Origin of the sequence: Cupriavidus sp. KB_39 (assembly GCF_052114485.1) — a bacterium.
GTDB lineage: Bacteria > Pseudomonadota > Gammaproteobacteria > Burkholderiales > Burkholderiaceae > Cupriavidus.
In genome coordinates, this window is the sequence record NZ_JBFREV010000004.1 from 1 (window position 1) to 57671 (window position 57671).

General features: G+C 65.0%; 39 protein-coding genes, 8 tRNA genes, 1 other RNA gene and 1 pseudogene (1 of these 49 running past the window's edge). 20 read left to right on the forward strand and 29 right to left on the reverse strand.

Annotated elements, in window-relative coordinates; genetic code table 11:
• Both AB4Z27_RS03965 and AB4Z27_RS03970 read right to left on the reverse strand, forming a co-directional pair.
• Nucleotides 1–1839, reverse strand: a 1839-nt coding sequence (locus tag AB4Z27_RS03965) for a DNA polymerase III subunit gamma/tau (RefSeq protein ID WP_441643936.1), incomplete at its 3' end; no start/stop codon positions are given.
• A 42-nt stretch (nt 1840–1881) separates the two neighbouring features.
• Nucleotides 1882–4392 (reverse strand): adenosylcobalamin-dependent ribonucleoside-diphosphate reductase, encoded by a 2511-nt coding sequence (locus tag AB4Z27_RS03970; protein WP_441643937.1) that lies wholly within the window; start codon nt 4390–4392, stop codon nt 1882–1884.
• A 154-nt stretch (nt 4393–4546) separates the two neighbouring features.
• Between AB4Z27_RS03970 and ffs the strand changes: the two genes are divergently transcribed.
• Nucleotides 4547–4645, forward strand: an RNA gene (ffs, locus tag AB4Z27_RS03975) — signal recognition particle sRNA small type.
• A gap of 158 nt (nt 4646–4803) precedes the next feature.
• Here ffs and AB4Z27_RS03980 read toward each other — a convergent pair.
• The 3 genes from AB4Z27_RS03980 to AB4Z27_RS03990 form a co-directional block, all read right to left on the reverse strand.
• On the reverse strand, nt 4804–8364 hold the full coding sequence (locus AB4Z27_RS03980; RefSeq protein ID WP_441643938.1) for a UvrD-helicase domain-containing protein: 3561 nt from the start codon (nt 8362–8364) through the stop codon (nt 4804–4806).
• Nucleotides 8361–11294 carry a PD-(D/E)XK nuclease family protein gene (locus AB4Z27_RS03985; RefSeq protein ID WP_441643939.1) on the reverse strand — a complete coding sequence of 978 codons (2934 nt, stop codon included), beginning with the start codon at nt 11292–11294 and terminating at the stop codon, nt 8361–8363. The genes AB4Z27_RS03980 and AB4Z27_RS03985 overlap by 4 nt, the downstream gene beginning before the upstream one ends.
• Before the next feature lie 138 nt (nt 11295–11432).
• Nucleotides 11433–11711: a hypothetical protein gene (locus AB4Z27_RS03990; protein ID WP_092289741.1), complete on the reverse strand. Its 279-nt coding sequence runs from the start codon at nt 11709–11711 to the stop codon at nt 11433–11435.
• A gap of 438 nt (nt 11712–12149) precedes the next feature.
• On the opposite strand from AB4Z27_RS03990, the gene trxA reads away from it, so the two are divergent.
• The 6 genes from trxA (at nt 12150) to AB4Z27_RS04020 (ending at nt 18684) form a co-directional block, all read left to right on the forward strand.
• The gene (gene trxA / locus AB4Z27_RS03995) at nt 12150–12488 is read left to right on the forward strand and encodes a thioredoxin TrxA (protein ID WP_092289743.1); all 339 of its coding nucleotides are present in this window, start codon (nt 12150–12152) and stop codon (nt 12486–12488) included.
• Between the two features lie 188 nt (nt 12489–12676).
• Nucleotides 12677–13939, forward strand: coding sequence for a transcription termination factor Rho (gene rho, locus AB4Z27_RS04000; protein WP_092289745.1), 1263 nt, complete (start codon nt 12677–12679; stop codon nt 13937–13939).
• An 87-nt stretch (nt 13940–14026) separates the two neighbouring features.
• Nucleotides 14027–14878: a M90 family metallopeptidase gene (locus AB4Z27_RS04005; RefSeq protein WP_092289746.1), complete on the forward strand. Its 852-nt coding sequence runs from the start codon at nt 14027–14029 to the stop codon at nt 14876–14878.
• A 195-nt stretch (nt 14879–15073) separates the two neighbouring features.
• Nucleotides 15074–15334, forward strand: coding sequence for a type B 50S ribosomal protein L31 (locus tag AB4Z27_RS04010; protein ID WP_092289748.1), 261 nt, complete (start codon nt 15074–15076; stop codon nt 15332–15334).
• A 133-nt stretch (nt 15335–15467) separates the two neighbouring features.
• Nucleotides 15468–17252, forward strand: a complete 1785-nt coding sequence (locus tag AB4Z27_RS04015; protein ID WP_441590497.1) for an ArnT family glycosyltransferase — start codon at nt 15468–15470, stop codon at nt 17250–17252.
• Nucleotides 17253–17334: 82 nt separating this feature from the next.
• Nucleotides 17335–18684, forward strand: coding sequence for an MATE family efflux transporter (locus AB4Z27_RS04020; RefSeq protein WP_092289752.1), 1350 nt, complete (start codon nt 17335–17337; stop codon nt 18682–18684).
• Between the two features lie 79 nt (nt 18685–18763).
• Here AB4Z27_RS04020 and AB4Z27_RS04025 read toward each other — a convergent pair.
• The 7 genes from AB4Z27_RS04025 to gltX form a co-directional block, all read right to left on the reverse strand.
• Nucleotides 18764–18840: transfer RNA gene (locus AB4Z27_RS04025), tRNA-Asp, on the reverse strand.
• 69 nt (nt 18841–18909) lie between these two features.
• A tRNA-Glu gene (locus tag AB4Z27_RS04030) sits at nt 18910–18985 on the reverse strand.
• A 105-nt stretch (nt 18986–19090) separates the two neighbouring features.
• Nucleotides 19091–19166 (reverse strand) — tRNA-Ala (locus tag AB4Z27_RS04035).
• A 191-nt stretch (nt 19167–19357) separates the two neighbouring features.
• Nucleotides 19358–19434 (reverse strand) — tRNA-Asp (locus AB4Z27_RS04040).
• Nucleotides 19435–19503: 69 nt separating this feature from the next.
• Nucleotides 19504–19579 (reverse strand) — tRNA-Glu (locus AB4Z27_RS04045).
• A 7-nt stretch (nt 19580–19586) separates the two neighbouring features.
• Nucleotides 19587–19662, reverse strand: a tRNA-Ala gene (locus AB4Z27_RS04050).
• Between the two features lie 211 nt (nt 19663–19873).
• Nucleotides 19874–21271: a glutamate--tRNA ligase gene (gene gltX / locus AB4Z27_RS04055; RefSeq protein ID WP_441643940.1), complete on the reverse strand. Its 1398-nt coding sequence runs from the start codon at nt 21269–21271 to the stop codon at nt 19874–19876.
• A 193-nt stretch (nt 21272–21464) separates the two neighbouring features.
• Here gltX and AB4Z27_RS04060 point away from each other — a divergent pair, with 193 nt between their 5' ends.
• Entirely contained in the window at nt 21465–22415 is a 951-nt protein-coding gene (locus tag AB4Z27_RS04060) for a patatin-like phospholipase family protein (protein WP_441643941.1), read from the forward strand.
• A gap of 170 nt (nt 22416–22585) precedes the next feature.
• Here AB4Z27_RS04060 and AB4Z27_RS04065 read toward each other — a convergent pair whose 3' ends face one another.
• The 5 genes from AB4Z27_RS04065 to AB4Z27_RS04085 form a co-directional block, all read right to left on the reverse strand.
• Nucleotides 22586–23272 carry a C40 family peptidase gene (locus AB4Z27_RS04065; RefSeq protein WP_092289758.1) on the reverse strand — a complete coding sequence of 229 codons (687 nt, stop codon included), beginning with the start codon at nt 23270–23272 and terminating at the stop codon, nt 22586–22588.
• 359 nt (nt 23273–23631) lie between these two features.
• The gene (locus AB4Z27_RS04070) at nt 23632–25281 is read right to left on the reverse strand and encodes an ABC transporter ATP-binding protein (RefSeq protein ID WP_441590498.1); all 1650 of its coding nucleotides are present in this window, start codon (nt 25279–25281) and stop codon (nt 23632–23634) included.
• Nucleotides 25278–26408 carry an ABC transporter permease gene (locus AB4Z27_RS04075; protein WP_092289762.1) on the reverse strand — a complete coding sequence of 377 codons (1131 nt, stop codon included), beginning with the start codon at nt 26406–26408 and terminating at the stop codon, nt 25278–25280. The genes AB4Z27_RS04070 and AB4Z27_RS04075 overlap by 4 nt, the downstream gene beginning before the upstream one ends.
• Nucleotides 26405–27454: a microcin C ABC transporter permease YejB gene (locus tag AB4Z27_RS04080; RefSeq protein WP_092289763.1), complete on the reverse strand. Its 1050-nt coding sequence runs from the start codon at nt 27452–27454 to the stop codon at nt 26405–26407. Before AB4Z27_RS04080 ends, AB4Z27_RS04075 begins: the two co-directional genes overlap by 4 nt.
• A gap of 25 nt (nt 27455–27479) precedes the next feature.
• A complete protein-coding gene (locus tag AB4Z27_RS04085) occupies nt 27480–29384 on the reverse strand; it encodes an extracellular solute-binding protein (protein WP_092289765.1) in 1905 nt (634 codons plus the stop codon).
• A 217-nt stretch (nt 29385–29601) separates the two neighbouring features.
• Between AB4Z27_RS04085 and fabI the strand changes: the two genes are divergently transcribed.
• A complete protein-coding gene (fabI, locus tag AB4Z27_RS04090) occupies nt 29602–30387 on the forward strand; it encodes an enoyl-ACP reductase FabI (RefSeq protein WP_092289767.1) in 786 nt (261 codons plus the stop codon).
• Between the two features lie 165 nt (nt 30388–30552).
• Nucleotides 30553–32214: an ABC-F family ATP-binding cassette domain-containing protein gene (locus AB4Z27_RS04095; protein WP_092289769.1), complete on the forward strand. Its 1662-nt coding sequence runs from the start codon at nt 30553–30555 to the stop codon at nt 32212–32214.
• A 35-nt stretch (nt 32215–32249) separates the two neighbouring features.
• Here AB4Z27_RS04095 and AB4Z27_RS04100 read toward each other — a convergent pair whose 3' ends face one another.
• On the reverse strand, nt 32250–37763 hold the full coding sequence (locus AB4Z27_RS04100; protein ID WP_441643942.1) for a trifunctional serine/threonine-protein kinase/ATP-binding protein/sensor histidine kinase: 5514 nt from the start codon (nt 37761–37763) through the stop codon (nt 32250–32252).
• Nucleotides 37764–38042: 279 nt separating this feature from the next.
• Here AB4Z27_RS04100 and AB4Z27_RS04105 point away from each other — a divergent pair, with 279 nt between their 5' ends.
• Together AB4Z27_RS04105 and AB4Z27_RS04110 are read left to right on the forward strand one after the other, a co-directional pair.
• A complete protein-coding gene (locus tag AB4Z27_RS04105; protein ID WP_441643943.1) occupies nt 38043–39698 on the forward strand; it encodes a M30 family zinc metallopeptidase in 1656 nt (551 codons plus the stop codon).
• A gap of 5 nt (nt 39699–39703) precedes the next feature.
• Nucleotides 39704–40015, forward strand: a complete 312-nt coding sequence (locus tag AB4Z27_RS04110; RefSeq protein WP_255370656.1) for a hypothetical protein — start codon at nt 39704–39706, stop codon at nt 40013–40015.
• A 19-nt stretch (nt 40016–40034) separates the two neighbouring features.
• Here the strand turns inward: AB4Z27_RS04110 and AB4Z27_RS04115 are convergent.
• Nucleotides 40035–40111, reverse strand: a tRNA-Arg gene (locus AB4Z27_RS04115).
• Between the two features lie 64 nt (nt 40112–40175).
• Nucleotides 40176–41423 carry a GGDEF domain-containing protein gene (locus AB4Z27_RS04120; RefSeq protein WP_441643944.1) on the reverse strand — a complete coding sequence of 416 codons (1248 nt, stop codon included), beginning with the start codon at nt 41421–41423 and terminating at the stop codon, nt 40176–40178.
• Nucleotides 41424–41861: 438 nt separating this feature from the next.
• Here AB4Z27_RS04120 and AB4Z27_RS04125 point away from each other — a divergent pair.
• The 3 genes from AB4Z27_RS04125 (at nt 41862) to AB4Z27_RS04135 (ending at nt 43480) form a co-directional block, all read left to right on the forward strand.
• A tRNA-Pro gene (locus AB4Z27_RS04125) sits at nt 41862–41938 on the forward strand.
• A 291-nt stretch (nt 41939–42229) separates the two neighbouring features.
• Nucleotides 42230–42421 carry a hypothetical protein gene (locus tag AB4Z27_RS04130; RefSeq protein ID WP_441643945.1) on the forward strand — a complete coding sequence of 64 codons (192 nt, stop codon included), beginning with the start codon at nt 42230–42232 and terminating at the stop codon, nt 42419–42421.
• A gap of 39 nt (nt 42422–42460) precedes the next feature.
• Nucleotides 42461–43480: an acyltransferase gene (locus tag AB4Z27_RS04135; protein WP_441643946.1), complete on the forward strand. Its 1020-nt coding sequence runs from the start codon at nt 42461–42463 to the stop codon at nt 43478–43480.
• 24 nt (nt 43481–43504) lie between these two features.
• On the opposite strand, the pseudogene AB4Z27_RS04140 reads toward AB4Z27_RS04135, so the two are convergent.
• Nucleotides 43505–44008: pseudogene (locus AB4Z27_RS04140) on the reverse strand (phage tail assembly chaperone); the annotation flags it as partial.
• Nucleotides 44009–44245: 237 nt separating this feature from the next.
• Here AB4Z27_RS04140 and AB4Z27_RS04145 point away from each other — a divergent pair.
• Nucleotides 44246–44626, forward strand: coding sequence for a hypothetical protein (locus AB4Z27_RS04145; protein WP_441643947.1), 381 nt, complete (start codon nt 44246–44248; stop codon nt 44624–44626).
• A gap of 70 nt (nt 44627–44696) precedes the next feature.
• Here AB4Z27_RS04145 and AB4Z27_RS04150 read toward each other — a convergent pair whose 3' ends face one another.
• A complete protein-coding gene (locus AB4Z27_RS04150) occupies nt 44697–45374 on the reverse strand; it encodes a class I SAM-dependent methyltransferase (protein WP_441643948.1) in 678 nt (225 codons plus the stop codon).
• A 703-nt stretch (nt 45375–46077) separates the two neighbouring features.
• On the opposite strand from AB4Z27_RS04150, the gene infA reads away from it, so the two are divergent.
• From infA to AB4Z27_RS04165, 3 genes are all read left to right on the forward strand, one after another.
• Nucleotides 46078–46299 carry a translation initiation factor IF-1 gene (gene infA / locus AB4Z27_RS04155; RefSeq protein WP_008641674.1) on the forward strand — a complete coding sequence of 74 codons (222 nt, stop codon included), beginning with the start codon at nt 46078–46080 and terminating at the stop codon, nt 46297–46299.
• A 179-nt stretch (nt 46300–46478) separates the two neighbouring features.
• Nucleotides 46479–46955, forward strand: coding sequence for a SixA phosphatase family protein (locus AB4Z27_RS04160; RefSeq protein ID WP_441643949.1), 477 nt, complete (start codon nt 46479–46481; stop codon nt 46953–46955).
• Between the two features lie 234 nt (nt 46956–47189).
• Nucleotides 47190–48041: a GNAT family N-acetyltransferase gene (locus tag AB4Z27_RS04165; protein WP_441590501.1), complete on the forward strand. Its 852-nt coding sequence runs from the start codon at nt 47190–47192 to the stop codon at nt 48039–48041.
• Nucleotides 48042–48158: 117 nt separating this feature from the next.
• On the opposite strand, the gene ppx is transcribed toward AB4Z27_RS04165, so the two are convergent.
• Nucleotides 48159–49691 (reverse strand): exopolyphosphatase, encoded by a 1533-nt coding sequence (ppx, locus tag AB4Z27_RS04170; protein WP_092289781.1) that lies wholly within the window; start codon nt 49689–49691, stop codon nt 48159–48161.
• A 132-nt stretch (nt 49692–49823) separates the two neighbouring features.
• Here ppx and ppk1 point away from each other — a divergent pair, with 132 nt between their 5' ends.
• The gene (gene ppk1 / locus AB4Z27_RS04175; RefSeq protein WP_441643950.1) at nt 49824–51944 is read left to right on the forward strand and encodes a polyphosphate kinase 1; all 2121 of its coding nucleotides are present in this window, start codon (nt 49824–49826) and stop codon (nt 51942–51944) included.
• A gap of 60 nt (nt 51945–52004) precedes the next feature.
• Here the strand turns inward: ppk1 and phoR are convergent, their stop codons facing one another.
• The 6 genes from phoR to pstC all read right to left on the reverse strand — a co-directional run.
• Nucleotides 52005–53351, reverse strand: coding sequence for a phosphate regulon sensor histidine kinase PhoR (gene phoR, locus AB4Z27_RS04180; RefSeq protein ID WP_092289785.1), 1347 nt, complete (start codon nt 53349–53351; stop codon nt 52005–52007).
• Between the two features lie 154 nt (nt 53352–53505).
• A complete protein-coding gene (phoB, locus tag AB4Z27_RS04185; RefSeq protein WP_066735924.1) occupies nt 53506–54213 on the reverse strand; it encodes a phosphate regulon transcriptional regulator PhoB in 708 nt (235 codons plus the stop codon).
• A gap of 36 nt (nt 54214–54249) precedes the next feature.
• Nucleotides 54250–54954 carry a phosphate signaling complex protein PhoU gene (phoU, locus tag AB4Z27_RS04190; protein WP_092289787.1) on the reverse strand — a complete coding sequence of 235 codons (705 nt, stop codon included), beginning with the start codon at nt 54952–54954 and terminating at the stop codon, nt 54250–54252.
• 35 nt (nt 54955–54989) lie between these two features.
• Entirely contained in the window at nt 54990–55778 is a 789-nt protein-coding gene (pstB, locus tag AB4Z27_RS04195) for a phosphate ABC transporter ATP-binding protein PstB (RefSeq protein WP_092289789.1), read from the reverse strand.
• Nucleotides 55779–55824: 46 nt separating this feature from the next.
• Nucleotides 55825–56727 carry a phosphate ABC transporter permease PstA gene (pstA, locus tag AB4Z27_RS04200; RefSeq protein WP_092289791.1) on the reverse strand — a complete coding sequence of 301 codons (903 nt, stop codon included), beginning with the start codon at nt 56725–56727 and terminating at the stop codon, nt 55825–55827.
• Nucleotides 56724–57671 carry the 3' portion of a phosphate ABC transporter permease PstC gene (pstC, locus tag AB4Z27_RS04205; RefSeq protein WP_092289793.1) on the reverse strand. It continues 18 nt past the right edge of the window, so the window shows 948 of its 966 coding nt (coding positions 19–966); the start codon falls outside the window, past its right edge — the gene reads right to left on this strand; its stop codon occupies nt 56724–56726. Before pstC ends, pstA begins: the two co-directional genes overlap by 4 nt.

Here is a 57671-nt window from a genome sequence, read left to right on the forward strand (position 1 = left end):
CTGTGGTGCGGCGCGGCTGGCGCGCGGCGCGGGTTCGAACGAGTCCGACTCGAAACCGCTGTCGTAGCCGCCGAAGCTCGGGTCATAGCCCGGATCGCTGTCGTACGGGCCGATCACCGGCAAATCGGGGGGCAATTCCTCCCAAGGCGGCACTTCGCCGCTGGCCGACTTCGCGGCCGGGGCGGATGGCACCGGTTGGGGCGTCTGGACTGGCTTGAGCGGCTGGGCGGCGGGTGCAGCCGGCGCTTCCCGTGCCGGCGTGRCGGCCGTGGCCGGRCGCGCCGCCGCAGGCGGACGCAACGGCTGGGCAGCAGGACGCGGGCTCGGCGCTGCCGCCGCAGCGGGCGCCGACATCGGCCGCGCGCCGCCACGGCCAGCCGTGGCCTGGCGGGCGGCCAGCAAGGCGGCCTTGGCGGGCGACATCGCGGCGGYATCGGCYACCGGYGCCGGAGCGGAYGGCGCGGGCGCTTCCGCCCGGACCGGCGTCACCGGCTCGGCGGCGCGGACAGAAGGTGCCACGGGTGCGGGTCGAACCGGCTCGGCGGCCTGCACCGGAGCGACTGGCGCCACCGGAGCCGAAACAGCGGCAGGCGTGGGCACAGCAACCGGAACAGCAGCCGGGGCCATCGCCACCGGCGCAGCCGCCACACGCGGCGCGGGTGCTGCCGGCGCGGCGGGGCGCGGTCGGGCAACTTGCTGCTGGCCGCCACCGCCCWGCCCGCCCACCGTCGCCGGGCTGGCGGACGGCCGGAAGGCCAGCATGCGCAGCAGCGTCATGGTGAAGCCGGCGTACTCGTCCGGCGCCAGTGCCAGTTCGTTGCGGCCAATATTGGCAATCTGGTAGAACAGCTGCACTTCCTGGGCGTCGAACACGCCAGCCAGCCGCCGTACTTCGTCAGCCTCGGGCCATTCGTCCTGCACGGACGCCGGCACGGCCTGCGCCAGCGCCACCTTGTGCAGCAACGAGCCCAGATCCTGCAGCGCGCCGGCGAACGACAGGCTGCGGTCCGCCATCGCATCGGCAATCCCGAGCATGGCGGCGCCGTCCTCGGCTGCCAGCGCGTCCAGCAATTGCACGAGGTAGCTCTGGTCGATGGCGCCGAGCATGCCGCGCACGGCCTCCTCGGAGACCTGTCCGGCGCTATAGGCGATGGCCTGGTCGGTCAGCGACAGCGCGTCGCGCATCGACCCATGGGCCGCCTGGGCCAGCAGCCGCAGCGCGTTGCCGTCATGGCCGATGCCTTCCTGGCCCAGGATATGGTCCAGATGCGAGACGATATGCCCCGGCGGCATCTGTTTCAGGTTGAATTGCAGGCAGCGCGACAGCACCGTGACCGGAATCTTCTGCGGATCGGTGGTGGCGAGGATGAATTTGACGTGTCCGGGCGGCTCTTCCAGCGTCTTCAGCATCGCGTTGAAGGCGTGGTTGGTCAGCATGTGGACTTCGTCGATCATGTAGACCTTGAATCGGCCCACGGTCGGCGCGTAGACCGCCTTGTCCAGCAGTTGCGCCATTTCGTCCACACCCCGGTTGGACGCCGCGTCCATCTCGATGTAGTCGACGAAACGGCCGCTGTCGATCTCCTGGCAGGCCTTGCACTGGCCGCACGGCTGGGCCGTGATGCCGCCCGCCCCGTCAATGCCGGTGCAGTTGAGGGCCTTGGCCAGGATCCGGGAGAGCGTGGTCTTGCCCACGCCACGGGTGCCGGTGAACAGGTAGGCGTGATGCAGCCGCTGCTGTTCCAGCGCGTGCGTGAGCGCGCGGACCACGTGCTCCTGGCCCACCAGCGTGGTGAAATCCCTGGGGCGCCATTTGCGCGCTAGAACTTGATAACTCATGGCGGCGATTGTAGCAAAACGCGCCGCCCCGAATGGCGCCGATTAACCGCACTCCCCCACGTAGCCACAATTGGCGCATTTGGCGCAGCCATCCACCTTGTGCAGGGCGTGGGCGCCACACTCGGGGCAAGGCTTGCCGGTGCCCACGCCGGGGTTGTGGCCGGCCGGGGCCGGCCGCGTCGGGTTGCCGGCCAGCGCCAGGGCCGGCTCGCCAGCCTGGAACGCGTCCCGCCCGGCCAGCCGGGCCGCCAGCGCCGCCGCCGGCACCTGGGCGCCGTCCTCGTCCAGGAACCCGCGCTTGATCAGGATGCGCTGGAGCGCGTAGCTGATGGCGGCCACCTCGGAATCATGGAAACGCGGCACCTCGGTGCCGTCCTGGCGCACCAATGCACCATATCGGACCGTGCCCTTGTCCCAGACCACGTTGCGCATGTCCGCCAGTGCCTTGGCCACCGGGCCGCCGGAGCGCGCCACCATCGACAGCAGCCGCATGGTCGAGGTGATCCACTGCTGCCCCTCGGTGCGCTGGCCCGCCGGCATGAAGAACTCGAGCGGCCGCTCCACCGTCACCGGCTTGCCATCGATGACGCCCGAGACCCGCATGAAGTTCACGGTCAGGTAGACGGTCTTGTGGCCCTCGTAGGTCAGATACTCCACCTTGGACGTCACGCCTTCCAGGTCTCCGAGCGGCCGGCTGTTGAACGGGCGCGTCAGCGGATCGTCGTCCGGGGTGGCCGTGGTGGCGGTGGAGGCCGTCGCCGGGGCGGTGGCAGGCGTGACCGAGAGCACGGCGCCCAGCACGCTGTTGGGCCGATAGGTCGCCAGCCCCTTCAGGCCGGCCTTCCAGGCCTCCAGGTAGAGGTTGCGGAAGGCCTCGTACGGATAGTCCTCCGGCACGTTGACGGTCTTGCTGATGCTGGTGTCGATATAGGGCTGCACCGCCTCCAGCATGCGCATATGGTCCAGCGCCGACATCTGGAGCGCGGTGACGAAGCTCTCCGGCAGCCGCTCCATGTCGGCGCCCATGTGGCGATACAGTCGCCAGGCGTGATCGGCCACCTCGAACGATCGGTAACTGTCGTCCGGCATCCGCTTGCGGCGGTTGTAGGTCCACGAAAACGCCGGCTCGATGCCATTYGACGCGTTATCGGCAAATGCCAGCGTGATCGTGCCCGTTGGGGCAATGGAGAGCAGGTGCGAGTTCCGCAGGCCATGCGCCCGGATGGCGTCGCGCACGGCCTCGGGCAGCCGGCTCACGAAGCCGCCGGCCAGGTATTGGTCGGCCTCGAACAGCGGGAAGGCGCCCTTCTCGTCGGCCAGCTCCACCGATGCCAGGTAGGCATGGTCGCGCATGGCTTCCGAAATCCGCCCGGCCAGCTCGCGCGCGGCATCGCCGTCGTAGCGCAGGCCGAGCATCACCAGCGCGCTCCCCAGCCCCAGGAAGCCCAGGCCGATGCGGCGCTTGGCGCGGGCCTCGGCCTCCTGCTCGGGCAGCGGCCAGAACGTGACGTCCAGCACGTTGTCCAGCATGCGCGTGGACACCCGCACGACCTCGGCGAAGGCCTCGAAATCGAAATAGGACTCGGCCGTGAACGGCTGGCGCACGAAGCCGGTCAGGTTGATCGACCCGAGGCAGCAGCAGCCATACGACGGCAGCGGCTGCTCCGCGCACGGGTTGGTCGCCTCGATGGTCTCGCAGTAATAGAGATTGTTGTCCGCGTTGATCCGCGACAGGAACAGGATGCCCGGCTCGGCATGGTCATACGTGGCCTGCATGACCTGGTCCCAGAGCTGGCGGGCCGGCACGCGGCGGTAGACCCACTGGCCGTCATCACGCCGATAGGCGCCGGCGGCGATCATGTCCATGCCCGGCTCGGCCTCGTGGACCAGTTCCACCTCGCCATCTGCCTCCACGGCCTGCATGAACGCATCGGTCACGCCGATCGAGATATTGAAGTTGGTGAGGTCGCCCTGGTCCTTGGCGTGGATAAAGCTCTCGATATCGGGGTGGTCGCAGCGCAGCACGCCCATCTGCGCGCCACGCCGGGCGCCGGCGGACTCCACGGTGGCGCAGGAAGCATCGAACACCTTCATGAACGACACCGGCCCGGACGCGCGCGAGTGCGTCGCGCGCACGAGCGCCCCGCCGGGGCGGATGGCCGAGAAGTCGTAGCCCACCCCGCCGCCGCGCCGCATGGTCTCGGCCGCCTGGGCCACGGCCGCGTAGATGCTGGGCTTGCCGTCGCGCGCCTCGGAAACCGAGTCGCCCACGGGCTGGACGAAGCAGTTGATCAGCGTGGCCTGGATACCCGTGCCAGCGGCGGAATTGATCCGCCCCGCCGGCACGAAGCCGTTCTCCAGYGCCCAGAGGAAGCGCGCGCCCCACATCTCGCGCCGGTCGGCCGGCTCGGCCTCCGCCAGCGCACGCGCCACGCGGGCACGCACATCGGCAATGGTGCTTTCCTCGCCCTTGGCGTACTTCTCCAGCAGCACTTCGGTGGAAATGTCCTGCGGCGCCAGCGCGCCGCGCAAGATCTGGTCGTTTGCGTTCATGTCCTGGCTCATTCAGATGGAACGATTTTTCCAGTCCGCCATGCTGCCAGCGATCCTCCGGCGCACAGCCTGCGTCAGATCAAACTAGCTAGAACAAATCGTATTCCAACTAATTTCGGGACGCCGCCGGCCGGTTGCGATACAATGCCGGTCGGACGGGCCTCCTCGCATGGTGGCGCGGTCAACCTGGTCAGGTCGGGAACGAAGCAGCCACAGCCGTTTTCCATCAGTGCCGAGGGTCAGGCTCGTCCCCCATATTCTTTTGCTGCATTCCTTCGCGGCACATCTTCGTAGCCGTTCGCGTTACACGTCACACACTCCCCGCACAATCAGGCAACAGCGTCGGCAACGCCCTGCAATGCCGCCTATTCTGCTCCCATTTTTCGATTGGGGGCGCATGCCCCCAATCGCTCAGAACAACGACCCCTGCTGCATTGCCGGAACCGGCGCGCGCAAACTGCCCGCGTCGATCCACTCCCCGGCCGCCGTGGCCACGCCGGCCTCGATGCGCTTGCCGGGGAACATCGGCCCCACTGCCGCCACGTAGCGCGCGAGTTGGGCGCCATAGGCGGCATGTTCCTGCGGCAGCAAACGCAGTTTGTAGTCGATCACGACCACGCGGTCGGTGAATTCCACGAGTCGGTCGATCCGCAGCAGCCGGCCGCGCCCGTCGTACAGTTCCACCTCGTTGCGCGACGATAGCGCCGCTTCGGGGAAGAACAGCGGGCGCAGCGCCGGTGCGGTCAGCATCGTGCGGACGTCGGCCACGGCCGCTTCGGCCTGGGCCTGCCAGCGTTCGCGCGCCTGCGGCGCCCCGGCGCCGGTCAGCGGGAACCAGCGCATGACCGTGGGCACGTCCGGCAAGGCGCCGAAGGCTTCCGGATAGCGCGTCACCCGTTCCAGCAAGGCGTGGACCAGTTCGCCATGGGCCGCCGCTGCGGCGTCGAACACCACCGTTTCTTCCTGGTCTTTGTCGTCGAACTCGTCGAATTCGTCAATTTGCGGGAGTGGCGCCGCGTCGCGATAGCGCAGGCGGAAGTCCGCGTAGCGCACGCGCTCGCTCACTGGCGTCAGCGCGGCATCGCCTGGGGCAGCTTCGGTTTCCGGGTAGCCGTCCACCGCTTCGCCCACGCCTGCCGCCGCCAGTCGCACGTACCAGCTACCCGCGATCTCGGCCGCCGCGCCCTCTTTCTCGGCCTTGCTCGCACGGCCCTTCACGCCGCTCACCAGCAAACCCTGTTGGGCGCGCGTCATCGCCACATAGAGCAGATTCCAGTTCTCGCGCTCGGCCAGCGCCGCTTCGGCCTCGAACAGGGGCTGGCGGGCCCGGCCGCGCTCGCTGCGCTTGCCGTAGGCCGAGAAATGCCGGGGCACCGGCGACTCAGGCGGCCAGTCAACCAGAATGCCGCCACGGTCCGCCGCCGGGTCGCTGTGGTTCGCGTCGAGCAGCACCACGAAGGGGGCCTCGAGCCCCTTGGCGGCGTGAACGGTCAGGATATGCACCGCATCAAGCTGGCTTTCGCCGTCATCTTCCGGCTCCGCCTCGCCGTCCTCCACGCCTTCGCCCATGCCGCCCTCGTCGGGGCTCTCGTCCTCGTCGCCGCGCCGAATTTCCTGCAACTCGTCGATAAACTTCGGCAAGCTCGGATAACGACCGCCATCGAGGTCCAGCGACAGCTTCAGGAAGGCGTCGAGATTGGCCAGCACCTGCTCGCGGATGGCGGCTGGCGCGGCCTCGGCGTAGCGGCGGCGCACCTCGCCCGCATCATAGATATGGTCGATCAGGTCATGCACGGGTCGCTGTGGCGCCAGCGCGAGCCAGGCGCGCAGCCGGGCCACGCCGCCACGTAGCGCATCGGAACATTCGGGCGGCACGCCCACCGCGTGGATGCGCGCCCACCAGCCGCCCTCGCCTTCCAGGCCGGCCAGCAGCAGCAGGTCATCGTCGGTGGCGCCCACCAGTGGGCTCTTGAGCACGTGCGCGAGGTCGAGGTCGGACTCCGGCGTCATCAGGAAGGCGAGCAGCGCGGAGATGTCGAGCGCCTCCAGCGTCGCCAGCAGGCCGCCCCGGCGCGGACTCAGGCACGGGATGCCGGCCTCGCGCAGCGCGCGCTCGTAATCGGCCAGATGGGTCTTGCGGCGCACCAGCAGGTGCATGTCCCGCCAGCAGGCAGGCCGCGTGGTGTCGCCTTCCCGCACGGGCACGTGGTCGCGCACATGGTGCAGCCAGGCGGCCACGCGCCGGCCTTCTTCGTAGCGCAGCGAATCGCCCTGCCGCGTGCGCGGCTGGGTCAGCGTGTCGCGGTGGGATAGGGCGTCAGCCGGAACCTCGGCTTCGTCCTCAGCCGGCTCCTCGACCAGCGGCAGCAGCCAGACCGGCCCGCCGGGCTCGCGCAGCGCCGTGGTCTGGGTCTCGTACAGCGGATAGCGGCCCTCGGCGCGCGCATGGTCGAACACGGCGTTGACCCAGTCGAGCACCTCCGGACGGTTACGCCGCGTGCGATTGGTCCGCAGCACGGTGGCGCCGAAATCGGCCTGCAGCATGGCGCTCGCCGCGCCGAACAGGCGGGCGTCGGCGCGACGGAAACGGTAGATCGACTGCTTTGGATCGCCCACCAGGAAGACAGTCGGCTTCTCGCCCAGGCCCTGGTAGCCGGCCAGCCAGCCCTGCAGGATCCGCCACTGGAGCGGATTGGTGTCCTGGAACTCGTCGAGCAACAGGTGCTTGTAGCGCGCGTCCAGCCGCACCTGGAGGTAGGTGGCGGTCTCCTCGTCGGCCATCAGCCGGGCGGCGAGCCATTCGAGATCCGCAAAATCCATCGCGCGCTGGTCGTTCTTGTAGCGCTGGTAGCGCTCGAGCAGGGCATCGCCGAGTTGGTACAGCGCGAGGTTGATGGCCAGCACGGCGGCCTCGCAGCGGCGCGCGGCGATCTCGTCGAGCCGGGCGCAGTGTTCGGCATGGCGGGCTAGCAGATCGTCCACGGCGGACTCGCCGCCCGCGGCCTTGACCAGCGCCGTGGTGCGACGCATCGCACGTGGCTCGCCCGCCGCCGTGAAGAACGCCGATCGCAGGCGGTGGAAGGCTTGCGCGGCGGCGTCGCCGGGCGCGCCGCCCGCCTCGCGCCAGGTGCGGATGGCGGTCAGGCCGTCGATCATCCGGGCAGCATGGCCGTGCTCGGTCTTGCCGCCCTGCCCTAGCAGTTTTGCGAGGGCCGTGCAGTCGTCGAGCCATTCGCCCTCGCAGAGCGCCTCCACCAGTACGTCCGCCGTGGCATCGTCGCCGAGGTGTTCCGCGAGCATCGTCGCCGGGTCGCCAGCCTCGCGCATCGCAAACCATTCGCTGCGCGCGTGGAACATGCGGTCCAGCAGGCTGCGCGCCTGGAAGTCGCCGATGGCATCGACCAGTTGTTCGTACGATGCCCGCAATTCGGCGAATTGGGGCTGGGCCAACGCACGCCAGAACGGCGCCCAGGCTTCCCGCTTCATGCGCAGGGCGTCTTCCCGCAGCGATGCGCCCGGCACGATGCCGGAGGCCAGCGGTGCGCCACGCAGCAGCGTGCCGAACCAGCCGTGGAAGGTATCGATGGCCATGCGCCCCGGCGAGGCGAGCACCTTCGCGTGCAGCCCGCGCGCACGCGGCAGCGCGGCCCGGGCGGCGTCCGGGGTCAGGCCACGCATGGTCAGGGCGGCCAGCACCTCGGCGTCGGTGCCGCTGGCCAGTTGCGAGAGCACTTCCAGCAGGCGCTCGCGCATCTCCTCGGCGGCCTTGCGCGTGAAGGTGATCGCCAGAATCTCGTGCGGGGCGGCACCGGCCAGCAGCAAGCGCACCAGCCGCGCCACCAGCAGCCAGGTCTTGCCGCTGCCGGCGCACGCCTCCACCACCACCGAGCGGGCGGGGTCGCAGGCGGCGCGCGTGAAATCGGCCTCTTCGATGGGGTGCCCATCGCGAAGGTAGGCGTGGACGTCGGTCATGACTGCAGATCTGGCAAGGCGGTGGATTCCCAGAAGCCCTTGCGGCACAGGCCGCGGGCTTCGCAATAGGTACAGGCGGCGGCGTCACCGAAGGCCGGCAACTTGGCGCCGGTACGCAGGCGGCCCACATCGTGGCGCAGCTGGCGCTCCAGCCACGTGACGGCGGCGGCGAAGTCGGGCAGTTCCACTTCGCGCTGCGCGGCGGCGGCGCTGTCTTTCCCGCCGTGCTTCACGCCTTCCAGCGCGACCCAGCTTCCCGCCACTGCATCGGCGCGCAGCAGGCCGTAGAACGGCAGCTGGCAGTCTTCCTCGGCATCGCCGGCCTTGCGGCGCAGGCGGCTGGCCGGCTGCGTCTTGTAGTCGAGCACCGCGTGCGCGCCATCCGGGCCCTTGTCGAGCCGGTCGATGCGGCCCGCCAGCCGCAGCGGCAAGCCGTCCGGCATCGCCACATCCACGCTCACGTCGAATTCGCCGGCGCGCCACAGCCAGCCCTCGGCCTCACGCGCGGCCTGCCAGTCGATATAGGACGGCAGCACCTCCAGCCAGCGGCGGTAGTAGCCGATGGCGTTGCCGTCCTCGGCCATCAGCGCGCCAAACACGGTGTCGGAAATCTGGCGCAGCCGGGCCAGCCGCCGCGCGGCGTCCTGTTCGTCGGCTTCGGCGATTTCGGCGTGGTATTGCAGCAGCACGCGGTGTAGCAGATTGCCGATATCGCGCTTCTCTAGGTCGTCATTTACCGCCTCAAGACCGGCCAGCCCGAGCATCCGCGCGGCGAAGAACTGGTACGGGCAGCGCCGCAGCATGTTGTACGCCTGCGCGCTCCAGCGGGCGGGCACGCGCTCGGGGGCGGTCGGCACCGGCATATAGCCGGGCTGGGCGAAGGTGTCGTGCAGGCGCGGGGCGATGCTGGCCTCGATCGGCGCCCCGGCGCGCGCGCAGCACGCCGACAGTCGCTCGATCCAGCCCGACACGTGGTGCGGCTCGCCCCGCCCCCCGAAGCGCTGCCAGGTCATCACCACGTCGTCGTTGTTCAATAGCACTTCGGCCAGATCGCGCGCCTGCTGGGCGAAGCGCGCCTCGCGGTCTTCGAGCGCCAGTTCGCGGCGCATCTGGTTCGAGAAGAACATCAGTTCGGCGGCGCTGGACGGCAGTTGCGCATCGTCGCAGCCGACGATCACCACGCCGTCGAAGCGCCGCATGCGCGCGCCGTTCAGCGGCAGGATCGTGATGCGGGACGAACTCTGCGCGGACGGCTCCTTGTACGCCACCGATTCGAGCAAGGCGGACAGCATCGCGCGGAATTCCTGCTGGCTCAGCGTGGCGTGGGCGCCGGTCTCGTCGTCGGGCAACTCGGCCAGCCGCGCGAGGGCGTCGAGCATCTGCCGGCCGGCGTCGTCGGCGGCGAGGGGCGTGCGCATATCGAGCGCGTCCAGCGTGGCGTCGAGCCGCGCCAGCCAGACCGTCAGGGGCTTCTGCGCCAGGCCGCGCGGCCACGCGGCGGCCTCGTCGGCCAGCGTGGCGATCAACGCGCGCGCGCCGGCGCGGGTGGCTTGCTGGGCCTCGTCGGCGTCCATCGTCTCGGCATCGACCAGCGTGGCGTTGGCGCGCCGCTCGGCAAACAGATGACGCAGGCGCGCCCAGCCGCCGGTGATGGCTTCGCGGCGAATCTGGCGTTCCATCAGCGCGATGGCGCCGCCGCGATGGGCAAAGCCGGGCAGGCAGAACGGGCTCTTGAGCAGGTCGAGCAGCGCGGCGGTGTCGCCATCGCGCGCCAGGACGTCGAACCAGCGCATCAGCGCGGCGGCCGCCCGCGTGGTGGAGAGCTTCCAGCCGGTTTCGTCGCGGACCGGCGCCCCGGCGCGGGCGAGCAGCGCGCGGGCCCGGCGGGCCACCACGCGGTCATGCGCGACCAGCGCGACGTGGCGGCGGCCTTCGTTGAGCCATTGCACGAGTTGGTCGGCGGCGGCGGTCGCCTCGTCCTCGAAGCGCGCGCTGCCGACCACGCGGATGCGGGGGCGATGTTCGGGGAGCTGATCAGGCAATGCATTTTGCGACTGACGGGTCAGGGAATCGTCTGACGCATCAGATTCGTCTTCGTCTGCCACTGCATCGATCCGCCGTGCCTCGGGCCACAGTGCCAGCAGCGTGCCGTACCAGTCGGGCGTGGCCTCGGCATCGTGCGCGCCGCCGGACCAGTCGTAGCCCACTTCGAGCGTCGGCACCTGCTCGCCAGCCTGGGCGAGGAAGCGGGCCTCGACGGGTTCGGGCGGCGTCGGGCCAATCCACACCACTGGGCCGGCCACCTGCTGCGCCAGCCGCTGCAGGGCGCGGCGCCGGGCTGGCAGCGGATCGTCCGGACCGGAAAGCATCTGCCAGAACGCCAGAACAATCTGCGCCTCCTGACCAAGAAATTGTTCCGACAGGTGCGCATAGGTGCGTTGCAACGCGCCCTGGAGCAGCGCGGCGCGATCCTCGCCATCGATATCGTCATCGTCGCGGACGGCGGCGTCCTCCAGCCAGCGCGCGCTCAGTTCGTCGCTGATCGACAGCAGCGTTTGCGCCAGCCCCCAGGCGGCGCCCTCGGTCTGGGCGCCGAACGCGCGGCGCAGCCAGTCCTGTTCGCGGATGGCCTGCTGCACGGCCAGCAGGCGCGCGGCATGGCTGCGCACCGGCCTGGGCTCGGCTTCCAGGTCGGGCGGGAGGTCCAGCAGCCAGTGGCCCAGCGTCAGCACGCGCGGCAGCAGCCGGGGCGTGCCGGCGGTGCGCGCGGCGGCGTCGAGCGCCAGCCTGACACCCGGAATCTGCGCGGCCGTGGGCACGACCACGTGTGCGCCGGCGGCGGCCGGTCCGCAATGGTCAAGGAAATACCACGTCGCGGTGGCGGCCTGCTCAAGGAAGGCGGGGCCGGGAGAAAACGAAAGCCGGGTCATGGATGGCGCGCCGGACCACGTCGGGTCAGGCGCAAATGGGGGCACGGGGCCGTGGCGCGCCAGGGCGCCACGGCGTAGTCAGTCAAGGAAATACGATGGCGTTGGCCGGGGCCGCCCGGCAGCCCGGGCGGGCGCGGGTCAGTGATCACCGCGCTCCAGCCGCGCACGCAACTCGCGGGCAGTTTCGAGCAACCCTTCGTAGCCGGAGCGGGCGTGCTCGGGCAGGTCCGGATCGCCAACCAGCGTGCCGAGCGTCTCCATCACGCTGTAGACGAGCCCACGGGCCGCGCCAGTGGCAATGCTGTTGGTCTCCACCGCGCTGTTCAGGTGCGCCAGGGCGTCGCTCAGGTGATCCACGTCCGGTGGCGTGTCGGGCAGATCGTCGGCGGGATCGGGCTTGCGGGGATCGGCAGTCATGGTCGGTGGCCTTGTGGTGCCTGCGGGGTTGGCAATCCATATCATTCTACGCGCGCGGCCGGTCSGCCGGCATGGGGAGGATTCTCAAAGTGCTTTTCAGGTCATGCCGGATACCCTTATTGGGGGAATTCCCCGGGCACAAAGATAATCCATTTGAGTACTGGATAACCCGATGCCGATTGAGCGATTCTCTTGCCGCGATTAACACAATGTTGAGCAGGTATTACCGCGCAGGGGCACAATTGCACCTGTCCCCGGCCCTGTCGGCACCCCGTTCCGAGGGGGTATTGAAATTCGGCAAGCTGGTAACATATCGGCATCAACGGCACGACCTGTCTGACCTGACTGCCTCCGGCGCCATCGCAAACCGATCGCCGGATTCTCGTGTAAGGTAGCGGTCAGCCTTCAACATCAACTGAGCCCCAGAGGTTTCACGCCATGAGCGAACAAATCAAGTATGTGAGCGACGCATCGTTCGACGCCGACGTCCTCCAGTCCGACAAGCCCGTCCTGCTGGACTTCTGGGCCGAGTGGTGCGGTCCGTGCAAGATGATCGCCCCGATCCTGGACGAAGTGGCACGCGATTTCGGCGACAAGGTGCAGATCGCCAAGATCAATGTGGATGAGAACCAGCAGGTGCCGGCCAAGTTCGGCATCCGTGGCATTCCCACGTTGATCCTGTTCAAGGAAGGCAAGGTTGTCGCCCAGAAGGTTGGCGCCCTGTCCAAGTCGGACCTGACCGCGTTCCTGAAGAACAACGTCCCGGCCCTGGCCTGACGCCAGACCCCGCGGCCAGCCCGGCATGGCTGGCTGCGGCACCGCATGATCCGGCTTCGCGTGCGCCAGCTCTGGCGCGCCGGCCGGATTGTGCTAAGATGCCATCAACAACTTCCCCGAGCGTTCGCTCATTCTTTCCCCCTTCCCTTTGGTCTCGCCCGTCCGGGCCACTTCTGTACCCCTCGTCTATGCACCTGACAGAACTCAAATCGCTTCACGTGTCTGCGCTTCTCGAAATGGCGGCAACGCTCGAGATCGACAATGCACAGCGGATGCGCAAACAGGAACTGATGTTTGCGATCCTGAAGAAGCGCGCCAAGATGGGCGAAACCATCTACGGAGACGGCACGCTGGAAGTCCTCCCCGACGGCTTCGGCTTCCTCCGCTCGCCGGAAACCTCGTACCTGGCCAGCACGGACGATATCTACATCAGCCCTTCGCAGATCCGCCGCTTCAATCTCCATACCGGCGATTCGATCGAAGGTGAAGTGCGGACCCCGAAGGACGGCGAGCGCTACTTCGCGCTGGTCAAGGTGGACAAGGTCAACGGGCAGGCGCCCGAAGCGGTGAAGAACCGCATCATGTTCGAGAACCTGACGCCGCTGCATCCGAACCGGCCGCTCCAGCTCGAACGTGACATCCGCGCCGAAGAGAACATCACCGGCCGCGTGATCGACATGATCGCCCCGATCGGCCGTGGCCAGCGCGCGCTGCTGGTGGCCTCGCCGAAGTCGGGCAAGACCGTGATGCTCCAGCACATCGCGCATGCGATTGCGAACAACCATCCGGAAGCTGACCTGTTCGTGCTGCTGATCGACGAGCGCCCGGAAGAAGTTACGGAAATGATGCGCTCGGTGCGCGGCGAGGTGGTGGCGTCGACCTTCGACGAACCGGCCATCCGTCACGTGCAGGTGGCCGAAATGGTCATCGAGAAGGCCAAGCGCCTGGTGGAACTGAAGCGCGACGTGGTGATCCTGCTGGACTCCATCACCCGTCTGGCACGCGCCTACAACACCGTGGTGCCGGCCTCCGGCAAGGTGCTGACCGGCGGTGTGGACGCCAACGCCCTGCAACGCCCGAAGCGTTTCTTCGGCGCCGCGCGTAACCTGGAAGAAGGCGGTTCGCTGACCATCATCGCCACGGCGCTGATCGAAACCGGCAGCCGCATGGACGACGTGATCTACGAAGAGTTCAAGGGCACCGGCAACATGGAAGTGCACCTCGAGCGCCGTCTGGCCGAGCGCCGCGTCTACCCGGCCATCAACCTGAACAAGTCGGGCACGCGCCGCGAGGAACTGCTGATCAAGCCGGAAATCCTCCAGAAGATCTGGATCCTGCGCAAGTTCATCTCCGACATGGACGAAGTGCAGGCGATGGAATTCATCCTCGACAAGATGAAGCCGACGAAGAACAACGCGGAGTTCTTCGACATGATGCGCCGCGGCGGCTAACCGCCCCGGTAGTGCATCAGGCAGGAAAGGCGTACCCTTGGGTGCGCCTTTTTTGTCTCTGCCAATCGATCCGACGACCCTCCGCCCATGTTCGGCAAACTGACCAGCTACCTGCGCTCGCGCTCACGCGCCCGCAAGCTCGAGCACTACGCCATTCCGGACGACCTCTGGACGCGCACCGTGGCTGCCCTGCCCTACGTGCAGCGCTACGGCGCCGAGGATCAGGCCGCGCTGCGCGAGCTGGCCACGCTGTTCATCGCCGGCAAGGAATATTCGACTGCCCACGACCTGCCGCTGACCGATGAGATGGTGGTCAGCGTGGCCGTGCAGGCTTGCGTGCCGATCCTCAAGCTCGGTATCGAGTGGTATCGCGGCTGGCACGGCATCGTGCTGTATCCGGGCGAATTCCTGATCCGGCGCACCGTGGAGGACGAGATCGGGCTGGTGCACGGCGTGGAGGAGGAGGCGAGCGGCGAGGCGTGGGAGCATGGTCCCGTCATCCTGTCCTGGCAGGACGTGAGCACGCCCGGCGCCGGGCTCGATTCCGACCACGCGCTGCCGGCGGACACCTACAACGTGGTGATCCACGAGTTCGCCCACAAGCTCGACATGCTCGACGGCGAGCCCGACGGCGTGCCGCCCTTCTCGCGCGTGCTGCATCCGGGCGTCGATGCCGAACAGTGGGCCGAGGCGTTCCTGAGCCAGTACGATGCCTTCGCCGATGCCTGCGAGGCCGTACCGGACAGTGCATGGAACCACCCCGAGCGGCTGCCGCCCCGGCTGCGGGTGATCGACCCCTACGGATGCGAGGCGCCCAGCGAGTTCTTCGCAGTGGCGTCCGAGGCATTTTTCGTGGAGCCCGAAGGCCTGCGCCGGCATTGGTCTACGCTATACGAAGCGCTGGCCACGTTCTATCGTCAGGACCCGGCCAAAAAATGACGCAAAATGCACTTCCRAACACCCGACGACATGGTCACAGCCGCGCGCGTATTGTTGTCCAAGCGCTTGTCTTTCTGGCATAATCCCGGTTTGCCCGTTATCGGCAAGTGGTTCGCTCGTCGCAAGCATTCGTCATCCGATGCACGCACGCGGCAGACATGAGCGGACTGGCTACCCAACCTGAAAGGAAGCACCATGAAAGAAGGCATTCACCCGAATTATCGCGAAGTCCTGTTCCACGACGTGTCGAACGACTTCAAGTTCGTGACCCGCTCGACGATCCAGACCAAGGACACGATCGAACACGACGGCAAGACCTACCCGCTGGCCAAGATCGAAGTGTCGTCGGAATCGCACCCGTTCTACACCGGCACCCAGAAGATCATGGACACGGCCGGCCGCGTCGAGAAGTTCCGTCAGAAGTTCGGCAGCAAGCTGAGCACGATGAAGAAGTAATCTCGCGGAGCCGCGAGCATGCCGCGCACGAGGGAACAGATGCTCCCGCCGCGCGCGACCTGACAAAGAGGCAGCATCGGCTGCCTCTTTGCTTTTGTGCAGCCGATTGTTGCTGCCTACGATTTCACCGCCGATGAGTCAAGCCAAGACCTCTCCCGTCCACCTGACCGCCGCCGCCACCGGCGCGCTGCCGCGCGCCCTGCTGCTGGCCATCTGCATCATCTACGGGCTGGCCGGCCTGTTCGGCCGCGATCCGTGGAAGAACGAGGATGCGGCGGGCTTCGGCGTGATGTGGCAGCTCGCCACCGGCGGTACACAGGACTGGCTGATGCCGAACATCGCCGGCCGGCCGTTCAGCGAGGACGGCCCGCTGGTGTTCTGGCTCGGCGGCATCATGATCCGGCTGTTTGGCGGCTGGCTCGGCGCCCCGGACGCGTCGCGGCTGGCCACGGCGCTGTTCTACTTCGGCACCTGCGCCTTCATCTGGTATTCCACCTACCTGCTCGGCCGGCGCGACGAAGTGCAGCCGTTCGCGTTCGCGTTCGGCGGCCAGCCCGATGCGCGCTCCTATGGCCGTGCGCTGGCCGATGGCGCGCTGCTGCTGTTCCTGGCATGCGTGGGGCTGGCGATGCGCGGGCACGAAACCACGGCGCAGGTCGGCCAGGTCTGCTTTATCGCCTTCATGCTGTACGGGCTGGTGCGCAGCCTGGACAAGCCCGTGCAGGGCAGCCTCTGGTACGGCGTGGGGCTGGGCGCGCTGTGCCTGTCCAGCGGGCCGATCCTGGCCGCCGCCCTGCTGCTCGCCACGGCCCTTGCCGCCGTGGCCTGCCGGCCGCTGCCCGCGAAGTGGCTGGCGGGGATTGGCCTGCCGCTGGCGCTGGCCATCGTCGGCGCGTGGATGGCGATGGTGTACCTGGGCGCGGCCGACCGCGACGAGGCTGTCACCTTCATCCGCGAGTGGGCCCGCTACGACCGTCGCACCTATGGCGGGCCGTCACTGGCCGCGGCCGGCTTCATCGCACGAAATCTGTTCCTGTTCGCGTGGCCGGTCTGGCCGGTGGCCGTCTGGGCGTGGTTGTCGTGGCGTGGCATGCGGCGCGCGGCCCACGTAGCGCTGCCGCTGTCGATGCTGACGACACTGCTCCTGTTGCTGGTGCTGCAACGCAGCCCCGGCGACGTGCAGTTCATCCTGTTGCTGCCGCCGATGGCCGTGCTGGCTGCCTTCGCATTGCCCACGCTGGCGCGTGGCGTAATCAACGCGATCGACTGGTTCGCCCTGCTGTTCTTCACGATCTTCTGCGGCTTCCTCTGGTTCATGTGGATCGCCCGCACGACCGGTTTTCCGCCCAAGATCGCCAACAACGTGTACCGGCTGATTCCGGGCTTCCAGCACTCGTTCACCTGGAGCGCGGTGGTGATCGCGCTGGCGGTGACGCTGGCCTGGGTACTGGTGGTGCGTTGGCGGCTGTCGCGTGCGCCCAAGCAGATCTGGCGCCCGGTGGTGATCTCGGCCGCCGGCACGACGCTGATGTGGGTGATGGCCATGACGCTGTGGCTGCCCGCCATCAACTACGCCAAGACCTATCGCGATGTGGCGCAAGCCGCCTCGATGGCGCTACCGTCGACCTATACCTGCGTGCAGCCGATCCGCATGGGGAATGCGCAACTGGCGTCGTTCTCGTATTACGGCCATATCCGCTTTGGCGGGCCCGATGACGGCTGCGACGTGCTGCTGCGCCACGACGCCGTGGATTACGGCCCGCCCGGCAACATTTCGCACTTCGAATGGCGGCTGGTCTGGGAAGGCCGCCGGCCTGCGGACCGGGACGAGCGCTTCCGCCTGTACCGGCTGGTCGATGTTGGCCGCGCTGCGCCGCCCCGGCCCACGGTGCCGCGCCGCCTGCCGCGCCAGCCTTAATCCTCCGCGCAGGACGCCCCTCGCCCCCCTCACGCGCCGGACTCACGACTGAGCCGGCGCGCCATGCTTTCCGACAAGAACAATGAGCAGCGCGCTGCAAGACATTCGCCGCATCCTCCACCTCGCCGCGCCCGTCCTGGTCGGACAACTCGCGGTGGTGGCCTTCGGCGTCATCGATACGGTGATGGCCGGGCGCGCCTCCGCTACCGACCTCGCCGCCGTGGGCCTGGGCGGCTCCATCTACATCACCATCTATATCAGCCTGATGGGGGTGCTCCAGGCGCTGGCACCCATCGCCGGCCAACTCTATGGCGCGGGCCGCACCGCCGAGATTGGCAGCGAAGTGCGCCAGGCCGCGTGGCTGGGTGTGGCACTGGCCGTGCCGGGCATGCTGTTGCTGCTGTTCCCTGGGCCGCTGCTCACGTTTGCCAAGGCGCCGCCTGAGCTGGTCGAGAAGGCCTCGCACTATCTTCATATCGTGGCGTTCGGCCTGCCGGCCGCGCTGAGCTTCCGCATCTATATGGCGCTGAACAACGCGCTGTCGCGGCCGATCATGGTGACGGTGCTCCAGATCGCCGGGCTGGCGATGAAGGTGCCGCTCAACGCGTGGTTCATTCATGGGGGACTGGGGCTGGCGCCGATGGGCGGTCCGGGCTGCGCACTGGCCTCCACGCTGATCAGCTGGACCTGGTGCATCGCCGGCCTGCTGATCCTGCGCACCGGCGCCGCCTACCGGCCGCTGGCGCTTTTTGCCGGCTGGGAGTGGCCAAACTGGAGCAAGATCCGCCCGCTGCTGCGGCTGGGCGTGCCGATGGGGCTGACCTATCTGATCGAGATCACCTCGTTCACGCTGATGTCGATCTTCATCACACGACTCGGTACCGAGACGCTGGCCGGGCATCAGATCATCGCCAATCTGAGCGCGGTAGCGTACATGATGCCGCTCTCKCTGGCGATTGCCACGTCCACGCTGGTGGCCCAGTCGATTGGCGCGCGTGACTTGGCTGGGGCACGCCGGCTGGCGTGGCGCGGCATCCGCTTCGGGGCCGGGCTGGCGCTGCTGACAGGCGCCCTGCTGTGGCTGCTCCGCGAGCCGCTGCTGCAGGCCTACGCCAAGGATCCGACTGTAGTCACCAAGGCACTGCCGTTGATGCTGTTCGTCGCGTTCTATCAGGCATTTGACGCGGTGCAGGTCATGACCGCCTTCATCCTGCGCGCGTACAAGATCGCCCTGATTCCGACGTTGATCTACGCAGGATCGCTGTGGGGCGTGGGGCTGGGTAGTGGGTATGTGATGGGATTCGGCTTGATCGACGCGCTACCCGAGTGGACACGCGGCGCCGCCGGTTTCTGGTTCGGCAACAGTATCAGCCTGGCCTTGGCCGGCACGCTGCTGGTACGGTATTTCATGCGGGTGAGCAAACCCGCATGATTTAAAGGCGGGTCACGCAATGCAATAACGGGAAGCGAAGGATAAAAAAAATGCCTGCTTGCGCAGGCATTTTTAATATTGGCGGAGCGGACGGGACTCGAACCCGCGACCCCCGGCGTGACAGGCCGGTATTCTAACCAACTGAACTACCGCTCCGTGTTGGTTCGCCGCTCGAAGCTATTGCTTCGGACGACTAGCTGGACGTTTGATTACGCCCTGCTGTTTTGGCGTCCCCTAGGGGATTCGAACCCCTGTACTCACCGTGAAAGGGTGATGTCCTAGGCCTCTAGACGAAGGGGACAGAAACTTGTTGCAACGTTTCCGTCTGCGCTGCGAAGTCCGTAACTGTAACAGACTTTTCAACGACTGAGGCACCTTTTTTGCTGGGTCGGTGCCTCGAAATCCTTGGTGGAGCTAAGCGGGATCGAACCGCTGACCTCTTGCATGCCATGCAAGCGCTCTCCCAGCTGAGCTATAGCCCCGTGGTACTGCCCTTTACTACCAGTACTGCATAATCGCGTTTCAGCGAAGCCGCGATTATATTACGATTTTCTTTCGAAGTGCAACTGCCATGTGGCATTTGCTTTCGCCAAAAACCGCGAGGCGATTATCAGATAATCAACCTCTCACCCAAAGAAAAACCCGCTTGGTTTTACCCAAGCGGGTTCAGTTTTGGCGGAGCGGACGGGACTCGAACCCGCGACCCCCGGCGTGACAGGCCGGTATTCTAACCAACTGAACTACCGCTCCGTGTTGGTTCGCCGCTCGAAGCTATTGCTTCGGACGACTAGCTGGACGTTTGATTACGCCCTACTGTTTTGGCGTCCCCTAGGGGATTCGAACCCCTGTACTCACCGTGAAAGGGTGATGTCCTAGGCCTCTAGACGAAGGGGACAGAAACTTGGTGGAGCTAAGCGGGATCGAACCGCTGACCTCTTGCATGCCATGCAAGCGCTCTCCCAGCTGAGCTATAGCCCCAATGTTACTGTCATTTACTGCTTCTTGCTGTCGCGGGATTTACTACGATTCCGGCGAAGCCGAGATTATATAGCAATCCAACCGCTTTGCAAGTCCCTTTTTCGGCCTTTCAACCGATCCGCGTGGTTTTTGCCGCGCGGCAGGGAGAAGGAGATTATGCTGAAATCCCGGCCCGAGCGCAAGCCCCTGCCGAGATTTTTCCGCACTTTTCTCAGGCTGCCGCAAGGCGGCGCAGCACCGTCTCGCGGCCGAACAGTTCCAGCACCGCGTCGATGCCCGGCGTCTGCAACTGCCCCGCCACCAGCAGGCGCACCGGCATAGCCAGCTTCGGCATCTTCAGGCCGAATTCGGCCAGCACTGCCTTGAACGTGGCGCTGATGCCCTCGCGCTTCCACTCAGGCAGCGCGGCCAGTTGCGCGGCCAGCGCCTGCAGCGCCGGGCGGATCTCGTCGGTCAGGTGCTCTGTGCGCAGCGCGGCATCCGCCTGCGGCTCGCCGCGATAGAACAGCATCGCGGCCTGGGCCACTTCCTTCAGCGTATTGGCGCGATCCTTGACCAGCGCGATCACGTCGGCCAGGCTCGCGCCTTCCACCTTGCCGCCCAGCGCCTCGATGAAGGGGCGCGTCAGATCGGCCAGACGGGCGTTATCGCCCACCTTGATGTAGTGGTTGTTGAGCCAAGCCAGCTTTTCAGGGTTGTACTGCGCCGGCGACTTGCCCAGGTGCTCCAGGTCGAACCACTCGATGAACTGCTCGCGCGAGAAGATCTCGGCATCACCATGCGCCCAGCCCAAGCGCGCGAGGTAGTTCAGCACGGCCTCGGGCAGGTAGCCCTCGTCGCGGTAGCCGGTCACGGGCATCGCGCCATGGCGCTTGCTCATCTTCTCGCCCTGCTCGTTCAGCACGGTCGGCAGGTGCGCGTAGACCGGCACGTGGCCGCCCATCGCACGAATGATGTTGATCTGGCGCGGCGTGTTGTTGACGTGGTCGTCGCCGCGGATCACGTGGGTGATCTTCATGTCGAGGTCATCGACCACGACGCAGAAGTTGTATGTCGGCGTGCCGTCGGGACGGGCGATCACCAGGTCGTCCAGCTCGTCGTTCGAGATCTCGATGCGGCCCTTCACGGCGTCGTCCCAGACCACGCTGCCGCCGATCGGGTTCTTGAAACGCACGACGGGTTGCACGCCGGCCGGCGGCTCGGGCAGGACCTTGCCCGGCTCGGGGCGCCAGAAGCCGTTGTAGCGCGGCTTCTCGCCGGCGGCGCGCTGGGCTTCGCGCAGCGCGTCCAGTTCCTCGGTGCTCATGTAGCAGTGGTACGCGAGGCCGGTCTCCATCATCTGCTGCACCACCGCGCGATAGCGGTCCATGCGCTGCATCTGGTAGAACGGACCTTCGTCGATGTCCATGTCGAGCCAGGCCATGGACTCCAGGATCACGTCGACGGCCTCCTGGGACGACCGCTCGACATCGGTATCCTCGATGCGCAGGATGAAATCGCCCTGCATGCGGCGGGCGAAGGCCCACGGATAGAGCGCGGAGCGGATGTTGCCGAGGTGGATGAACCCGGTCGGGCTCGGCGCGAAGCGGGTGCGGACGCGTTGTGTCATGGCGGAGAGAAACAAAAAGGCCCGCGCACAGCGGCGCGCAGGCCAGATTCGAGGAATGGCGCATTATACGCCCTGCCCGCCGCCGCTTTTTCGCTACGCGCCGGCCGGAATCATTTATCCTGCCACCGGTCTGAGACCTCGGATGCCGCCTCGCACGGCGCCGGCATCACTTCCCGTAGATTCCCGTTCCTCGATGAAACGACGCCATTTCCTGGGCGCCTCCGCGGCGATGCTGCTGGCGGCCTGCTCCACCGGCCCGAAGCCGACCCCCACCCTGCCGACCCAGCCCGTCGTCACGCCGCCGGTGGCCACGCTGCCGCCGCGCCCGGTGCGCATCGGCCTGGCGCTGGGCGGCGGCGCGGCGCGCGGCTTTGCACATATCGGCGTGATCAAGGCGCTCGAGGCGCAGGGTATCCATCCCGATATCGTCACGGGTACCAGTGCCGGGTCGGTGGTGGCGGCGCTCTACGCGTCCGGCATGGATGGCTTCACGCTGAACAAGCTCGCCCTGACCATGGACGAGGCGTCCATCGCCGACTGGGCGCTGCCGTTCGGCACCAAGTTCGGTGGCTGGCTCAAGGGCGAGGCGCTGCAGAACTATGTGAACCGGCTGGTCAAGCAGCGCACCATCGAACAGATGAAGCTGCCGCTGGGCATCGTCGCCACCGATCTCAAGACCGGCGAGCGGATCCTGTTCCGGCGCGGCAATACCGGCCAGGCCGTGCGCGCGTCCAGCAGCGTGCCGGGCGTGTTCCAGCCGGTGTCGATCCAGGGCCATGACTATGTCGATGGCGGGCTGGTGGAGCCGGTGCCAGTGGATGCGGCGCGCGAGATGGGCGCCGAGTTCGTGATCGCGGTGAATATCTCGGCCGATCCGTCGAGCCAAAAGAATGGCGGCCAGAGCGGCGTGCTGCTGCAGACCACGGCCATCATGGGTCAGTCGATCAACAAGATGGCGCTGGCGCGCGCGGACATCGTGATCCGCCCTGACCTGCCCGACATGAGCGGCAGCGACTTCACGGCGCGCAACCGCGCGATCCTGGCCGGCGAGCAAGCCACGGCGGCAGTACTGGCGAGCCTGCGCGACAAGCTCGCTCTCGCCCGTACGCGCCAGCTGCCAACCGGCATTGTTACCACCCAATAGTGGGGTAAAACGACAATCCTTGTCAGGACATGGGCTCGCTTCGTGACAATTCGTGTCACTTCATGTGACGCATCATGTCACCCTTTAGTGGGGTATTTGTCTTATTTGTATGTCGAGCCCGATAAAAAAGGACTGCCGAGGCAGTCCTTTTTGTTTGGCGAGCAGCCGGTTCAGCCGCCGTACAGCGACCGACCCTGGGCAGCAGGGTCGAAGCGCTTGAGCGTCTCGACCATGTTGCCCATGCCGTTGTCGGCGTCGCCGCGCTGGGCATCGTCGATGCGTCGCGCGCCGTTGTAGCGTGTCACCCAGTAGCTGGCACGCATGTCGTCCACGCGGATCTTGCTGCCGGTGGACGGCGCGTGCACGAACTTGTTGTCGCCAATATAGATGCCGACGTGCGAGAACGTGTGACGCATGGTGTTGAAGAACACCAGGTCACCCGGACGCAGTTCGTTGACCGCCACAGTGGTGCCAACCTTGCTGATTTCGACAGAGCGACGCGGCAACACGAAGCCGAAGGTGTCGTTGAACACGTAGCGGACGAAGCCGCTGCAGTCCAGGCCGGATTCGGGGCTGTTACCGCCGAAGCGGTAACGCACGCCAATCAGGCCCAGCGCGTTCATGACCAGGTCGCCAGCCTTGCTGGCAACGTTGCTGGTGGAGTTCATCACCGACGACAGCAAGCCACGCTTGCCTTCCGGATGGGCATCCGCGCTCAGTTCCGCGCGGGCATCGATCCGGGCGTCCGGGTCCTTGAACACCGTATCCGCCAGCACTCCATTCGACACAGTCGCACCGCATGCAATGGCAATTCCAATAGCGGCGCGCGCCAGGGAATGAAGTACCGTTCGTTGCATTGGTTCTCCTGATAATCGGACTTATCTGACCGGCATGTCAGACATTGCCGGACAAACGCTAGACATCAGGGCGGTATGTACGCAAGACATATGCCAGCGTACCGTGCACGATTCGCATGCGTGGTTGACCTTCCCAAAGGTCAGCATGCGACCGACAGACCACCCCCAAAAATAGGTATCGCGGGATAGTAAATGACTGTCATTATCGTGTCAAAGATGGTTACAAATTCGCCCGAAATCGCAGCCAAATCAATGAGCTAGCGTGAAAAACGTATCTTTTTTCTCGTATTCCGCATAACGGCGATGTGATACATCGCGCTGTCATGCTAGTGCGGCATGCGTGCTGCGCCGCACATCATTCAGACGACCCCTAACTGTGCGGCCGCCATCAGCTTGCGCGTATACGGATGCTGCGGTGCGCCGAGTACGGTTTCCGTCTCACCCGCTTCGACCACTTCACCATTTTTCATYACGACGACGCGGTGCGCCATCGCACGAATCACCGCTAGATCATGGCTGATGAACAGATAGCTGAGGTTGTACTTGTGCTGGAGCTGGGAAAGCAGCGCCAGCACCTGTTGCTGGATCGAGACGTCAAGTGCAGAAGTCGGCTCATCTAGCACCAGAACCTGCGGCTTGAGGATCAAAACTCGCGCGATGGCGATGCGTTGCCGCTGTCCGCCAGAGAACTCGTGCGGATAACGGCCCAGCGCCGTCCGGTCCATCCCGACCTCCCGCAGGGCCTCGATCACGCGCTCGCGCATCGCCTCGGGCGACAGCCCCGGCTGATGGAGGGCGAGGCCCTCACCCACGATCTGTTCGATGGTCATCCGGGGCGACAGCGAGCCGAACGGGTCCTGGAATACCACCTGCATGCGCGACCGCAGCGCACTGCGCTCCTTGTGCGTGCAGGCGTCGAACGCACGCCCCAGGAAGCGGATCGCCCCGCTGCTCTGGCGCTGGAGCGCCAGCACGGCGTGAGCCAGCGTGGTCTTGCCGGAGCCGGACTCGCCGACGATGCCGACAGTCTCGCCTTCGCGCAATTGCAGGTTCACGTCCTTCACGGCCGCGAACTGCTCCTTCGAGAACCAGCCGGCAAACCCGGCGCGCTTCTTGGCGTAGTTGACGCAGAGCGCATCGGTCTCCAGCAGCACCGGCGCCAGTGGCACCAGCGGCAGCACCTCGCGGCGCGGGCGGCTGTCGATCAGCTTGCGCGTGTACGGATGGCGCGGATTGCCGAACACCTCGGCCGTCTCGCCAGACTCCACCAGCACGCCCTTCTCCATCACCCCCACACGCTGCGCGAACGCCCGCACGAGGTTCAGGTCATGGGTGATCAGCATCACCGCCATGCCGAACTCGGCCTGGAGGTCGCGCAGCAGATCCAGGATCTGGGCGCGGATGGTCACGTCGAGCGCCGTGGTCGGCTCGTCGGCCAGCAGCAGCTTGGGCCGGCAGGCCAGGGCCATGGCGATCATCGCGCGCTGGCGCTGGCCGCCCGAAAGCTGATGCGGGAAGCTGTTGAAACGGTTGGCGGCGTCGCTGATGCCGGTTCGCTCGAGCAGCGCGATGGCACGGTCGCGCGCGGCGCGGCGGTCCAGGCCCTCGTGCAGCGCCAGCGTCTCCACGATCTGGTTGCCGATGGTGTAAAGCGGGTTCAGGGCCGTCATCGGTTCCTGGAAGATCATGGCGATCTCGGACCCGCGGATGCGCCGCATCTCGCGGCCGGACACGCGCAGCAGGTCCTGGCCTTCGAAGCGAATGGCGCCCTGGTAGTGGGCGTCGCCAACCAGCCGGAGCATGGCCAGCGCGGTCACGGTCTTGCCCGAGCCGGACTCACCCACCAGCGCGTAGCGCTCGCCAGCGCGCAGGTCGAAGCTGACCTCGCGCACGGCGCGCGTGGCGTGCTCGCCCTCGCCGAAGGTCACCGACAGTCGGTCCACACACATCAATTGCGTGCCGGGCGCCGGCGGGGCCACGGCGTCAGGAAACGTTGCGGCGAGGCTCATTGCACGGCCTCCGCAGCGGGACTTCCCGCAGGCGCCTTAGGCTCCACACGACCACGCAACTGGGCCAGCCCCAGGCGCGTATCGAAGGCATCCCGCAGCGCGTCGCCCATAAAGGTCAGCAGCAACAACGTGATAACGAGCACCGCGAACGTGGACAGCGAAATCCACCAGGCATCGAGGTTGCCCTTGCCCTGCGCCAGCAGCTCGCCCAGGCTCGGCGTCGTCGGCGGCACGCCCAGACCCAGGAAGTCGAGGCTGGTCAGCGCCAGGATGGCCGCGCTCATMCGGAACGGCAGRAAGGTGATSACCGGCGTCAGGCTGTTCGGCAAGATATGGCGCCACATGATCTGGACATTGGACAGGCCCAGCGCGCGCGCCGCCTTCACATAGTCGAGCGAGCGGTTGCGGTAGAACTCGGCCCGTACGTAATCGGACAGCCCCATCCAGCCGAACAGCGACAGCAGGATGATCAGCAGCGCCAGGCTCGGCTCGAAGATCGACGCGAAGATAATCAGCAGGTACAGCTCGGGCATCGAGCTCCAGATCTCGATGGCGCGCTGCGAGAACAGGTCGAAACGCCCACCAAAAAAGCCCATCAGCGCCCCGGTAAGCGTGCCGACCAGTACGCCGATGATCGTCAGCGCCATGCCGAACAGCACGGACACGCGGAAGCCGTAGATCAGGCGCGCCAGCACGTCCCGGCCGCGATCGTCGGTGCCCAGCCAGTTCTCGGACGAGGGGGGCGCCGGATTCGGCTCCTTGGCGAAGTAGTTCAGCGAATCGTAGGAATACTGATTCACCGGGAACACCGCGAAATTGCCGTGCGTGGTGATCCGTTCGCGGATGAAGGGATCGAGGTAGTCGGTACGGGTCGGGAAATCGCCGTCGAACGTGGTTTCCGGGTAGACCTTGACGATCGGGAAGTAGTACTCGCCCTTGTAGCGCACCACCAGCGGGCGGTCGCTCGACAGCACCTCGGCACACAGGCTCAGGACGAAGATCACCACGAACAGGATCAGGCTCCAGTAGCCCAGCCGGTTGCGGCGGAAGCGTTGCCACGCGCGCTGGCGCGGCGACGGCGAGTGCGGCAGCCCGTTGGGCACCGCGCCGTGGGAGAGAATGCTCATCGGTGCATGCCCTCGAAGTGAATGCGCGGGTCGACCATCACGTAGCAGACATCCGAAATCAGGCGCGTCACCAGCCCGATCAGCGTGAACAGGTAGAGCGTGCCGAGCACGACCGGGTAGTCACGGCGCAGCACGGCTTCATAGGACAACAGGCCCAGCCCGTCGAGCGAGAACAGTGTCTCGATCAGCAGCGAGCCGGTGAAGAACGCGCCGATGAACGCCGCCGGGAAGCCGGTGACGAGCGGGATCAGCGCGTTGCGGAACACGTGTTTCCAGAGCACGCGCCGCTCCGCCAGGCCCTTGGCCCGCGCGGTCAGCACGTACTGCTTGCGGATTTCTTCCAGGAACGCGTTCTTGGTCAGCATGGTGATGACGGCGAAGCTGCCCACCACCGACGCCGTGATCGGCAGCACCAGGTGCCAGAGGTAGTCCATGACCTTGCCCATCAGCGTGAGCTGGTCCCAATTGTCGGACGTCAGCCCGCGCAGCGGGAACCACTGGACGAACGTGCCACCACCGAACAGCACCAGCAGCAGCACCCCGAGCACGAAGCCCGGAATCGCGTAGCCMACCAGCACGATCATGCTGCTGATCACATCGAAGCGGCTGCCCGCCCGGATCGCTTTCGAGATCCCGAGCGGGACCGATATCAGATAAGTCAGAAAAAACGTCCAGAGCCCGAGACTGATCGACACCGGCAGTTTCGACTTCACCAGCTCCCAGACGCTGCGGTGCTGGAAGTAGCTCTGGCCCAGGTCGAACTGGGCGAAGCGCTTCAGCATCATGAAATAGCGCTCGATTGGCGGCTTGTCGAAGCCATAGAGCGCCTGGATTTCCTTGATTTTGTCCGGGTCCACGCCGCGCCGGCCGCGGTATTCCGCCCCGCCACCGCTGGCCTCCCCGCCACCGCCGCGCCCCTTGAGTTCGAGCATCATCTGCTCGACCGGGCCGCCCGGCACGAACTGGATCACGACGAAAGTCAGCGTAATGACCCCGATCAGGGTCGGAATCATCAGCAGGATGCGTTTGAGCAGGTAGGCAATCATGCGCGTCCAGGTTCCGTCAGTGCCGTCATTGGGTCTTCGGCGTCAGATCGTTCCGCCACCAGTTGGAGAGAACCCAGCCCTCCGCCGTATAGAAGTACGGCAGGCGGGTCGGGTAGGACATCGTATTGCGATAGGCCACGCGATGCGAGGCACTGTACCAGTTCGGCACGATGTAGTACCCGTGCATCAGCACGCGGTCCAGCGCGCGACCCGCCGTGACGAGTTCGTCGCGCGTGTGCGCGTGCAGCACGTGGTCCACGAGCTTGTCGATGGCAGGCGATTTCACGCCGAACAGGTTGTCCGAGCCGGGCGTGGTCGCGGCCTCGGTCGTGAAGCGGTCGCGCAGCTCGTTGCCGGGGCTTTGCGAGTCCGGGAAGCGGATCGACACCATGTCGAAGTCGAAATCCTCGAGACGCTTTTGATACAGCGCAAAGTCGGTGGTGCGCTGATGCACCTCGATGCCAAGCTTCTCCAGGTTGCGCACATAGGTGGTGATCACCCGGCTCATCGCCCCGCCGTCATCGAGGAATTCGAACACCAGCGGCTCGCGCTTGGCGTTGCGCAGCGCGCCGTCCTCGTAGGTCCAGCCGGCCTGGGCCAGCAGGCGGCGGGCTTCGCGCAGGTTGTCGCGCAGCGAGCGCGGTGCGTTGGTGGTGGGCTGCACCACATCGAGGCCGAACACTTCCGCCGGCAGCTGGGCGCGCAGCGGCTCCAGCAGCGCCATCTCGCCCGGACCCGGGCGGCTGTCGAACGTCGCGCTGGCGGCCAGCTCGCTGTTCGAGAACCAGCTGTCCAGCCGCTTGTACGCGCCGTAGAACAGCTGGCGGTTCAGCCATTCGAAGTCCAGCGCCAGGATCAGCGCGCGGCGGACGCGTACATCCTGGAACACCGGTTTGCGCATGTTCATCACGAAACCCTGCATGCCGGCGCCGTTGCGGTGCGGGAATTCGGTCTTGATCAGCTCGCCTTTGCGGAAGCGCGTGCCGACATAGCTCTTCGCCCAGTTTTTCGACCGATATTCGACAATGGCATCGAATTCGCCGGCCTTGAACGCCTCCAGCTTGGCCGTCTCGTCCTTATAGAGCCGGTAGACCACGCGGCCGAAGTTGAACGTGCCGCGCCGTACCGCCAGATCCTTGCCCCAATAGCTCGGGTTTCGCTTGAAAATGATGCCGCGACCGGCGTCGTAGCGGTCGATGACGTAGGGGCCGCTGGTGATCGGTTCCTCGAAGGTCAGCTTGTCGAACGGCACCTTGGCGGTCCATTTCTTCGAGAACACGGGCAGTGAACCGACGATCAGCGGCAATTCCGTGTTGCGCTGCTTGAAGTCGAAGCGGACGGTGCGCTCGCCGGTCACGACCACGGCCTTCACGTCGGTACACATGCTCCGGTAGCCGGGGCTGGCCGACTTGCTCATGAGCATGTCGTACGAGTACTTGACGTCCGAGGCCATGACCGGGTCGCCATTGGTGAAGCGCGCCTCCGGTCGGATGCGGAAGGTCACGGACAGCGCGTCGGGCGCCACGGTGACGTCGTCGGCCAGCAGGCCATAGGCGCTGGCGGTTTCGTCCGCGCTACTGATCAACAGCGATTCGAACATCAGCGCGGTCAGGCCGGGCGCCGAGGTGCCCTTGAGCGTGAACGGATTGAACTTGTCGAAGCTCGTGCGCCGGTCCGGGTTGGCCAGCGTCAGCGTGCCGCCCTGGGGCGCATCGGGGTTGACGTAGTCGAATTGCTTGAAATCGGCCGGATACTTGAGGTCGCCGTGCAGGGCAATCCCGTGCGCGGCATGCGCCAATGCGGGAAAACCCGAGGCCAGCACGCATATCCAAAGCGCCAATGGCGCCAGCCCCCGCACCTTCTGCAGCACCGCGCCACGACGAAAGCACTGCCCTGCCGCCTGAAGCGGCCAACGTGCGCGAATAGGCATCCCGTTGCAGACCTCCACTCTGACCTGGACATGCCCGGCGTCTTGTGGCCGGGCGAAGTTGTGCGACAATTTTACATGCGTCCGGGTGGCCCCCAGCCATCCGGACATTCCCTCTGCGCGGCGCAACAAACTGCGGGGAACTTTACCCGTCGTGCACCGGCCCCGGGGGCCGAGCATGAAACATGCCCGCCCCACCCTCACATATCTTGGAGAATTTATGGGATTTCTGGCAGGTAAGCGGATCCTGATCACCGGCTTGCTGTCCAACCGCTCGATCGCCTATGGCATCGCCTCCGCGTGCAAGCGCGAGGGCGCCGAGCTGGCTTTCACCTATGTCGGCGAACGCTTCAAGGACCGCATCAGCGACTTCGCCAAGGAATTCGGCTCCGACATGATCTATGAGTGCGACGTGGGCAGCGATGAGCAGATTACCGCGACTTTCGCCGCTCTGGGGCAGCGCTGGGAAAAATTCGACGGTTTGGTGCATTCGATCGGCTTTGCGCCGCGCGAAGCCATCGCCGGCAATTTCCTGGACGGGCTGTCGCGCGAAGGCTTCCGCATCGCGCATGACATCTCGGCCTACAGCTTCCCGGCACTGGCCAAGGCTGCGCTGCCGCTGCTGTCCGACAAGGCATCGCTGCTCACGCTGACCTATCTCGGCGCCGAACGCGTGGTTCCGAACTACAACACGATGGGCCTGGCCAAGGCGTCGCTCGAGGCGAGCGTGCGCTACCTGGCCGAAGCCGTGGGCGAGCGCGGGATCCGCGCCAACGGCATCTCGGCAGGCCCGATCAAGACGCTGGCTGCGTCCGGCATCAAGGACTTCGGCAAGCTCCTCAGGCATTTCGAGGAAGCCGCCCCGCTGCGCCGCAACGTGACGATCGACGAAGTCGGCAACGTGGCCGCCTTCCTGCTGTCCGATCTGTCCAGCGGCGTGACGGGCGAGATCACCTACGTCGACGGTGGCTTCAACATCGTCGGCGCGGGGGGCGTGGGGGCGTAATCCCGGCGCGCGGCCCGCGGCCATCAAGAGCGCCCCAGTTGGGGCGCTTTTTTTTTGGGCGTTCATCGTCGATTTTCCGCCGATTGCYATTGTTGCACCGCAACAAATAACAACCGTCACACGCCCGGTCGGCTATCATGGCAGTCCTCTCCGAAGTGGCTCCCCATGATTTCCGTTCGTAATGTCACGCTGCGTCGCGGCGTCAATGTCGTGCTCGACCGCGCGTCCGTCACATTCAACCCCGGCGAAAAGATCGGTCTTGTCGGCCGCAATGGCGCCGGCAAGTCGTCCTTCTTCGCCCTTCTCAACGGCACGCTGCACGAAGACAGCGGCGAGTTCTCGATTCCTGCTGCGTGGAGGATGGGCCAGGTTGCGCAGGAGATGCCGGAGACCGAGCAGAGCGCTACCGACTTTGTCGTCGAGGGTGACACCGTGCTGTTGGCCGCGCAGGCCGAAGTCGACGCCGCCGAGGCCAGCGACGATGGCATGCGCATGGCGCACGCCTATATGGCCCTGCACGACGCTGGTGCACACGATGCCCCCGCACGTGCCCAGGCGCTGATCCTGGGCCTTGGCTTCAGTGGTGCGCAGCTTAGCCAGCCGGTCAACAGCTTCTCCGGCGGCTGGCGCATGCGCCTGCAACTGGCGCGCGCGCTGATGTGCCCGTCCGACCTGCTGCTGCTCGACGAACCGACCAATCACTTGGACCTCGACGCACTGGTCTGGCTGGAAGCCTGGCTCAAGCGCTATCAGGGCACCATGGTGGTGATCAGCCACGACCGCGAGTTCCTCGACGCCGTGACGCAGGTGACGGTGCACGTCGACAACGCCAAGCTCGTGCGTTACGGCGGCAACTACAGCAAGTTCGAAGACATGCGCGCCGAGCAGCTTCTATTGCAGCAGGCCGCGGTGGCCAGGCAGGCCGACAAGATCGCCCACCTGCAGAAATTCATCGACCGTTTCAAGGCCAAGGCCTCGAAGGCGAAGCAGGCGCAGAGCCGGGTCAAGGCGCTCGAACGCATGGAGAAGATCGCCCCTGTGCTTGCCGATGCGGAATTCACGTTCGAGTTCAAGGAGCCTCTCAACGTCCCGAACCCGCTGTTGTCGATGCTGGACGCGAGCTTCGGCTACCCGGCGCCGACCGACGCACTCCCGGGCACGCCGCCCACGGTCATCGTGAAGGGCATCAACCGTTCCGTGCTGGCGGGGCAGCGCATCGGCATTCTCGGTGCGAACGGCCAGGGCAAGTCCACGCTGGTGAAGACGGTGGCRCACGCGCTGGCGCCGGTTGCCGGTGAAATCAGCGAAGGCAAGGGCCTGAACATCGGCTACTTCGCACAGCAGGAACTCGACGTGCTGCGCCCGCTCGACACGCCGATGGAGCACATGATCCGCCTTGCCAAGGACACGCCGCCGCACATGCGCGCCCCCGGCCAGAGTGGCACCGAGCAATCCCTGCGCACCTTCCTCGGCACCTTCAGTTTCAGTGGCGACATGGTGCATCAGGCGGTGCACACGATGAGCGGCGGCGAAAAGGCGCGGCTCGTGTTGTGCATGATCGTGTGGCAGCGCCCCAACCTGCTGCTGCTCGACGAGCCGACCAACCACCTCGACCTGGCCACACGCGAAGCGCTCGGCATGGCGCTCAACGAATTCGAAGGCACGGTGATGCTGGTCAGTCACGACCGGGCCCTGCTGCGCGCTGTATGCGATGAGTTCTGGCTGGTCACCAAGGGCGGCGTCGAGCCTTTCGACGGCGATCTGGACGACTACCAGCAATTCCTGCGCGACGAAGCCCGTCGCCTGCGCGAGGAGGCTGCCGCATAGCCGACGGTCATCGCCTGAGATACCCGTTCAGGGGATCACCATGACGTGCCCGGCTCCGCGGGCACCGTGAACTGAAAGACCGCACCGTGGGGCACGTTCGCACTCGCCCACATTCGACCCTCATGGGCGTCGATGATCGAACGGCAGATGGACAGCCCCATCCCCAGCCCGGCGGACTTGGTCGTGTAGAAGGGAGCGAAGATGCGCTCGGGGTCGTCTGGCGCAAAGCCGGGCCCTGAATCACTCACCGCCACGCGCACGCAGTTCCCCTCCGCTTTCTCCGTACTGATCAGCAAGTCCCGCGCGCCGTCGCTCGCGCCGCTCATCGCTTCCATGGCGTTGATGAGCAGATTGAGGAGGACTTGCTGCAACTGGACCCGATCTCCCTGCACAAGCGGCAACGGGTCCGCGAGATGCGTCTGCACCAGCGTGTCGTGCTTCCGTGCTTCGGCACGGGTAAGTTCGACCACCTCGCGGATCGCCTGGTTGATGTCCAGCGGCTCCTTCCGGGGCGGCGCCTTCTTCACCAGTTCACGGATGCGGCCAATGATGTCCACCGCCCGATTGCCATCCTTGATGATGCAACCCAGTATCTCGCTGACCTCGTCGATGTTGGGCGGCTCGGCCCTCAGCCACCGCACGGCTGCGTGCGCATTGGTCACTGTCGCAGCGACCGGCTGCTTGATTTCGTGCGCAATCGAGGCCCCGAGATGCCCGATTGTGGCAACGCGGTTCGCATGGGCCAGTTCCGTCTGCGCCTCGCGATAGCGTCGCTCGCCCTCCCGGATACTTTCCTCCGCCTGCTTGCGCTCGCTCAGGTCGAGCACGAAAGCGACGCCCTCCCTTCGGCCGGTTTCGAAGGTGGCTGCACCGATCAAGACGGGCACGCGGCTGCCGTCCTTCCTGACAAACTCCTTCTCGAACGGCGGCGCGCTTCCCATCTCCCTGATCTCTTGCAGCACGCGCTCGTCGCCCTCGCGCCATTCCGGTGGTGTCAGGTCCGTCCAGCGCACGCTACCTGCGATGAGATCGTCGCGCGCGTATCCCACCATGCGAAGAAACGCATCATTGGCCTCGAGAACGTCGCCCTCCACAGTCCAGACGACGATCCCGATGATGTCGGCGTCGACAAGGCGCCGAATCTTCGCCTCACGCTCCACAAGTTCGCGGTAGAGATGGGCATTTTCCAACGCAATCGCGGCCTGCGAGGCCACCAGCCTCAGGATCGCAATGCGGGCGGGAGTGAACACATGGGTCGTGAGATGGTTTTCGAGATAGAGCGCGCCAGTGAGCCTCGCCTGATTCATCAGCGGCAAGCAGAGAATGGAACGGGCGCGATGCTGTGCGATGTAAGGATCGGCCGCAAATGTGGGATCCGCCACGGCATCGTCGAGGATGACGCTCTCCCGCGTCCGCAGGACGTAGTTGAGAACAGACTCCGGCAGCACCGCATCGGTCATGGGCTGGTCGTGGAGATGCACGGCGACCATCTCCCCGTCGATCGTTGCCTCCGCAGTGATCCGCTGTTCGCCGGCATCCGGAAGGATCAATACCCCGCGTTCGGCGCCCGCCTGCTCAATCGCCGTACGCATGACCATCTCGATCAGCTTTTCCAGGACGATCACACCGGAGACCATCTGCGACACCTTGATCACGGTCGAGAGATCAAGGTGTTCGACGGGCGTCGTGATCGTGCCCGTCGGGCCGGGGGCAAACGCTTCCGTTCTGAGGTGCGGGTGCATCTGCTCAAGTTGCCGCGCCTTCCCATCGGCTCGCCAGCGCAGGTAGCTGTAGTGCGCATGGCGCAAGTAGGTCTCGGCGATGACCGCGAACTCACGCGCCGCGTAGAATCGCGCGGCAAGCTCGTTGGCGAGCGCTTCCACGTGCACGAAACCGTTGGCGCGCGCCGAGCGGATCGCCAGTTCGTAGAGCCGCATCGCATCAAGTTCGCGGCCTTCAATCCGGGCGATCTCCGCGCCCACCAGCGCGGCGCGATTCTCGAAATTTTCCGGGCAATGCTCCGCCCAGACCGTCAGTTGCCCGTGATGCCCAGCCAGCGCCGTCAGGTGCGCTTGCCGCGCATCGCCGGATGTGGCATCGGCGCAGGCGGCGTGCGACAGCGCCCCATAGAAATAGTATTCGGCTTCCTCGAAAAACGAGGCCGTGGTCCAGAGCAGTCCTTTTGCCTTCGCAGCGGCGTCCATGGCCGCCGCGTGGTCGCCGGCGATACAGCGCGCCTGTAGCTTCCGGATCCAGTACCAGCACGCCGCAATCGCCAGATCCGGGTTCTCCGAGAAACGCCGCTCGATCCGCGCCTCATCAAACTGCGCGTCGTCGAGGCAACCAAACTTGGGCGTGAGCCCCCGCAGCGTGCGCATCAGCGCGACTTGCGTGGCGATGATGTCGATGGCGAGACCGAACCGCGATTTCTCGGCGAACGCCAGGCCGTGCTCGGCTTCGGCCAGCGCGTCGCACAGCGAATCGCCGGAGAAGATCAGGTTCGAGTTCAGATCGTTGCGCGTGTAGGTTGCATACTGGAGATCCCCGACGCGGTTTGCCGCATCGAAGGCGCGGCGTTGCAGATCACGGCAAGCCCCCACGTGCTTCATCCAGGGCACGACAAACAGCGCGAAGCAAACAAAGGTTCTCGCCTCGAGGCGCTTAAGCCCGCGCCGCTCCACGAGGTCGTAGCCAAGCTGACCGAACCGGAACCCCGTCTTGTAGTCGCCGAAATGCGGCCCTGCAATGCGGATGAGGATGACGTAGGCGAAGCACGAAGCATCGCAATTGCCGTGCTCCAGGCTCAGGCCGACCGCCTTGCAGATCGTCAGCGAAGCCAGGTTTTCATCGGTGTACAAGGCCGGCGTCCAGAGCTTCATCAGCACATCGACGGTGGCCAGGGAGGCAGGGTCCTCCATCAGCGGCATGTCGATAAGCGCCTCGATTTCCCGATCCTCAAGCGCCGACCCGATGCGCCCGTATTCGCGCCGTACCTCGTCGCCGTCCGGATGGGGTGACCAATCGATGCCGAAATKYCGGAGGCAATTGAGGCCGACATTGATCGCRCGGCTGCTCTGATCGAGCACCAGGCAGACATCCATGTGCAGGCAGGCCACGATGGCTTGTTCGACCGTCGTCGCGGCGTGACCTGACAGTGCCGCCAATTCCTCATCCGCAACCGAGAGTTCACCGGTCAGGAAGGTGCATTCGGCCCGGTTCAGCTCCAGCGCGAAGAGCATCTCGTGCTGGCGCTCCCAGCTATCCTCCCCCAACAGCGCCACGCCGATATTGAGATAGGTGAGCGCCGAGGCATAGGCGGTAGAACCCTTGGCACGCTTCCCCGCCATCAGGTTGAGCCCGGCGAGCTGGTCCCGCTCCGCTTGCGCCGTGATCAGCGCAGCGCCGCGGTTGAGCTGATTGACGATCTCGAAGATCGCGGCCTCCTGCTGCCCGATGGGCGTTCGGGCGACCAGCAAGCGGCCGATCCGCAGATGCACCTCGGCGCGCATCGCTTTCGGGATCAGCGAATAGGCGGCTTCCTGCACGCGGTCATGGATAAACCGGTAAGCGCCCTCCAGCCGCTCGACCAGTTCCAGGCGGACGGCCTCCCAGAGCACCGCATGGACCTCCTTCTCCGGAATCACCAGCACGGTGGACAACATCGTGATCTCGGCGATGTTGCCGAGGCAGGCCAGCTGCTGCAACGCCTGCTGTGTCTCGCTCGGCAGACGGCTCAGTTTGCCCACCATCAGATCCACGACATTGTCGGTGTAGCCCTTGGCATGAATGCGATCGAGATGCCAGGACCAGCCCTTCGTGTCATGGTCGAAGTGGAACAAGCGCTCCTCGGCCAGCGCGTAGAGAAACTGAATCACGAAGAACGGATTGCCGGCCGTCTTCTCATGCACCAGCTGCGCCAGCGATGCCACGCGCGTCGTGTCGCAGCACACGGCATCGGCAATCAGCTGCCCGAGGTGTTCACGGCCAAGCGGCGCCAGGGTGATCTCCTCCACCGTTCCGCGAGCGCTCCGGATCGCCTGCAACTTGTGCGTCAGGGGATGGGCGGCATCCACCTCATTGTCCCGATAGGCGCCGATCACCATCAGGTGCTGCAAGTCCGACCGCGCCAGCACATCCTCCAGCAAGTCGAGCGTTGCCGTGTCCAGCCATTGCAGATCATCGAGGAAGAGTGCCAGCGGGTGTTCCGGCCGGGCGAAGACACCGATGAATCGGCGTAAGACCAGTTGAAAGCGGCGTTGCGCCTGCTGCGGCTCAAGCTCCGGCACCGGCGGTTGTTCGCCGATGATGAGCTTCAGCTCGGGGATGAGGTCGGTCATGAGCCGTGCATTCGGCTCCAGGGCTTCCAGCAGCGCGGCGCGCCAGCTCGCCAGTTCGGCGTCCCGCTTACCAAGCAGCGGCCGCACCAGACTCTGGAACGCCTGCACCAAGGTCGAATAAGGAATGTCGCGCTTGTACTGGTCGAACTTGCCTGCGGCAAAGAGCCCCCGTGGCGGCACCAGTACCTTGTGCAACTCGTTGACGACGGCGGTCTTGCCGATGCCGGAGTATCCCGAGACCAGCACAAGTTCCGGTGCGCCGCGCGTGATCACGCGGTTGAAGGCCGCCAGCAACCTGTTGACYTCGCGCTCCCTGCCGTACAGCTTCTCGGGAATCACCAGACGGTCGGGCGTGTCGTGCTCGCCAAGCGGGAAACCATCGATCTGGCGATGGCYCTCCCAGGCAGCCAGGCAGCGTCGCAGATCCTGCTCGACACCGGCCGCAGTCTGGTAGCGCTCTTCCGCCGTCTTGGCGAGCAGCTTCATGACGATCTGGCAAAGCGGGGCCGGTATCGACGTCAGGCGCTCGCTGGGCGGCATCGGCTTTCGGGCGATGTGGCAGTGCACCCATTCCATCGGCTCGCTCGCCGAAAACGGCAGGACACCGGTGAGCATCTGGTAGATCACCACACCGAGCGAATAAAGGTCGCTGCGCGAATCGATGGAGCGATTCATCCGACCGGTCTGCTCGGGCGCCATGTAGGCGAGCGTGCCGGCGATCGTTTCGGGCGGCTCGGGTGCCTGATGCTCGCGCGGCAGCCGCGAGGCGATGCCGAAGCCGGTGAGTCGCGCGCGTCCGTCCGTGCCATTCACGAGAACATGGGCAGGCTTGAAGTCCTTATGGACCAGGCCGCGCTGATGGAACTGGCCCAGCGCCGCCGCGATGCCGGCAGCGAAGCGCAAGACCCTGCCCGTCTCCATGGGCGCGCCGAGCAGCAGCTCGAGCGGCTCGCCGCCCGGGTCTTCCAGCACCAGCGAGGTCCGGCCATCCTCGCGCAGAAGCTCSAGSGGCCGCACCGCCCACGCGCTGTCGAGTTCATCCTTCAGCCTGAATTCGTGAGCAAGGCGGTCGAGACTGGCGGACGATGGATAGTCGGCGGCGGGCCGGACGATCAGGACGATGTCGGCGYCGTCAKTGCCCGGGCGCTGGCCTCGACAGAAAACGTGCTCGCCGTCCTGCCACAGGATTTGAAGGCTTTGGCTGTTACCCATGAGCGCCGAAACCGGGTGAGGGGTTGATCTTGCGCGCTGCTGCCTAYCAATCATCCTGCCGAGAGTCCTGCCAATAGGGCGTCACATTGGCATCAATGCGGAGCATCAAGCGCCTCCCAAGAATAGGCGAAAAAGTGGGAAATGTTCCAACCCGCAATGTCTCGCGGGGGCCTTCGGATAGAACAATTGCGAATCTCTGCGGCCCGCTGATTCAGATCAAGCGCCTAGCCGGCGGTCCATGGAAAAAGCTTCCTTTCCCATACGAAGAGGAAAGGAGTCATGATGAAGAAGCTGGCCTTGGCGTGCTGCATGGTTGGCGGCCTTGCCGCGTGCGGGGGTGATGGCGGGTCCGACCACCCCACTGCGCCGCCCATCCCACCCACCCCRCCTGCCCCGACGGCGCCCCAACCTCCGGGTGACCTGCTGTCGGTGGCGTGCACCGGCTGTGGCGCGCTGGGCGCCAATACGTATGCCGGAACCAGYGTGGGGGTCTGGCGGCATGTGAACGCCACGGCCGCCCCGGTCGATGTGCCGGTCARTATCCGGGGGCTCTCCGGACACGACGTCACGCTGGTCTTCACCAATCAGGGCGCCGAGCCGCAGGCGATGCCGGCCCTCCCGCTGGTGCCCAAGGCATCCGCGTCGGCGGTCGGCAAGACGTGGCGTCTCGATGGAGAGGACAGCGCCGTCATGCGGCGCGTCGGCGAATTCAACGCCCATGGCTGGGCCCGRCTGGCRGCCACRCGYCCGCTGGCRGCGCTGGAGGCGCGGGAAGCTCGGATCGCCCCGCGGCAGGYCGTGCTCAACGAGTCCCGCACCTGGCATGACGCGGAAGACCAGCCGCATATGGCGACGCTGTTGCGCCAGTCACAGGCCAGCGACGGCACGGTCGTCAATTTCTGGATCGAGGATGCCGAGCGCGGTCCTGCAAAAGTCAGTGACGCCACCATCSACGCGCTTGCCGCCAGTTTCCTGGGGCCGGGCAAGGTCTATGACCTGCTGACGCACGTCGGCGGGCCGCTCTGGGGCGCGCATGGGTATGCGGAGTTRATCCCGGGTGCCGGCCAGCCGCTCGATATCGTCATCCTCAAGCTGACGAGCGACAACCCGTCCGCGCGGCTGATGGGCTATTTCTATTCGCGCGACGTGATCCGGCGCAGCGCCGGACTCCCTCATAGCAACGAAGCGGTGGGCTTCTTCCTGAATTCGGAATCGCTGTACGCGGCGGGCGACGCCGCGCTGAAGCAGGCTGCCAGCACCATGGCCCACGAAGGCATGCACTTGCAGAACTTCTACCGCCGGGGCGCTGGCCACGGCCCGAAGTATCTGTTCGATAYCTGGMTCGAMGAAGCCACCGCGATGATGATGGAGGACTTCGCCGGGCACGCCATCGACCCGGCCGTCAACGATATTCGCGATGTCCGGTTCCGCGACTACGTCAGGATCCGCAACGGCATGTACAACTGCAGCCTGACCACGTGGGAGCCGTTCGGGGAGACGTGCGAGAGCTATTCGGTGTCGGGCTCGCTGGGCGGGTTTCTCAATCGCCAGCTTGGCGCTGGGTTCTTCTCGCGGCTGTTGCGCGACGTGAGCAGCGAGAAGTCACTGGAAGTCCTTGATGCGGCGATCCGGGCCGAAGCTACCGGCGCGGGACTCGGCGAGCAGCTTCGCCGCTTCTCGGCGACCGCCGGGTCGCTGATGCGGGCCACCGACAGCCCCGCTGGCTACGGTTTTCCGGCGCGCGTCGATGGCGCGCTGCGACTGCCGGTGATCGATCCGCAGAACCTGGCCGGACTCCGCGCGCTGACGCAAACCGTGCCGACGCAGCTGCAGCCGTATGCGAGCATTCCCATCGTCCGGCCGGCGATGCATGGGATCTATAGCGAACGGGTGAGCGTGCCGCCCGGCACCGCGCTGTCGGTGGTCATCCAATGAGGGGGGTGACGAAGCGCGGCCTTCTGGTGATGGCGGCCGCCGGTTGCCTCGCCGCCTGCGTCGGGGCGACGCCGCCTCCGGCGGTGGGCGCGCGCATCGCGCTCACGGGCGAGGTTCGGATCATCGGCAATGCGCCCCACCCCATGGCTGTGCTGCAGGTGGACGATCAGACGGTATGGGAATTGACCGGGATCAGCGTCGCGCTGGCGCGGCCACTGGTGGGCCGACGGGCAACGGTAAGAGGGACGGTACGGCGGGCGCCGGCACCCGGTAGCTGGATGCCCGCCCTGGAGGTGGAAAGCACGGCGCCGCCGTGAACCCTTCCGCGTGAAGACTTGGCCCGCCCTAGAGGATTCGAACCTCTGACCGCTCGCTTAGAAGGCGAGTGCTCTATCCAACTGAGCTAAGGGCGGCCGGGGCGCCACGAGCCTTGCCGTGGCGGCAAGGCCAGCATTCTACTCCACCGCGCGCGCGAAATCAGTTGGATTCGCGTTCGCGCACACGGGGCCGGCGCGGCATGCCGACCGGCTCGCCGCTGTCGTGCGACGACACGCAGTTGCGGCCCATCTGCTTGGCGTCGTACAGCGCGCGGTCGGCCCGACGCATGACGGCATCGGCATTCTCGCCCGCCTGCCGCTCGGCCATGCCAATACTGACGGTGTAGGCAATCGGGTCCGGTTCCGAGGGGCACGGCGCGCCGCGCACGATCGCGTTCAGGCGCAGGCTCACGGCGCGGCCCGCCTCCATCGCGGTATCGGGCAGGACGATGGCGAACTCCTCGCCGCCCAGTCGCCCCAGCACCGCACCCGCCGGCGCTGCCTTGCGCAGCAGGCCGGCGAAGTGGCGCAGCACGCTGTCGCCGGCCAGATGGCCGTAGAGGTCGTTGATGGCCTTGAAGTGATCGAGGTCGATGAACGCCACGGTGAACGACTGGCGCGTGCGTTCCGCCTGCTTGCAGGCCAGCTCGAGTTCCTCCCAGAACGCGCCGCGCGAGAGCACGTCGGTCAGGTCGTCGTGCCGCGCACGGCGCTCCAGCATGCGGCGCAGCCGGTCGTGTGCCATCAGCGCGAAGCTGACCGACAACCCCACTACGCCGAACACGAACCAGACTGTGACGCCGCCATCGGCATCGACCGGCGCGTGCGAGCGAACCTGGCCCAGCGCCTCCAGCATCGGCAGCGCCTGCATGGCTGCCAGGGCGGCACAGGCCAGCGCCACGAAGCAGAGGCACAGCGCGGCCAGCCGCCCGGTGCCCCGCTTCTCCGCCACGCACGGCGCCGTGATGCGGATGATCTCGATCGACAACAGTATTTGAATACAGGCGGCCGCCAGCGAGAGCGACACCCCGAACGCCGCCGACTCCGGCAGCGTGGCCGGCGCGAGGTGGCTGGCCGCATGGGCCCCCACCGCGACCAGGGCCGGCAGGTTGGCGATGGCCAGCACCCTGCCCCGGCCCGGCTTGCCGACGAAATGGCGCGTACCGTAGACCATCATCGACAATCCCACGCTCAACGCCAGCTCGGGCAGGCCATGGAGTGGCCATTCGGGACGCCACGCATGGGCCGCCAGCAGCACCACCGCGAGCGTGACAATCAGGTCCCCCAGCGCCCAYGAGGTCAGCCCGCTGCGCTCCATGCCCGGCGCGCGCCGCAACACGGCACAGACGACCGCCATCTGCAGCGCAAACAGGCCTGCGATCAGCACTACCACCTGCGACTGAAACATCTTCCTTCCCGTTCACAAAGGCATCGCCAAGTGCTCCGCGCGGCACTGGGAAACCACCTTCTGTTTGCGGCCTGCGATGGCCGTCCTGTTTTGTTTCCGCAGGTTCCGGGCGCCCTGGGCAGCCGGTGGCCGCAAGGGCACCGGTGGGGCGTGGCTCAGGCACTGCCGCGCCGCTCGCGTCGCTCGCGGCGGCTGGCGCACCATTGTTGTGATAGTCGGGACCGGGTCCGGATGGGAACAGCAACCCGGCGACGTGCGCCGGTCGGACCTTTGCGGTGTGCGGATTATGTCAGCGCCCGGAACCAAGTCAAGCCTAAAGCGCCCCGCTGAAGCGGGGTGTTGGGCGCAGCGGCGATGACGTCACATTTTGGCATCAGGAATGCTTATTGCACGCCGTGATTGACCGCACGAGCCGTCCCGGGCTAGAATCGCCGGCTTCGGAGCGTAGCGCAGCCTGGTAGCGCATCTGATTTGGGATCAGAGGGTCGTAGGTTCGAATCCTATCGCTCCGACCAGTTTTGCAAGGTGTTTTAGGCAGTAGAACAAGTGGTGGAATCAAGGGCTTACGTCTTCGGCGTAGGCCCTTTTTTTCGTCCGGAAGCAAGTGCTTCCAATATCGTTCCGGGTAAATTCCAAAAATGCAGCGTCTCATACGGTACTGTATGCACGCGCAGGTGAGGCAGATGAAACTCTTCATCAGTCGATCGAAAGAGCCCAGCGAAGTCAATCCTACTTACTCCTGCATCCAAGACTTAAGCCTGAACGTCATGACGACGGCGGCGCACCCGTAAATTGATCCGGCGCCGGTGCTGATCAATGCGACCGCCCATTCGGAATCGCTGCGCGGCCTGGTCATGCACATCACAACGATGGGGACCAGCTTGGCGCCGACCAAACCGCCGATGAGTTTCCAGCCTGCTACGCCTGCGGCGCTGCCGGTGATAGGTTCGGACGTGCAATTCCCCGAAAATGAAAAAACCCGCTCAAGGCGGGCATGAAAGCGCCACAATAGGTGGCCGCAATAACGTTCTTCGATAATGACAAGACAAAAATACCTGGACTACTTGCGGGCTTTCTCAGCCATCTGCGTAATTGGCATCCACACGCATGGGCCTTTTTTTCAAAAGCCTGCCATCTGGAGCCCGACCGGTATCGCGGGTGGCATTATGGACACGACGGTACGGGTTGGCTTGCCGCTGTTCTTCATGCTCAGTGGCGCACTGCTCTTGGCCAAGCCTTATGACTCGGTGAGCCGCTTTTATCTGAAGCGCTTCCCGAAAATCCTAATACCATTCGTCCTCTACTCAGCAGCGTACTACGTCTACGTGCACACGGTCGAGAAGCCTTCGCCGATGTCCTTCAGCGACCTCGTGATAGCGCTAGTTCGCGAACCGCAATTCTACCATCTTTGGTTTGTATATTCCCTTATTGGCCTCTACTTCATAGCTCCCTTCCTGTCGATCGCGATCAGTCGTGTTCCAACTAGAACGCTATGGACGGGAATACTGGTCTTGCTAGCCATCTTGCAGGTCCGGCAGTTCTCGCATCTCGCGGGAATTGGAATCAATGGCGCGCTTTTCCTGGTGAGCCCTTGGCTACTGTACTTCGTCGGCGGCTATGCGATTACAAGGCTAGATGCTCATCAGTACAGCCTCGCCTTCTTCGGATTGACGGTATTTGGATTCATTTCGACCTTCTTCGCGCGTGCAGCGCATCTGCAAATCGGCATCTTCGATCAAGGCCTCAACATGTATGCCCTAGCGTTCGGTGTGTTCGGGTTATTTATGGGCGCGAAGCACCTACCCGCTGACGGTGCGATCCTAGACCGGTTGATGAGCACGATCTCCAAGTACTCTTACGAAATCTATCTGGTACATCCATTGATTTTGGTGTGGCTGCGCGACACGGTGTTCAAGATGACAGAGCTCCATCCCATCTGGAACACCTTTGTGCTGACATCTACTGTCTTGTTCGGATCTCTCCTCGTCGCCGCAGTGATACAGACCCTCGTCACTGGACCATGCTTGAGAGCTGCAGACTTGTTTTCCGCAAGATGAATGCCAAATGGTGGGCTGCAGCGGCCAGACAACCGCCTGGAGAAGTCCAGCCTGATTGGGAATGTCTCTCAACGGCATGCGATACGCCAGCCAGTCCTGGCATTGGCACGGCGTCATGATCGTCTCGATTCCAAGCTCGACTTCCTCTCGGTGCCGCTCAATCGATGACGCTGTCCGCGAGCGTCTGCGGGTTGACGGCCGTGTCGATCCAACGCGGTCGTTTCGCCGGAAAAAGCCGACCGAAGGCGGCCATAGGTCTGATAACAGCTCAGTCAGGCAGCGCAGTCGTCTCGCGTCCTGAACGGTGATGGTGCCGTAGATGGTGTTGATCGTCGACGTCACGCTGAGTGACCGGTTCTCGCTGTCCAGCGTGCTGGAATAGGCGGTCAGCTCGAGCACGCCCGGCGTGCCAAGCGATTCGCTGCCGAATGGCGCGTCATAGATGCTGCCGGTGTACTTCCCGACGATTTGATCCCACGGCGTGCCCTCGGTCTTGTCGAGAAACCGAGCGATAGGGTTTCGACTCATCGCCTATTTTTCGGTGTCTTATACAGCACGGTCGATATTCATCTGCCGAGACGGCACACGCCTTAGATCAAGGCGAAGCGGCCAACCACCCGAGCAATTTCAGGTGCCGCCCACCGCTTCGTTCACCCATTTGGGGTATTGCATAGAGGCTCAGTCGTGCCACCCTTTTGGGTGTCCTTCTGGGCGTGTCTAGCACGCATACCATCTTCAGGCCGAACGGAAACGGAGGTTCATTGGATGGGCGTCATAGCGATGTTGGGAGCCATTGTATTTTTCTGGCGATTTGTGAGCACCCGTGCAGCATTGATCCTAGGGGGATTGCTCGCCCTCGGCCTGCTTTCCTATTTGTCCAGGGCTGATGCCAGCCGGCAGTGCGATGGTAGGGCCTGGTTCTGTGACCTGATCCCGGCACAGACCATTGTCGAGGGACCGCCACCTTGCCCTGAGGTCACGCCAATCACCGCCCGGATTTTCCAGAGTGACGCTGCAGACGCCGAAGTACATCGCCTCATTGCAAAAGGCGTTTGCCAAGAAGACGCCATAGAAAATGTCCATAGGGGTTGGAAGGCGCCTTATGATCCTCAATATGGGCCGTGGTGGCAAAAACTGTTCCGCTAGATTTTCTAGTAAATCGAAACATAAGGGCAAAAGGGCACCCGAAGGTGGCTTTTGTGACTGCCGCCATCCTCTATCGAGGACGTCGAGCCATCATGTTTAGCGAAAAGTACTCACCGAACGTTGCATTCGCAATGGAGGCGTCCACTGCCCCGGGCACAAAATGGGGCTCATGAGGGTATTCTTCGCACTGCTCGAATCCGCACTGCTCAAGCAAATGGCACAGCCAATTGGCATTAAATCCCGTCTTGTGAAAATCATAGGGAGTCGACTGGCCGCCGTAGATTAGCCCTATCCATGGCGTATGCCCTGGCTTCTGGAAGTGCTCCCAGTTCTTGTGATAGATCCGAACGATTCTGTCCAGATCTGGTACGGAAATCCGCAAAACGCCGCCCGGCTGCAGAATCTCATACCACCGTTTGAGCAACGGCACCACCTCGTCATGAGCGAAGTGCTCCAGCACGTGGCACGCATAAATCTCCTGGGCGCTTTGGGCTGGAAAACGCCGTAGCGTGCGAATGTCGTCAATTGCGTCCGCGGCCATCGTCTCAAGGGCATCAACGTTGCAAAAGCCGTTCAACTTTACATTCCCGCAGCCAAGGTGCAGGCGATATGGCGAAGAGAACTCGTGCAGCCGATCATGGAACTTCGGCTCTGGTGCCGGCTTCGGGACCGGGCGCAGCCTGCGCAAAACGCCTCGCACTGCCGCACGCTGCTCAATCGTAGTAATTCGTTTGATGACAGATCGCACGATTGCTCCTAGCTCGTCGGTATCGGCACGAGTATATCCACATTGAGACAGACTAAGATACCAAGACAAGTGCTCAACATCATGGCGGACAATATGCCACTGGCAGTCTTGCTAGCGCTCAACCACGCCCAGTGTTCCCCGACAGGATATAACGTTCCGATACCAATCGCATGCGCCAAGTAGATCGCGTAAGAGCATCAGCCAGCAGAATCGCGATTCGTGAAGATGCCCTCGCCCCTGCAGAGTGCATCTTCACTGTCGAAAAAACCACCAGCACCCCTTAACAGCAAGGATGAAGGCTGCCGCGATAATGGGTGCAAAGGACCGCGTGAAATTGCCTACTCTTACATGTGCAATCCCCGTCACACACCTGTGGTCGCAACCTCTCCGGACGGGTCGAGTAGCGCGACGGCCGCAGGGCATGCTGCACCGCCGAACGTGCTATAATCCCGCGTCAGTTCCGGGGTATCTGAGCATGCCCTGTAACCGGGTCCGTGCTGCCAGGCACACTGGATTTTTCGGCGCCGCACCCCCAGATTCGGGGTATGTCGCGGCCGGCCAGACCCGGAAACACCTTGCCCGCCTGTCCCGAGACGCACAGGACCGCGCCATGGCACGGTCCAGCCCGATGATCCATCGGGCGCTTCACACGTATTCCCTAAAAACTTACGCAGCTCTCGGGGCTGCCGCAAAGGAAAACAGATTGGCTAAGGAAGAACTCATTGAATTTGGCGGCGTGGTGTCGGAAGCCCTGCCCGACAACCGTTATCGCGTCACGCTGGAAAACGGCGTGGAAATCTGGGCATACGCCTCGGGCAAGATGCAGAAGCACCGCATCCGCATTCTGGCCGGTGACCGCGTGACCCTCGAAATGTCGCCCTACGACCTGACCAAGGGCCGCATCAATTTCCGCCACAAATCCTGAGTTCGCGCCGATCGGGCGAGCGCCGCTGTCACGCGGCTGACATCGCCCCCGCCGACACTGACGGGCTGCCTTCGGGCGGCCCGTTTTGTTTCTGGCGATTCGTTTGACGACGCGCGCCCCGCGTCTTGCCTTGGGCTACCCGCTTCACCATACTCAAGGCACAACGAATACCTGCCAACATGAATCTGATCTTGTGGCGCCACGCCGAAGCCGAGGACTTGCCTGACCCCCTCAGCCTCTCGCGCAGCGCTGACCTGCAACGYCCCCTCACGCGGCGTGGCCGCAAGCAGGCCGAGGCATCCGCCGCATGGTTGCGCGCCCATCTGCCCGCCGATCATCGCGTAGTCTGCAGCCCGGCCCTGCGCACGCGCGAGACCGCTGGCGCACTCAGTAGCAAGGTGGAAGTCCTGCCCGACCTCGCGCCCGGCGCCGATGTCAGCGCCATCCTCGCCGCCATCGACTGGCCGCAAGGCCACGAGCACACCGTGGTCGTGGGCCACCAGCCATGGATCGGCCGCCTGGCCAGCCTGTTGCTGGCGGGCCACGAAATCARCTGGAGCGTGAAGAAGAGCGGCATCTGGTGGCTGTCCGCACGCACGCGCGACACCGAGGCCCAGGTCGTCCTGCGCGCCGTCACGGGTCCCGATTTCCTCTAGGACGATGCGGCAGATTCGCGACGGATCTGCCTCAATTCCGAGGCAAGGTTTTCAAACTGCAATACCGGTCCTTTTTTCGGATAACGACGATGGAAACACGGGAGGCCGCTGGCTAGAGTCGCCGGTGCGCCGCCCAACAGAGGGACGTCATGGAAGCGTCATCACTGCTTCACGGCACTGTCACCAGCCCTCTCTACATTGTTTCGAAGCCGTTTCGTCACCGAAAGGACATACATGCGCGACCTTCCGACGCCTACCCAGCCGCTGTTTGACGCTTTGCCCACTGGCCGCTCCGGCCAGTCGGCGCGGAGCCGTCTTCCTCGTCAGCCAGCACAGCACCAAACCCATGCACAAGCTCCAGCGCCTGCTTTCAGTGTGGCGTGGGCACGTCACCAGGACGAAGTAGCCGAGGCGCAGCGCCTGCGCTACAAGGTCTTCGCCGAAGAAATGGGCGCACGGCTCCAGTCGTCGTCCAATGGCACCGATGTCGACATGTTCGACGCCTATTGCGACCACCTGATCGTACGCGACCAGGAAACGCTGCGCGTGGTGGGCACCTACCGCGTRCTGCCGCCGCACCAGGCCAAGCGCGTCGGCTGCCTCTAYGCCGAATCCGAATTCGACCTCGTGCGCCTGGCGCACCTGCGCCCCAAGATGCTGGAGCTGGGCCGCTCGTGCGTGCACCGCGACTACCGCTCGGGCAGCGTCATCATGGCGCTCTGGGCCGGGCTGGGCGAATACCTGCAACGCTACAACCTCGAGTCGATGCTCGGCTGCGCCAGCGTGCCGATGAGCGACGGCGGCCACTACGCGGCCAGCCTCCATCGTCTGTTCTCCGAGAAGTTCCTGGCACCGATCGAGTACCACGCCTTCCCGCGCACTCGCCTGCCGGTGGAAAACCTGAACCAGGCGCTCGACGTGGAACCGCCGGCGCTGATCAAGGGCTATCTGCGCCTGGGCGCGAAGATCTGCGGCGAGCCGGCATGGGATCCCGACTTCAACGTAGCCGACTTCCTGACGCTGCTGCGCGTGAGCGACATGAACCCGCGCTACGCCCGCCATTTCCTGGGCCTCAACCGCGGCTGAGTCCGCGACCGAAGCCTGTCGGCTCCCCGATCGAAACGGCACATTTCATCGGCATGAAAAAAGGCGACTCCGGAAACGGGGTCGCCTTTTTTACTGGCTGCTCGGAAGACTGCCGAATCAGACGTACACCACCTTGTAGCGCTTGCCCACGCGCTCCCATTCGTCGGACTCCTGCGCCAGGCTGTACTCGACGAGCGGGTTCTCATCGATCCACACCTTAGGCAGCCGCACTTCGAAACCCTCATCGAGAGCATCCGACCGCTGGCTGACCTCGATCTGGGGCAGCTTCACGTCCGCACGGCGCCGGCACAGGACAAAAGCCAGACGCAGGCTGAACAGCATGCGCCAGTCGACGAACTTGCCGCTGCCAGAGAGCTTGCCCAGCTTGCCCGCATGGCCCAGCAGCAGCGTCGCCAGCCGCGCCTGGTCGGTCTTCGAGAAGCCCGGCATGTCCGCGTGTGTGGCGATATAGGCCGAATGCTTGTGATAGCCGCTATGCGAGATCGACATGCCGATCTCGTGCAGGCTCGCGGCCCAGCCCAGTAGCGCGAGGTTGTCGTCGCGGCGCTCGTTGGGCGGATCGGGGAACTGGGCGAGCAGATCGCGCGCGGCCTGCCCTACCCGGCTCGCCTGCGCGCGGTCCACGGCGTAGCGGCGCATGAACTGGTCGACGGTGACCGTGCGCATGTCCTCGTGGTGGCTACGACCGAGCAGGTCGTACAGCACGCCCAACCGCAGCGCGCCGTCGGTCACGTCCATGCGGTCCACGTCGAGTTCGGCGAACACGCCCAGCATGATCGACAGGCCGCCTGGCAGCACCGGGATGCGGTCGGCCTTGAGGCCCGCGAGCTTCACACGATTGGCGTTCTCGGCCTTGATCAGCGCGCGCTTGAGCCGCTCCAGGCCCTCGCGCGTGATGCCGTGCTCGGCCGGGTTGTCGTTCATGCCGTTCAGCTCGATCAGCTCGGCCAGCGCGCGTGCCGTGCCCGACGAGCCCACTGCCTGCTGCCAGCCCGCCGCGCGGTACTGACGCACCAGCACCTGGATCTCGCGCCGCGCGGCCAGTTCGGCCTGCTTGAACGCGTATTCATCCACGTTGCCGCTCGGAAAGAAATGACGGCTGTGCGACACGCATCCGATATACAAGCTTTCCATCAGCTTCGACTGATAGCCGCTGCCAATGATGAACTCGGTGGARCCGCCGCCGATGTCGACCACGAGCCGGTTGCCCTGGCAGGCTGGCGCATCGTGCGAGGCGCCGAGATAGATCAGCCGCGCCTCTTCGCGCCCGGCGATCACTTCGATCGGGAAGCCGAGCGCACTTTCTGCCTCGATCAGGAATTCGGAAGCATTCTTGGCCACGCGCAGCGTGTTGGTGGCCACCGCACGCACGTGTTCTGGCGAGAAATCGCGCAGGCGGTCGCCAAAGCGGCGCAGCGCGTCGATGCCGCGTCGTCGCGCGGGTTGGTCCAAGTATTTGTCAGGCGTCAGACCGGCGGCAAGTCGTACCGGCTCGCGCAGGGCATCCACCTGGAAGATCTGGCTGGCAGGGCCGGAGGCCGTGGGCGTCTCGTCCACCCGCCCGATCATCAGGCGGAAGCTATTGGAACCCATGTCGACGGCGGCCAGCAGGCGGGGATTCTGTGTCATTGCGTGCGTAAGTAGCGCAGGATCGGTGCAAGTTTGGCAAGATACGTACAACCCCGCCAAACGCGTAAGATTATGTCCTTGTCATGTCTGCATCATGACAAAATCAAAGTGTCATCAAATTGACACGATTCTATGAAAAAGTCGCCACATCGCCAAAATAAGGTTCTACACATGATGACGACGCCGCCCGGCACGCTGCTGAACCGCGAGCTTGGCATTCTGGAATTCAATGCGCGCGTGCTGGCGCAGGCTGCCGACCCGAACGTACCGCTGCTGGAAAGGCTGAAGTTCATCTGCATCGTCTCCAGCAATCTGGACGAGTTTTTTGAAATCCGCATGGCGGGGCTGAAGGAGCAGATGCGTGATAACGCATCGGGCCTGACGCCCGATGGTCTCTCCGTCCTCCAGACCTATCAGCTCGTCACGGAGCGCACACAGCGGCTCGTGGCCTCGCAGTATGACATGCTGCAGAACGTGATCTTCCCCGCCCTCGAACAGGAAGGCGTGTTTTTTCACCTGACGAACACCTGGACCGACGATCAGCGCCGATGGGCGCGCGATTTCTTCACGCGCGAGCTGGGTCCGGTGCTGACGCCGATCGCGCTCGATCCGGCGCACCCGTTCCCGCGCGTGCTCAACAAGAGCCTGAACTTCGTCGTCGAACTGTCCGGCAAGGACGCCTTCGGCCGCGAAGCCGACCTCGCCATCGTGCAGGCCCCGCGCGCATTGCCGCGCGTGGTGCGCATGCCGGAGAAGCTGTCCGGCTATCCGTATGGCTTCGTGATGCTGTCCTCGTTCATGCAGGCGTTCGTGCATGAACTGTTCCCCGCCATCGACGTGGAGGGCTGCTACCAGTTCCGCGTCACCCGCAATTCCGACCTGTTCGTCTCCGAAGACGACATCACCGACCTGCGCGAGGCGCTCCAGGGCGAACTGCCGGCCCGGCATTTCGGCGATACGGTGCGGCTCGAGGTCTCGTCCGATACCCCGCCCGCGCTCTCGCGCCGGCTGCTGCTGGAATCGGGCCTGACCGAGCAGGACCTGTACCGCGTGAGCGGCCCGGTGAACCTGGTGCGGTTGATGCAGATTCCCGATCTGGTCGACCGCCCTGCCCTCAAGTATCCGCCGCACGTGCCGGCACCGGTCAAGCCGCTCCTGACCGGGCTTGGCATGTTCGACGTGATCCGCCAGCAGGACGTGCTGCTGCACCATCCGTACGAGAGCTTCACCTCCGTGCTCGACCTGCTGCAACTCGCCGCGGCCGACCCGAACGTGGTGGCCATCAAGCAGACCGTGTACCGCACCGGCAATGAGTCGGCGGTCATGGAGGCGCTGATGACTGCGGCGCGCAACGGCAAGGAAGTCACGGTGGTGGTGGAGTTGCTGGCGCGCTTCGACGAGGAAACCAATATCAACTGGGCCGAGCGGCTCGAGTCCGCCGGCGCCCACGTGGTCTACGGCGTGGTGGGCCACAAGTGCCACGCCAAGATGCTGCTGATCGTGCGGCGCGAGGCAGCCGGCCCGAAGGTGAAGCAGGTCACCCTGCGCCGCTATGCGCACCTGGGCACCGGCAACTACCACCCGCGCACGGCCCGGCTGTACACCGACTTCGGCCTGTTGACGGCCGACGAGAAAGTCTGCGAGGACGTGCACCACGTGTTCCAGCTGCTGACCGGCACGGCCGGGACGATCCGGCTGAACCACCTGTGGCAGTCGCCGTTCACCATGCACAGCAACCTCGTCGAGCATATCCGCGCCGAGGCGCGCAATGCGCGGGCGGGCAAGCGGGCGCGCATCATCGCCAAGATGAACGCGCTGCTGGAGCCGTCGATCATCGACGAACTCTACAAGGCGTCGCGCGCGGGGGTGAAGATCGACCTGATCGTGCGTGGCGTGTGCGCGCTGCGCCCGGGCGTGCCGGGGATGTCGGACAACATCACCGTGCGTTCGGTGGTGGGCCGCTTCCTGGAGCACCATCGGGTCTACTACTTCCGTGCCGATGGCGAGGATGTGCTCTACCTGTCGAGCGCCGACTGGATGGATCGCAACCTGTTCCGCCGCGTGGAGGTGGCCTTCCCGGTGCTGGATCGCAAGCTCAAGGCGCGTGTGATCAAGGAAAGCCTGCAGGTGCACCTGCGCGACAACGCGTCCGCATGGCTGATGCAGCCCGATGGCCAATACGTGCGCAAGCGCTCGGCGGCCAAGCGGCAGCTGGTGAGTCAGGCGGAACTGCTGAGGATATTCGGGAACTGATGGATTCGCCGATTCGCCCCTTCCCGCGTGCGGGAGGGGGCGATTTGCCGCGACCCGGTGTTACGCCGCGTGGCGGCGCGGGTCYGGCAGGTGCGATGCAACGGCCGCCGGCTCATAGCCACTGCGGTCCGTCGGGAAGACGATCCGGAAGGTGCTGCCGCGCCCGACCTCGCTGGTCACGCGCAGGTCGGCATGGTGGCGCGACAGGACATGCTTGACGATGGCCAGCCCCAGGCCGGTGCCGCCGGTGTCGCGCGAGCGGCTGCGGTCCACGCGGTAGAACCGCTCGGTCAGGCGCGGGATGTGCTCGGGTGCAATGCCCAGCCCCGTATCGCTGACCGAAAACACCGAGTGTCCATCSGTAAAACTCAGCCGGATCGCAATCCGCCCGCCGTCCGGCGTGTAGCGCACTGCGTTCGACACCAGGTTACCCAGCGCCGACAGCAACTCGCTCTCCGCCCCGCGCAGTACCACGCCTGTGTCGATCTCGGCGGCGATCTGGTGGCGGTCCTGCGAGAGCGCCTCCGCATCGTGCACAAGGTGGGCCGCCAGGGCGCCCACATTCACGCGATCCTGCGTCGGCGGCTGCACATCGCTCTCGAGCTTGGCCAGCGCCAGCAGGTCTTCGACGATCCGCTGCATGCGCATCGACTGCACCAGCATCAGGTCCACGTAGCGCCTGCGGTCCTCTTCGGACACCGGCAAGTCGCGCACGGTTTCCAGGAAGCCGGTGAGCACGGTCAGTGGCGTCTTCAGTTCATGCGACACATTGGCCACGAAATCGCGGCGCATGGCTTCGGTGTTTTCCACCTTGGTGATGTCCTGCGTCAGCACGAGCTTGCGGTTTTCGCCGTAAGGAAGGATCTGGACAGAGGTGATGTTGCGCTTGTGCTCGCCCATGTCGCGCATGACCAGCGGTTCGTCGTAGCGCTCGCGGGTCAGGTACTGAATGAACTCGGGGCGGCGGATCAGGTGCGTAATGCGCTGGCGCACATCGCGCCGCGCGTTCAGGCCGAAATGCTGCTCGGCCACGCCGTTGCACCATTCGATCTGGTCAGCATCGTCAAGCATCAGCACGCCGTAAGGCGACGCCTGGATGGCCTGGATAAAGCGCGTGTGCTGCTGCTCCACCTGGAGCACCTGCGTGCGCCAGCGCTTGACCAGCCGGTGCAGGCGGTAATAGACCTCGCCCCACAGCCCGAGCGCGCTCGGGATTTCGCCATAGGCGGGCGCGTCGAGCACCTTCCACAGCCGGTTGATCTGGAACAGGTAGTAGCAAAGCTGCAGGAACAGCGCGATGCAAAGGAAGGTCAGGCCGGCAACCGGCCCCACAAARACGTACAGACCGGCGGCGATAACTGCCAGGCTGACGAGGATGGCCGCGGATCGGGCCCAAATGACATTCATGAGAGGGATGTGGAGTCAGGCGGCCGGCCGGAGGCCGGGTCGACCGCAGTCGTTGCGACGGAGTGTGCCACGAATCCGCCGTGGCGATGGTGCCGGCGCGGCCCCTCTTACTGCTGCTCCGCGCCGGACTTGCCAGGATCTGGCGATCGGCGGATCAGTGGCTCGGCGAGCGCGCCAACCGATACCCGCTGCCACGTACCGTTTCGATCATATTGCTGTAGCCCCCGGGCGTCAGCGCGGCGCGCAGACGCTTGATGTGCACGTCCACTGTCCGCTCTTCCACGAACACGTGATCACCCCAGACCTGATCGAGYAATTGTGAYCGACTATGCACACGTTCCGGATGAGTCATCAGGAAGTGCAGCAAACGGAATTCGGTAGGACCAAGGTCCAGCTTGATCGGGCCGGAGTCATCCTGGCCGGTCACGCGGTGCGTGGCCGGGTCCAGCCGCAGGCCGTTGATGGCCACCACGTCGTCGGTCAGCTGCGGCGCACGACGGCGCAGCACGGCCTTGATGCGGGCCAGCAGTTCCTTGGGCGAGAACGGCTTGGTGACGTAATCATCCGCGCCAGCCTCGAGCCCCATCACCTTGTCCTGCTCCTCGCTGCGGGCGGTGAGCATGATGATGGGAATCTGCTTGGTGCGGTCGTTGGTACGCAGTTCCTTGGCGAAGGTCGCGCCCGACTTGCCCGGAAGCATCCAGTCCAGCAACACGAGGTCTGGCAGGACATCGCTCATGAGGGACAGCGCCTGTTCGGCGTTATACGCTCGGATTGGATAGTGCCCCGCGTGCTGCAGGTTGACGGCGATCAGTTCTGCAATCGCCGGTTCGTCTTCGACAACGAGAATACTGCTTGGCATGTATGTTTTCTCCGCTTCTCAGTCTTGCCGCCAGGGTCAGCTCAGCGCTTCGCGCTCCATATCTTCGCGCGAGGTATGGCGCACGTCCGTGCCCTTGACGATGTAGATGATGAATTCTGCAATATTCTTGGCATGATCGCCGATTCGTTCGATCGCCTTGGCGATGAACAGGAAGTCCAGCGCTACCGAAATCGAGCGCGGGTCTTCCATCATGTAGGTGATCAACTTGCGCACGAAGGCGCGGAATTCATCGTCGATGGCCTTGTCATCTTTGACGATGCGCGCAGCCGCCACGGTGTCGAGCCGGGCGAAGGCGTCCAGCGCCTGGCGCAGCAGCGTGATGGCCATCTCCCCCGACAGCTTCACCTCGGAGTAGTTGATGTTGTGCGCCGCCGCGTCTTCCATGATGTGCTTGGTGCGCTTGGCCACTTTCTCGGCCTCGTCGCCGGCGCGCTCGAGGTTGGTGATGGTCTTCGAGATCGCCATCACCAGGCGCAGGTCACGCGCGGTGGGTTGGCGGCGCGCGATGATGTTGTTGCAGTCCGCGTCGATTTCCACTTCCAGCGCATTGAGTTGCTGTTCGCGGGTGATGACCTGGTCCGCCAGGTCGGCGTCGAAGTCGGCCAGCGCGCGCATGGCGAGCTCGATCTGCGACTCGACAAGCCCGCCCATCTGCAGCAGCTTGGTGTTGATCGCGTTGAGGTCGGCGTCGAACTGGGTCGACAGGTGCTTGTCAGTCATGATGTTCTCCTGGCCGGGGCGTGGAAGGTCTGCGATCAGCCGAAGCGGCCGGTGATGTAATCCTCGGTTTCCTTGCGGTGCGGCTTGATGAAGATCTTCTCGGTCTCGCCGAATTCGATCAGCTCGCCCAGGTACATGTAGGCGGTGTAGTCCGAGCAGCGCGCGGCCTGCTGCATGTTGTGGGTGACGATGACCACCGTGTACTCGTCCTTGAGTTCGGCAATCAGTTCCTCGATGCGACCGGTGGAGATCGGGTCCAGCGCCGAGCACGGTTCGTCGAGCAGCAGCACTTCCGGACGGATGGCGATGCCGCGCGCGATGCACAGACGCTGCTGCTGGCCGCCCGACAGGCCGTAGCCCGACTGGTGCAGCTTGTCCTTGGCCTCGTTCCACAGGGCGGCCTTCGAGAGCGCCCACTCCACGCGGTCGTCCATTTCGGAGCGCGAGAGCTTTTCGAACAGACGCACGCCAAAGGCGATGTTGTCATAGATCGACATCGGGAACGGCGTGGGCTTCTGGAACACCATGCCCACCTTGGCGCGCAGCAGCGCGATGTCCTGCTTGCTGGCCAGCAGGTTCTCGCCGTCCATGTTGATCTCGCCCTCGGCCCGTTGCTCCGGGTACAGCGCGAACATCTTGTTGAAGGTGCGCAGCAGCGTGGACTTGCCGCAACCGGACGGGCCGATGAACGCAGTCACCTTGCGGTCCGGGATGGACATGTTGATGTGCTTCAGCGCGTGGAACTGACCGTAATAGAAGTTCAGGTTCCGCACGTCGATCTTGGCGCGCACGGTGTCGGGAATGTCGATGACGGTAGAGGTCATGCTCGTGTCTCGCTGGAATTCGATGATCGGGGCACGTGGCGCCGGCTTATTTCTTGAACAGCATGCGCGCGACGATATTCAGCGCGAGCACACCGACGGTAATGAGGAACACACCGGCCCAGGCCAGCTGCTGCCATTCGGTGAACGGGCTCATCGCGAAGCGGAAGATCGTCACCGGCAGGTTGGCCATCGGCTTGTTCAGGTCGCTGGTCCAGAACTGGTTGGACAGCGCCGTGAACAGCAGCGGCGCGGTCTCGCCGGCGATACGGGCCACGGCCAGCAGCACGCCGGTAACGATGCCCGCATACGACGACTTGACCGTGATCGACATCACCATCTTCCACTTCGGCGTGCCCAGGGCCACGGCAGCCTCGCGCAGCGCGTTCGGCACCAGGTTCAGCATGTTCTCGGTGGTACGCACCACGATGGGAACCTGCAGCAGTGCCAGCGCGCAGATGCCGGCCCAGCCCGAGAAGTGCCCCATCCGCGTGACCACCAGCGCATAGACGAACAGGCCGATCACGATGGACGGCGCCGACAGCAAGATGTCGTTGATAAAGCGGATCAGGCTGGCCAGCGGCGACTTCTGACCATACTCGGCCAGGTAGATGCCGGCCAGGATGCCCAGCGGCGTGCCAATCAGCGTGGCCACGCCCACCATCACGAAGCTGCCGAAGATGGCATTGGCCAGACCGCCGCCGGCGGTGTTGGGCGCCGGGGTCATCTGCGTGAACAGGTCGAGCGACAGGCCGCCCACGCCCAGCGAAATGGTAGTCCAGAGGATCCACGCGAGCCAGAACAGGCCGAAGACCATGGCCGCGAGCGAGGCGGTCAGCGCGTAGACGTTCATGCGCCGGCGGGACGCCTGCAGCCGGGTGCGCACGGCGTCCGCATCGGGGCGAACGGCCGGGATCTGCGTGGCAGATACGGTTTGGCTGGCTTGGTTCATTTGCCCCCCTCATTCTTGGCAAGGCGCAGCAGCAGCACTTTGGACAGCGCCAGCACCACGAAGGTAATGAAGAACAGGATCAGGCCCAGTTCCATCAGCGCGGCCGTGTGCAGGCCCGCACCGGCTTCGGCGAATTCGTTCGCCAGCGCCGAGGTGATSGAGTTGCCGGGCGAAAACAGCGAGACGTTGTCCAGCAGGTTGGTGTTGCCGATCACGAACGTCACGGCCATGGTCTCGCCGAGCGCGCGGCCCAGGCCAAGCATCACGCCGCCGATCACACCGGCCCGGGTGTACGGCAGCACCACGCGCCACATCACCTCCCAGGTGGTGCAGCCCACGCCGTACGCCGATTCCTTCAGCAGCACCGGAGTCACTTCGAACACGTCGCGCATCACCGAAGCGATGTACGGGATAATCATGATCGCCAGGATCACGCCGGCACACAGCAGGCCGATGCCCAGCGGCGCGCCCTGGAACAGCTTGCCGATCACGGGCACCTGGCCAATCGTGTTGGCCAGCGGCCTCTGGAAGTACTCGCCGAAGATCGGCGAGAACACGAGCAGGCCCCACATGCCGTAGACGATGGACGGCACGGCAGCAAGCAGCTCGATGGCAGTGCCGAGCGGCCGGCGCAGCCAGGCGGGCGACAGCTCGGTCAGGAACAGGGCGATGCCGAAACTGACCGGCACGGCGATGATAAGCGCGATGATCGAGGTGATCAGCGTGCCGTAGATGGGGACCAGGGCGCCGTAGACGTCGGCAGGCGGATCCCATTCGGCGTTCCACAGGAACGAGATGCCGAATTTCTGGATCGAGGGCCAGGCGCTGAATGCCAGGGAAACGATGATGCCGCCCAGCAGCAGCAGCGTCACGATGGCGGCGCCGCGCGTCAGGCCGCCGAACAGGATGTCGCCCATGCGGCTGGGGGGCCGGACGGCGGGGAG

Bases quoted from the DNA above. Each gene is read 5' to 3' on its own strand.
- pstB (WP_092289789.1), bottom strand. From the start codon at position 55,778: ATGACCTCTACCGTCATCGACATTCCCGACACCGTGCGCGCCAAGATC.
- AB4Z27_RS04065 (WP_092289758.1), bottom strand. From the start codon at position 23,272: ATGCAACGAACGGTACTTCATTCCCTGGCGCGCGCCGCTATTGGAATT.
- trxA (WP_092289743.1), top strand. From the start codon at position 12,150: ATGAGCGAACAAATCAAGTATGTGAGCGACGCATCGTTCGACGCCGAC.
- AB4Z27_RS03990 (WP_092289741.1), bottom strand. From the start codon at position 11,711: ATGACTGCCGATCCCCGCAAGCCCGATCCCGCCGACGATCTGCCCGAC.
- AB4Z27_RS04085 (WP_092289765.1), bottom strand. From the start codon at position 29,384: ATGCCTATTCGCGCACGTTGGCCGCTTCAGGCGGCAGGGCAGTGCTTT.
- pstA (WP_092289791.1), bottom strand. From the start codon at position 56,727: ATGAACCAAGCCAGCCAAACCGTATCTGCCACGCAGATCCCGGCCGTT.
- AB4Z27_RS04010 (WP_092289748.1), top strand. From the start codon at position 15,074: ATGAAAGAAGGCATTCACCCGAATTATCGCGAAGTCCTGTTCCACGAC.
- ppk1 (WP_441643950.1), top strand. From the start codon at position 49,824: ATGAAAAAGTCGCCACATCGCCAAAATAAGGTTCTACACATGATGACG.
- fabI (WP_092289767.1), top strand. From the start codon at position 29,602: ATGGGATTTCTGGCAGGTAAGCGGATCCTGATCACCGGCTTGCTGTCC.
- AB4Z27_RS04060 (WP_441643941.1), top strand. From the start codon at position 21,465: ATGAAACGACGCCATTTCCTGGGCGCCTCCGCGGCGATGCTGCTGGCG.
- AB4Z27_RS04015 (WP_441590497.1), top strand. From the start codon at position 15,468: ATGAGTCAAGCCAAGACCTCTCCCGTCCACCTGACCGCCGCCGCCACC.
- AB4Z27_RS03980 (WP_441643938.1), bottom strand. From the start codon at position 8,364: ATGACCGACGTCCACGCCTACCTTCGCGATGGGCACCCCATCGAAGAG.
- AB4Z27_RS04145 (WP_441643947.1), top strand. From the start codon at position 44,246: ATGGGCGTCATAGCGATGTTGGGAGCCATTGTATTTTTCTGGCGATTT.
- AB4Z27_RS04005 (WP_092289746.1), top strand. From the start codon at position 14,027: ATGTTCGGCAAACTGACCAGCTACCTGCGCTCGCGCTCACGCGCCCGC.
- AB4Z27_RS03985 (WP_441643939.1), bottom strand. From the start codon at position 11,294: ATGACCCGGCTTTCGTTTTCTCCCGGCCCCGCCTTCCTTGAGCAGGCC.
- AB4Z27_RS04135 (WP_441643946.1), top strand. From the start codon at position 42,461: ATGACAAGACAAAAATACCTGGACTACTTGCGGGCTTTCTCAGCCATC.
- rho (WP_092289745.1), top strand. From the start codon at position 12,677: ATGCACCTGACAGAACTCAAATCGCTTCACGTGTCTGCGCTTCTCGAA.
- phoU (WP_092289787.1), bottom strand. From the start codon at position 54,954: ATGACTGACAAGCACCTGTCGACCCAGTTCGACGCCGACCTCAACGCG.
- gltX (WP_441643940.1), bottom strand. From the start codon at position 21,271: ATGACACAACGCGTCCGCACCCGCTTCGCGCCGAGCCCGACCGGGTTC.